Below are 55,577 nucleotides of genomic sequence, written 5' to 3'. Positions count from 1 at the left end.
AGACGAATCATTCAAATAATGGGTATGTTGTTCGGTGGTATGGCAGGCGGTGAAGTATACGGGTGGATAAATGGAGCGGCCGTATGGTCTGGCTCATCCTTCGGAATGCTACAGCGATCCGGCACTTATTACATGAATGTAGCAATTGGCGCGGTTTTTGGTGTGGTTGTGGCAACGATGCTTGCAGGGCAAATCATTCGATATATGCAGAAGGGTGCGGAGGAAACCGCAGCGCTTCCCGTGCGGCAGCTGGTTACCGGGGCGGGCGGACTGCTTGCAGGATTATTGCTCGCCGTATTGCTCTTTCCCGCAGTATCGGGCTTAGAGGGCTTAGGGAGTCTTATTCCCGCGGCGATGATGCTATGCTTTGGTTATTTGGGCATGCGAATTGGACTGCATAAGCAGGAGGAGCTGGCAGAGGGCTTTGCCGCCCTGCTGGAGAAGCGCAGAGCCGTATCGGCTGCAGATGAAGCGGGCGGCTACGAGGAGCATAAAATACTCGATACGAGCGTTATTATCGATGGACGAATTGCGGATATTTGCAAGACCGGCTTTATTGAAGGGACGCTTGTCATTCCGGAGTTCGTACTTGAGGAGCTTCAGCATATTGCGGACTCTTCCGACTTGCTGAAACGAAACAGGGGACGGCGCGGACTCGATATTTTGAACAAGATTCAGAAAGAGCTTGATGTAAAGGTTCTTATTTATGAAGGGGACTTTGAAGAAATCGGTGAAGTGGACAGCAAGCTTGTAAAGCTGGCTAAGGCTCTTCATGGCAAGGTCGTTACGAATGATTTTAACTTAAACAAAGTATGTGAGCTGCAAGGGGTATCGGTGCTGAATATTAATGATTTGGCTAATGCAGTGAAGCCTGTCGTCCTGCCGGGAGAAGAAATTATCGTTCAAGTGATAAAGGACGGCAAAGAGCATGGTCAAGGTGTCGCCTATTTGGATGACGGCACGATGATCGTCGTCGAGGGAGGACGCGAGTATATCGGTACAACGATGGAGGTGCTCGTGACGAGCGTACTGCAAACGTCTGCGGGCCGAATGATATTTGCAAAGCCGAAGCTGTTGGAAAAAGCGCTGTAACAAGGTATGATAGTACTATTGTTCATGCGTAAACGGCTGACGCCGTCTAAGGCGGCAAAGCTCGTTTCGCGGTGAAATATAAGTCTATTTATAAGTGCATAGCTTATAAAGTCTTATATTTTAACACAGTGTGAGGCGGGTGAAGGCATGGGAGCAGATTGGGGAGTTATCATCGTTGCGGCGGGACGAGGCACGAGGATGGGGACGAAGGAAAGCAAGCAGTATTTGCAGCTGGCGGACAAGCCTATACTCGTGCACACGCTGGAGCTGTTCCAGTCGATGGAAACAGTCAAAGAAGCGGTGCTTGTCGTTGGAAGCGATGATATAGAGCGCTGCCGCACTTGGGTGCTGCAGTATGGAATTACGAAGGTAACGGCTGTCGTTGCCGGGGGCAAAGAACGCCAGCATTCCGTATATTGCGGACTGCAAGAGCTGACAACCGACTGGGTGATGGTGCATGACGGGGTTCGTCCGCTTGTGACGGCAGATGCCGTCCGCGCTTGCTGCGCGCAAGCTGAGCAGAGCGGTGCCTCGGTGCTGGCTGTTCCGGTTAAAGATACGATTAAACAGGTGAATGAAGCGGGCGTTATCGTTTCGACACCGGACCGCCGAAGCTTGTGGGCGATACAAACGCCGCAAGCTTTTCGACGTGTCCTGCTGCTGGAGGCGCATGAGCGCGCGCTGGCGGAGCAATTCGTAGGAACGGATGACGCGATGGTCGTGGAGCGTATGGGCGTGAGCGTTACCGTAGCAGAAGGCGAGTATACAAATATTAAAATTACGACGCCTGAGGATTTGCCGTGGGCGGAATTTCTGCTTGCGAAGCGTCGTGCCGATAGGGCAGAGGGGAACGGTGGGCAAGGATGATTCGAGTTGGACAAGGATTTGATGTGCATCAATTGGTGGAAGGGCGTCCCTGTATTATAGGGGGAGTAACGATTCCATATGAAAAGGGCTTGCTTGGCCATTCGGACGCAGACGTGCTGTTGCATGCGATAACGGATGCGATACTGGGAGCGCTCGGACTTGGAGATATCGGCAAGCACTTTCCCGATACGGATGCCGCATTTAAGGATGCTGACAGCTTGAAGCTGCTTGAGGCTGTATGGAAGCTGGTGCGCGAGCGCGGCTACAAGCTCGGCAACATCGATTCCACGATTATTGCCCAGCGGCCTAAGATGCTGCCTTATATTCCGCAAATGGCCGATATAATTGCAAAGGCGCTTGAGGCAGACGTAACCCAGGTGAACGTGAAGGCTACAACAACCGAGCAGCTCGGGTTCACTGGACGCGGCGAGGGGATCGCTGCGCAATCCGTTGTCTGCCTGGTCAAGGATGTGTTATGATCGGGATTATTTAGAGGCAAGATTTTGCTTCGCAAAACTTTATTAGTATGTGCTTTCAAGGCAAGATTTTGCTTCGCAAAACTTTTAGGAGGTATTGAGATGACAGCAGAGGTTCGAGTTCGTTATGCCCCATCTCCGACGGGTCATTTACATATTGGCAATGCGAGAACGGCCTTATTCAATTATTTATTTGCAAGAAACCAAGGCGGTAAATTCATTATCCGAATCGAAGATACAGACGTGAAACGCAATGTTGAGGGCGGAGAGGAAAGTCAGCTTAAGTATTTGAAATGGCTTGGCATCGATTGGGATGAAAGCATCGATATCGGAGGCGGGTATGGTCCTTACCGTCAGACAGAGCGTCTCGATATTTACAGCAAGTACTGGCAGGAGCTGCTGGACCGTGATCTTGCTTATCGCTGCTACTGTTCCGAGGAAGAGCTGGAGAAGGAGCGGGAAGCGCAAATCGAGCGCGGCGAAACGCCGCGTTATTCCGGACAGCACCGCAATTTGACGGTAGAGCAGCGCGGAGCATACGAAGCGGAAGGACGTGTGCCTAGTATTCGTTTCCGCGTGCCGGAAGGGCGCACCTATGCTTTTGACGATATCGTTAAAGGCTCGATCAGCTTCGATACAGCGGAGATGGGCGATTTCGTAATCGTGAAGAAGGATGGCATTCCAACCTATAATTTTGCTGTTGTGCTTGATGATTATTTGATGAAAATTAGTCACGTATTGCGCGGGGAGGATCATATTTCGAATACGCCCCGCCAGCTTATGATCTACGAGGCGTTCGGCTGGGAGCCGCCGCAATTCGGCCATATGACGCTAATCGTTAATGAGCAGCGCAAGAAATTAAGCAAGCGTGATGAATCAATTATTCAGTTCATTTCCCAATATGACGATCTCGGTTATTTGCCGGAAGCGATGTTTAACTTTATTACGCTGCTTGGCTGGTCGCCTGAAGGCGAGCAAGAAATATTTACCCAAAGCGAGCTGGTTTCCATATTTAATCCGGAACGCTTAAGCAAAAGCCCGGCCGTATTCGATACGCAGAAGCTGAGCTGGATGAACAATGAATACTTGAAAAAAGCGGATCTGTTCCGTCTCGTAGATCTTTGCCTGCCGCATTTGCAAAAAGCGGAGCGCGTAGCTGCAGAGTTAGATGAGGAAGGCCGCGCCTGGGTTACGGATCTTGTGGCGCTTCATCAGGACAAGCTGCGTTATGCTTCGGAAATCGTACCGATGACTGAGCTTTTCTTCCGCGATACAATCGTGGATGAGGGAGATGCTGTCGCTGTCCTTGCCGAGGAGCAGGTGCCTGTTGTGCTTCAAGCCTTCCTGAATTTGATAGAAGCGGGCGAAACGGCATTTCAGGGGGATGGCATTAAAGAAATGATCAAGGCCGTACAGAAGGAAACAGGCTTCAAAGGGAAGCAGCTCTTCATGCCGATTCGGGCGGCGCTTACCGGTCAGACGCATGGTCCCGACTTGAATCAATCCCTTGCATTGCTCGGCAAAGAGAAGGTTGCCAGCCGTCTGCGCGGGCGTTTGGCGGGCTACGGGGCTTAGACGCTTATAGGTACTGTCTTATTAAACGGACATAATACCCTTGTCACATTTTTGGGTATTCGGTATACTATGACTAATAAATGAATGAATCGAACGGCCATGAACAGGAGAAGTACGTTTGCTTGTGGATTCGCAGAGAGGACAACCGTCATTCGAATCGGCGTCGCATCATGATGTGAGGCAATGGGAAAGCAGAATGGGGCTGCAAGTTGTCTGTCCACCGAACGGAAATATGCACCTGGGAGCTTTGTTCCGAGCTGCTACAGCAGAAAATGCACGATCATAAGGATAGAGCGGCAACGCTTTATCGTTTATGCAAGCGTACATTTGGCTGCGCAGGGTAGGCAACAACGTATCGTCTGCGTTAAAGACTATAAGATGAACGAGCTTCAGCGTGCAGCTGTAGATTTGTTCAAGCAGAGTGGGACCGCGAGATAACACGCCTCTGCAGCATAATATGCTGCGGAGGCTTTTCTTTTTATTAGAAATAAATGAGCGTATGAAAAAGGAGCATTGCTTATGTTTCGTCATTTCCGATCGGACATACAAGCGGTTTTCGAGAATGATCCGGCTGCCCGCAGCCGTTTCGAGGTTGTTTTCACCTATTCAGGCTTGCACGCCATATGGGCTCACCGCATCGCCCATCCCTTATACCGCAGAGGATGGTTTACGGCGGCGCGCTTGATCTCCCAGGTGAGCCGTTTCATGACGGGCATCGAGATACATCCGGGCGCTCAAATCGGCGAGCGTTTGTTTATCGATCATGGAATGGGTGTAGTGATTGGTGAAACCTGCGAAATCGGCGACGATGTCGTTATTTATCAAGGCGTTACTCTCGGTGGAACAGGCAAAGAAAAAGGTAAGCGTCATCCGACAATTGGCAATAATGTGGTTATTGGCTCAGGTGCGAAGGTGCTGGGCTCGTTCCAAGTAGGCGAATTTTCCAACATAGGGTCAAATGCCGTTGTTCTGCGGGAAGTACCGACGAATTGCACCGTAGTAGGAAATCCGGGGCGTGTCGTCAAACGAAATGGAGAGCGCGTTGGCGATCGGCTTGATCATACGCAGCTTCCCGACCCGGTCATTGAAATGTTCCGTACGATGCAGAAGGAAATTGACGACTTGAAATCCGAGCTGAAGCAGCTTCGTGAACCTGTAACTGGAGGAGAAAAACGATAATGACAGTATCTATATACAACACCGTATCGCGGTTAAAAGAGCCTTTTGTGCCGCAAGAGCCGGGTAAAGTGAAAATGTATGTTTGCGGTCCGACCGTCTATGATTATATTCATATCGGGAATGCGCGGCCCGTTATTTTCTTCGATGTCGTTCGCCGTTATTTGGAGGATATCGGAAATGAGATCCAATATGTTGTGAACTTTACGGACGTGGACGACAAGCTTATTCGTAAAGCGGAGCAGCTTGGTACGACCGTGCCGGAAGTGGCGGAAACGTTCATTACGGCATTTTATGCGGATATCGAAGCATTAGGCGTTCATAAAGCTTCGATCAATCCGCGCGTGACGGAGCATATTCCACAGATCGTGGCGTTTATTCAAGGCCTGATAGACAAAGGCTATGCATATATGAGCGAAGGTGACGTATATTACCGCACGGCTGCATTTGCGGATTATGGCAAGCTGTCTCATCAAAATATGGAAGAGCTTCAATTCGGTATTCGGGTTGAGATTGGCGACCGTAAAGAGAACCAACAGGATTTTGTATTGTGGAAAGGCGCTAAGCCGGGAGAAATCAAATGGGATAGCCCATTTGGTGAGGGCCGACCAGGCTGGCATATCGAATGCTCGGCTATGGCCCGCACGTATCTTGGCGATACGCTGGATATTCACGCCGGCGGACATGATTTGCAATTTCCGCATCATGAGTGCGAGTTGGCTCAATCCGAGGCATTGACCGGTAAGCCGCTTGCGAACTATTGGATGCATAACGGCTATATTCACATTAACAATGAGAAGATGTCCAAATCGCTAGGCAATGGCATTACGGTGCATGAGCTGGTGAAGCGGGTTAAGCCCCAAGCCGTTCGTTACTTTATGCTCTCGACTCATTATCGAAGCCCGCTGAATTTTAGCGACGATACGGTCGCCCAAGCCGAGAATAGCGTAGAGCGGATTGCGAACTGTGCGGCAAATCTAACGCATAGACTCAAAGCCGTTGACGGTGAGCTGGCTCAAACGACAGGTAATGGTCTTGTTCCTTCTGGTGATGAAGCTCTGGATGAGAGGCTTAAAGCGATATTCGAACAATTCCATGCGAAAATGAGTGATGATTTCAATACGCCTGACGCAATAACGTCCGTATTCGATTTGGTTACGGAAGCTAATCAATATTTGAACCGTGCCGATGCTTCTTCCCGCGCTATCCAAGCTCTGCTAACGCTGCTGGAGCGTATGGATGCGGTGCTCGGTTTGCTGCCTCAGCAGCATGCTGACGCAGCGCTGCTGGATGCGGATATCGAGCAGCTTATCGTGGAACGTACGGAAGCGCGTCAGGCAAAAAAATGGGCGAGAGCCGATGAAATACGTGATCTGCTTACGCAGAAAAACATCGTGCTTGAGGATACTCCGCAAGGTATCCGCTGGCGGCGCAAATGAGCGAGCATATCCATACGAACATGTTGCTCTTTCACCCGCCTTCCAAAAAAGCGCAGCTCATGAACCCTGTCATACTGGCATATATCGGTGATGCCGTTTTTGAGCTTCTCGTTCGGCAATATTTCATTTCGCTGCCGAATCAGAAGTCTCATCATCTTCACCGTGAAGCGACGAAAATGGTTTCTGCCAAAGGACAAAAAAGAACATTGGACCGCTGGCAGCCGCATTTGACAGAGGAGGAGGCGGACATTGTTCGCCGCGGCCGCAATTCGAAGTCGGGCGCTCCTCCCAAAAATGCGGACCTCGCCGATTATCGTCTCGCTACCGCATTGGAGAGCTTAGTCGGTTATCTCTATTATGAAGGCCGTATAAATAGATTGAATGAATTGTTTGCAATTGCGATTGAAGGCCAAGAAAAGAAATAAGGCTCGCGCAGCCTTTATGGAAATTATAAACGATATGAGGAGGACGACCGATGACTGAAGAAACCATTCAGGACGAAATGATTGCCGGCAAGCACCCTGTGCTTGAGGCGCTGCGTTCCGGCCGTGAAATTAATAAAATATGGATTGCCGACGGCGCACAGAAAACCTTAACGCAGCCAATTGTTGCAGAAGCGAAGAAGTTCGGGATTGTCGTGCAGTTTGTTGACAAGAGGAAGCTCGACAGCTTAACCCCGGGAGTTACACATCAGGGGGTTGTCGCTCAAGCGGCCGCCTTCGCTTATGTGGAAGTAGAGGAGATTCTTGAGCGAGCGAAGCAGCGTGATGAGATCCCGTTTATATTGCTGCTTGATGAGATCGAAGATCCGCATAATTTGGGTTCGATTTTGCGTACAGCTGAATGTACGGGAGTACATGGCGTTATCATTCCGAAGCGGCGCTCTGCGGGATTGACGGCTACCGTGCTGAAAACGTCAGCTGGCGCAGCTGAGCATGTGCCGGTTGCCCGCGTGACAAACTTGGCACAAACGATCGATAAACTGAAGGAAGCGGGCGTATGGGTAGCGGGTACCGATGTTAGCGCGTCGCAAGATGTGTACAAGATGAAATTCGATATGCCGCTAGTTGTCGTAATCGGCAACGAAAGTAAGGGAATGGGAAGACTCATCAAGGAAAAATGCGATTTTCTCGTTAAACTGCCTATGCTCGGTCAATTGAATTCACTGAATGCTTCTGTTGCGGCCGGCGTGCTTATGTATGAGGTTGTCCGGCAGCGCCGGAGCATTTAGATCATGAATCGGCGCGACGATATTTTATTAGTCGACGGCTATAACATGATTGGTGCCTGGCCGGTGCTTGAGAAGCTGAAGGAATACGATCTGGAGGAAGCCCGGGACAAGCTGTTAGATTTGTTAGCGGACTATCAGGGCTTCACGGGCATGCAAGTGCACGTGGTGTTTGATGCGCATCAGGTGCCAGGACTTGGAGCCACTTATCGACACCATAAGCTGACAATTGTGTATACGAAAGAAAAGGAAACGGCTGATGAATGCATCGAGCGCCTCTGCTCTGAGCTGTTTGTCAGGCGCAGAAACATTTATGTAGCGACGTCTGATCTGGTGGAGCAGCATGTGGCTTTTGGCAAAGGAGCGCTTCGCGTATCCGCACGCGAGCTGCTGATTGATATCGGCCAAAATCGTAAAAATATCGAGAAGTCGCTGCGCGAGGATAAGCCGGGAACACGCAACTCGGTAGACGGCATCGTCAGCCTTGAAGTTCGCAGTCAGCTGGAAAAGCTTCGCCGGGGAGAAAAATAAAAGGGCAGGGCTTATGGATAGGAGCATTGGAAGCGGGACGAATGCTGCTTCTATTCCACAAAGTTACAAAAATGCTACTAAATTGATAGTTTTCGGGTTCCCGATTGGTTGACGGTGGAAGGTGACATCATGTATACTGACTCTATTATTAGCGATAAGAACGTGTGGAATTTATCAGATATACATTCTTATCTCTCGACGTGAAACATTGCTGAACCCACTGAGATGGGAACAGTTAGATAACGTGAATATGAATCTAGCGGTGTACGCCTTGCAGGCCGGAGGGATAGTTCGTGAGTATCGACCTCAAAGAATGGAGTACGCTCGAGTATGACAGCAGTACGGACGAGGACATTGTCGAAGCAGTCCGCAATGGCGATAGCATAGCGTTGGAATATTTGATTAACAAGTATAAGAATTTTGTGAGAGCCAAAGCGCGCTCCTATTTTCTTATCGGCGCGGATCGTGAAGATATCGTGCAGGAGGGTATGATTGGTCTATATAAAGCAATTCGCGATTTTAAAGGGGACAAGCTTGCGAGCTTCAAAGCCTTTGCAGAATTGTGCATAACTAGGCAAATTATTACCGCCATCAAAACAGCCACTCGTCAGAAGCACATCCCGCTTAATTCCTACGTATCGCTCGATAAGCCCATTTATGACGAAGATTCGGACCGCACGCTGCTGGATGTCATTTGTGGCACGCGAGTTTCTGACCCTGAAGAATTAATTATTAACCAAGAAGAATTCATTGGCTTGGAAGACAAAATGTCCGAAATATTAAGCGACCTTGAGCGTAAGGTGCTGATGCTTTATTTGGATGGAAGATCTTATCAGGAAATTGCTGTCGACTTGGATAGGCATGTGAAATCAATTGACAATGCCCTTCAGCGTGTGAAGCGCAAGCTTGAACGTTACTTGGAAGTAAGAGACATTAGCGGTTGACCGCATTTATCCGTAATTGTTTTTAATGAGGGCTGTCTTCCATCTGGCGGTGTTCAGATGGAATATAAGGTCCTTTTTGTTTTAAAAGAGCACAAGTAGACTATACTGGTAGAAACGAGCCCGATGTTCTGTTGCTGCCAAATATTCGTAGGCCAAACACGTATCTTTTACATTGACATCAAAATTGCTGTGTGATAAAGTGTTTAGGTAGGCCTAAATTCGAGGTTTTTTTTCGTTTTGGCGTTGGAATCAATGAACTTTCATATAGAGCTTCATGATTCGTATTTTGTAGCAGTTCGGGAGGTGTAATTCAATGCGGGTAATTATCACGTTGGCATGCACAAACTGCAAACAGAGAAACTATGCGAGCAGCAAGAACAAACGCAATCACCCCGACCGCATCGAGTTGAAGAAGTTTTGCAAGTTCTGTAACGAGCAGACTCCTCATCGCGAGACGAGATAGTCAATTGGAGGTGTGACCGTGGCATTTTTGGCTAAACTAAAGCAGGGCTTTGGTACAACGTTTAGTTTTTTTGCCGACAGCTGGGCGGAACTTAAGAAGGTTCGCTGGCCAAGCCGTAAAGAGTTGACAAGCTACTCGATCGTAGTTTTGCTCACGATCACGTTTGTAACGATTTACTTCTGGCTTCTTGACATCGGGATCTCGTCTCTGGTTGAACTCATTGTTTAAGAAGGGTCCAAAGGTGGATTTGTGATGGAAAAAAGATGGTACGTCGTGCATACCTACTCCGGCTATGAGAACAAGGTGAAAGCCAATTTGGAGCGCCGTGTTGAATCGATGGGCATGGAAGACAAAATTTTCCGTGTGCTTGTTCCTATGGAAGATGAAGTGGTAGAGAAGGACGGTAAGAAGAAGACTGTCCAACGTAAAGTCTACCCCGGCTATGTTCTTGTGGAAATGGTTCAAACCGACGATTCTTGGTACGTTGTTCGAAATACGCCTGGCGTAACTGGATTTGTAGGATCAACAGGTTCCGGTTCAAAACCGATTCCTCTCTTGCCTGATGAGGTTGAGCAAATACTCAAACACATGGGCATGGAAGAACCAAAACCAAAAATCGAGTTCGATCTGAAAGAAACAGTTCGCGTCAAAGTGGGTCCTTTCGCAGATTTTGTCGGTACAGTAGAAGAGATTTTGCTCGACAAAGCGAAGTTGAAGGTTCATGTGAACATGTTTGGCAGGGAGACCCCACTAGAGCTGGATTACACTCAAGTGGAGAAGATATAATATCTGGTTTCCGAACCCATCGGAATATTCCGGTGGAATTTGGATGCGAAGTAGTAATGCCTCTTTTGGCGGCAAATGCTATTTACGCATGGAATAAAGGGTTAGGAGGTGTCAGGCATGGCAAAAAAGGTCATCAAGATGGTCAAACTGCAAGTTCCTGCAGGTAAAGCAAACCCAGCGCCACCGATCGGTCCAGCACTTGGTCAAGCAGGCGTTAACATCATGGCGTTTTGTAAAGAGTTTAATGCTCGTACAGCAGATCAAGCAGGCTTGATTATTCCAGTCGTTATTACAGTATTCGAAGACCGTTCCTTTACTTTCGAAACAAAAACGCCGCCGGCAGCAGTATTGATACGCGTCGCAGCTGGTATCGAAAAAGGATCAGGCGAACCGAACAAGAAGAAGGTCGCTACTGTAAAACGTGACAAAGTTCGCGAAATCGCTGAGCAAAAAATGCCGGATCTTAACGCAGCTTCTGTTGAAGCGGCAATGCGTATGGTTGAAGGTACTGCTCGCAGCATGGGCGTAACTATTGTTGACTAATACCGCAAGGTAGCTTGCTTTGCGAAGCTTCGGCTTTCGCGGGTGGGAGGATCATCCTCAGGAGGATATTCCGCTACAACCACATAAGGAGGAAATAACAATGGCTAAACATGGTAAAAAATATGTAGAAGCTGCTAAGCTTATCGACAGCGAAGCAACTTACGAGTCTTTGGAAGCGATCGAGCTTGTTAAAAAGGCTGCGACAGCTAAATTCGACGAGTCCGTTGAAGTAGCAGTTCGTTTGGGTGTAGACCCTCGTAAACAAGACCAAGCCGTTCGTGGCGTAGTTGTACTGCCGCACGGTACTGGTAAAACAAAACGCGTTCTCGTTTTCGCAAAAGGCGAAAAAGTGAAAGAAGCGGAAGCTGCGGGTGCTGATTTTGTCGGCGATGCAGACATGATTAACAAAATCCAACAAGGCTGGTTCGATTTCGACGTTTGCGTAGCAACGCCGGACATGATGGCTGAAGTTGGTAAACTTGGACGGATCCTTGGCGGTAAAGGTTTGATGCCTAACCCTAAGGCAGGAACAGTAACGTTTGACGTTGCTAAAGCCGTACAAGAAATTAAAGCCGGTAAGATTGAATACCGTCTTGATAAAGCAGGTCAAATCCATGCGCCAATCGGTAAAGTATCCTTCGACGCTGAGAAACTCAACGAGAACCTCAAGGCATTGATCGATGCGCTTAATCGTGCAAAGCCGGCAGCTGCAAAAGGTATTTACCTGAGAAACATCGCCGTTTCTTCGACAATGGGTCCTGGTGCCCGTGTTTCTACAGCGATTTACCGCTAAGAAGAACGGAATTAAATTCGAATACGCATACCGTAGACAGTAGGTGCCTGAAGGCTTAATTTCCTACCGAGGTGTTATGATAAAACGTTTGTAAGCAATATTCGATCCTTTAGGGTTGATGCGCGATAACGACATCATGGCCTTCGCAGTGTCTGCGAAGGCCTTTCTCATGCATCGAGGCGTGGAAAGCCCGTCGTAATTAACGGAATGTATACTATTACGGGAGGTGTACAGTTTGGCTAACGCAAATATCATCCAAGAGAAACAAGAGGCAGTTGCCGTAATCGCGGCGAAAATTGCTGCTAGCTCCAGTACAGTTGTAGCTGACTATCGTGGATTGAACGTTGCGCAAGTAACTGAACTTCGGAAACAACTTCGTGAAGCAGGAATCGAATTCCAAGTTCTTAAAAACTCGCTCGTTCGCCGCGCAACAGAAGGTACGGATTATGTAGAATTGAACAATATTCTTACAGGTCCTACTGCTATTGCATTCGGTAAAGAAGACGCTGTTGCTCCAGCGAAAATTTTGAACGATTTTGCAAAGAAAAATGACGCATTGAAACTTAAAGGCGGCATTGTTGAAGGTAAAGTCGTATCTCAAGAAGAGATCAAAGCACTTGCGGAACTTCCGTCCCGCGAAGGTTTGCTATCTATGCTCCTCAGCGTATTGCAAGCTCCAGTGCGCAACTTCGCGCTTGCGGTTAAAGCAGTCGGTGAGAAGCAAGAAGCACAAGCTTAATATTAAGCAACAAATCTTTATTGCATTGAACCGGCGAAAGCCGGCCGTTTGATAAACCAAAAAAACTAAAACATATTCCTGGAGGTATAACCATGTCTAAAGAACAAATCTTAGAAGCCATTAAAGTTATGAACGTTCTTGAACTGAACGAACTAGTTAAAGCAATTGAAGAAGAATTCGGCGTTACTGCAGCAGCTCCAGTAGCAGCAGCAGGAGCTGGCGCAGCTGTAGAAGCTGAGCAAACTGAATTCGACGTTATCCTTAACGGCCCTGGCGCTTCGAAAATCAACGTAATCAAAGTTGTTCGCGAAATCACAGGTCTTGGCCTGAAAGAAGCGAAAGACTTGGTTGACAGCGCTCCTAAAGCTGTTAAAGAAAAAGTTGCTAAAGAAGAAGCAGAAGCAGTTGCAGCTAAGCTTACTGAAGCTGGCGCTTCCGTGGAAGTTAAGTAATATTGCTTCAACAAAATAAGCTGATCATGCGGTTGAACGATGAATCGGCTGGCGAGCCCCTTGAATCCGTCAGGTTTCAAGGGGTTCGTTCTATGTTAAAAGATAAGAATGTATAAGTTATTTGCTTATACATTCTTATCTTTCAACGCGAGACAGGACAACCGGTTGTGCGAAAGCGCAATGGAATACGGGGAGTGATGAATCATGTCGAATCACTATTACTCACAGAGCCCAGAGGTAAAGCATAATCGTCAAGTTCATGAAGTGTTTCTTCGGGGCTTTTCTTTCCGATTTATGACGGATGCAGGAGTGTTCTCAAAATCGGGTGTCGATTATGGGAGTCAAGTTTTGATCGACGCACTCAAGCTTGATGCGGATGCGAAGGTGCTCGATGTTGGCTGTGGTTATGGTCCTATTGGATTAACAGCAGCAAAACTTGCTGAGAACGGGCTAGTGACGATGATTGATATAAATGAAAGAGCGGTAGAGCTTTCGCGTGAAAATGCAAAGCTTAATAAGATTTCGAATGTTAACGTTTTGCAGAGCGATTTATATGAAGCCGTTAAGCATTTGAAGTTCGATACGATCGTAACGAATCCGCCTATACGTGCAGGTAAAGCAGTCGTGCATCGGATATTTGAAGAAGGCTATGAATTACTTGAGCAAGGCGGCAGCATGTGGGTGGTCATTCAGAAGAAGCAAGGGGCGCCATCTGCGCAAGCAAAGCTGGAGTCGTTGTTCGAAGGTGTAGAAGAAGTGACGAAGGACAAGGGCTATCGTATTTTTAGAGCTGTAAAAGGCTAGTTAAAAAACGCCAGACTTGCTTTTAAAATATCTTAGAAAATAGAACGAAATTTATTGACTTGACTTTTTGGATATGGTAAAATTATAAAATGTCAGCATTAAATTGGGCTCCATCTCTTTAGTTAACTAAAATGTCAAGTGTGAATTTTTCGTGCGGAATGCATAAGTTTTACACATTTGACGTATAATGTTTACGTTTTGGGCAAAATTATTTGATATGAGACTATCACAGCTGTGCTGTGATTGTTTAACTGCCGGAACATGCTCTTTTTTCGAACTATTCGATAAGGGCTTTTCTTTATTTGACAATATAGGCGGCTGGTCCGACTATGGTGACGCAGTAAGTATCGATGCTGTGATACAGACATGAGGGGTGAGGTTAAGTTGGCAGGACAACTTGTTCAGTATGGTCGGCGCGCGCGCAGAAGCTACGCCAGGATCAACGAGGTGCTGGAAGTCCCGAACCTGATTGAAATCCAACAAAAATCGTATGAGAAGTTTTTGGAAAGCGACTTGATCGAGTTGTTCCAGGATATTTCTCCGATTTCGGACTTTACGGGCAATCTATCGCTTGAGTTTATCGACTATAGCTTGGGCGAACCGAAATATTCGGTCGATGAATCAAAAGAGCGCGACGTGACGTATGCGGCTCCTTTACGCGTTAAGGTACGACTCTTTAATAAGGAGACCGGCGAAGTAAAGGAACAAGAAGTTTTCATGGGTGATTTCCCGCTTATGACAGAGACAGGCACGTTTATCATTAACGGGGCCGAGCGTGTCATAGTCAGCCAATTGGTTCGATCCCCGAGTGTGTACTTCAGCACGAAGGTCGATAAGAACGGGAAGAAGAATTACACAGCAACGGTTATTCCTAACCGTGGCGCTTGGCTGGAGCTTGAAACAGATGCCAAAGATATTATCTACGTTCGTATTGACCGGACCCGGAAAATACCGGTAACGGTACTTTTGCGTTCGCTAGGATTCGGTACTGATGCTGAAATTCTAGAGCTGCTTGGCCACGACGAGTACATTCGCAACACGTTAGACAAGGACAATACGGATTCGACCGAGAAAGCGCTGATCGAAATTTATGAGCGTCTTCGTCCGGGCGAGCCTCCGACTTTGGATAATGCGAAGAGCTTGCTGGTAGCTCGTTTCTTTGATCCAAAACGCTATGACTTGGCCAATGTAGGCCGTTACAAAATAAACAAAAAGCTCCACATCAAGAACCGTTTGTTTAACCAGCGGCTCGCGGAAAATCTAGTAGATCCTACGACCGGTGAAATTATCGCTGAATCGGGACAAATGATTGACCGTCGATTGCTTGATGAAATTCTCGAAAATCTCGAGAAGGATGTTGGTTTCAAAACGTATCACGTTGCTAACGGTGTTTTGGATGCGGATAGTATTCCACTGCAAACAATTAGCGTATTCTCGCCATATGACGAGAGCAAGGTTATTAAGGTAATTGCCAATGGCATTATTGATAAATCCGTGAAGCATATTACGCCTGCGGATATCATTTCTTCCATTAACTACTTTATTAATTTGCTTCATGGTGTAGGCAGCACGGATGATATCGATCATCTGGGCAACCGTCGTCTGCGTTCCGTAGGTGAGCTTCTTCAAAACCAATTCCGTATCGGTTTGTCTCGTATGGAGCGCGTTGTGCGCGAAAGAATGTCCATACAAGATGCGAATGCGATTACGCCTCAAGCGTTAATTAACATTCGTCCGGTTATTGCATCAATAAAAGAATTTTTCGGCTCCTCGCAGCTGTCCCAGTTTATGGACCAAACGAATCCGCTTGCTGAATTGACGCATAAGCGTCGTTTATCTGCACTCGGACCCGGCGGTTTGACTCGGGAACGCGCGGGCTTCGAAGTTCGTGACGTCCATCACTCCCACTATGGGCGGATGTGTCCGATCGAGACGCCAGAGGGACCGAATATCGGTTTGATCAACTCCTTGTCCTCCTTTGCCCGCATTAACGAATATGGCTTCATTGAAGCGCCTTATCGTTGGGTGGATCCGAAGACGGGAATTGTTACGGAGCAAATCGCATACTTGACTGCAGATGAGGAAGATAACTACGTTATCGCGCAAGCGAATGCGAAGTTGACTGCAGAAGATAAGTTTGCAGAAGAAAATACGATCGTTCGTTACAATAAACAAGCCGATAACATTTTGACGATGCCAAGCGATCGCGTTGATTACATGGACGTATCACCTAAGCAGGTTGTATCCGTTGCGACAGCGTTAATTCCATTCTTGGAAAACGATGACTCCAACCGTGCTCTCATGGGATCGAACATGCAGCGTCAAGCGGTGCCGCTTCTCATTCCTAGATCGCCGCTTGTTGGTACAGGTATGGAGCATAAGGCAGCGAAAGACTCCGGCGTTTGTATTGTTGCTAAGTATGACGGTATAATCGAACGTTCATCCGCTAACGAAATTTGGCTACGCCGCGTTGAACAAATCGACGGCAAGCCGGTTACCGGCGACCTCGTAAAACATAAGTTACACAAGTTTATGCGTTCTAACCAAGGAACGTGCATCAATCAGCGTCCGCTTGTGCGTAAAGGCGACGTGATTAAGAAGGGCGATATTCTTGCAGACGGTCCTTCCACTGAAATGGGCGAATTGGCTCTTGGTCGCAACGTTGTCGTTGCATTCATGACGTGGGAAGGCTACAACTATGAGGATGCGATCCTGCTTAGCGAGAAGCTTGTGAAAGAGGATGTTTACACATCCATTCACATTGAGGAATATGAGTCTGAAGCTCGTGATACGAAGCTTGGACCGGAAGAAATTACGCGCGACATCCCGAATGTCGGCGAAGAAGCTCTTCGTAACCTGGATGAGCGCGGTATCATCCGTGTCGGTGCGGAAATTGGCGCAGGTGACATCCTCGTTGGTAAAGTAACGCCGAAGGGCGTAACGGAACTGACTGCGGAGGAAAGATTGCTTCACGCTATCTTCGGTGAGAAGGCTCGTGAAGTTCGTGATACTTCGCTGCGCGTACCGCATGGTACAGATGGTATCGTTGTAGACGTGAAAGTATTCACGCGTGAGAACGGCGACGAATTGCCGCCTGGCGTTAACCAGTTGGTACGTGCCTATATTGCTCAAAAACGGAAAATTTCCGAAGGTGACAAAATGGCCGGACGTCATGGTAACAAAGGGGTTATCGCCCGTATCATGCCTGAAGAAGATATGCCATTCCTGCCGGATGGCACACCTGTTGAAGTTGTTCTTAACCCGCTCGGCGTACCGTCGCGGATGAACATCGGTCAAGCGCTTGAGGTTCACTTAGGCATGGCTTGTAAGCATCTCGGCATTCACGCCGCAACGCCGGTATTTGACGGCGCGCGCGAGAATGACGTTTTCGATACGATGGAAGAGGCCGGCATGCAGCGTAATGGTAAAACCGTTCTGTATGACGGACGGACAGGCGAAAATTTCGAGCGTGAAGTTACGGTTGGGGTCATGTACATGATCAAGCTGGCGCACATGGTCGATGATAAAATCCATGCCCGTTCCACTGGTCCTTACTCACTTGTTACACAACAGCCGCTCGGCGGTAAAGCGCAATTCGGCGGTCAACGTTTCGGGGAGATGGAAGTATGGGCGCTTGAGGCATACGGCGCCGCTTACACGCTTCAAGAAATATTGACGGTTAAATCCGATGACGTGGTTGGTCGCGTGAAAACGTACGAATCGATCGTCAAAGGCGAAAACGTACCAGAACCAGGTGTTCCGGAATCGTTTAAAGTTTTGATCAAAGAGCTTCAAAGCTTAGGTATGGATGTTAAGATCCTGTCTGAGAACGAAGAAGAGATCGAAATGAAGGAAATGGACGATGAGGACGAGGCAACGGGCGATAAGCTCAATCTCAATATTGAAGGTGCCGAAATAGGCGCTGCTGAATAAACTAGTTGCTGGATTCCGTCACATGGTCACGCGCCTATGACGGAATCTAGCTGATTAGATAGACATTGTCATACATGACGGAGGAGGGTTGCTCCTTGTTGGACGTGAACAACTTCGAGTATATGAAAATCGGTCTGGCTTCGCCGGATAAAATTCGCTCGTGGTCCCGCGGAGAAGTTAAGAAACCGGAGACGATCAACTATAGGACCTTAAAACCGGAGAAGGAAGGTCTCTTCTGCGAGAAAATTTTTGGACCTACGAAAGACTGGGAATGTCATTGCGGCAAATACAAACGTGTTCGCTACAAAGGCGTTGTATGCGATCGCTGCGGCGTTGAAGTAACGCGCGCTAAAGTTCGCCGCGAACGTATGGGCCATATTGAACTAGCTGCCCCAGTTTCTCATATTTGGTACTTCAAAGGGATTCCAAGCCGCATGGGTCTTGCGCTTGATATGTCGCCTCGTTCGCTTGAGGAGATCATTTATTTTGCATCCTATGTCGTGACGGATCCAGGTGATACGCCGCTAGAGAAAAAACAGCTCCTTTCGGAGAAAGAATACCGCAGCTACCGTGAGAAATACGGGTATGGATTCCATGCCGGTATGGGCGCTGAAGCTGTTAAAAAGCTTTTGCAGGATATCGACGTTGACAAAGAGCTGGAGCAATTGAAGGAAGAGCTGCGTACTGCTCAAGGGCAACGACGTAACCGTGCCATCAAGCGCCTAGAAGTCGTCGAAGCATTCCGTAATTCCGGCAACGAGCCGGAATGGATGATTCTTGACGTGCTTCCGGTAATACCTCCCGAGCTTCGTCCGATGGTACAGCTCGACGGCGGACGTTTTGCTACGTCTGACCTTAACGATTTATATCGTCGTGTTATTAACCGTAACAACCGTCTGAAGCGTCTGCTTGATCTTGGTGCGCCTGATATTATCGTGCAAAATGAAAAACGGATGCTGCAGGAAGCGGTTGACGCATTGATCGATAACGGTCGTCGCGGTCGCCCCGTAACAGGTCCAGGTAACCGTCCTCTAAAATCTCTCAGCCACATGCTGAAAGGCAAGCAAGGACGTTTCCGTCAAAACTTGCTCGGTAAACGGGTTGACTATTCAGGCCGTTCGGTTATCGTCGTAGGTCCAAACTTGAAAATGTTCCAGTGCGGTCTTCCGAAGGAAATGGCACTTGAATTGTTCAAGCCTTTCGTTATGAAAGAGCTTGTTAATAAAGGCTTGGCACATAACATTAAGAGTGCGAAGCGCAAGGTAGAACGCGTAAGCCCTGAGGTATGGGATGTTCTTGAGGAAGTTATCAAGGAGCACCCGGTATTGCTCAACCGTGCCCCGACGCTACACAGATTAGGTATTCAAGCATTTGAGCCTATCTTGGTTGAAGGTCGCGCGATTAAGCTTCACCCGCTCGTATGTACAGCGTACAACGCTGACTTCGATGGTGACCAAATGGCCGTTCACGTTCCGTTGTCTGCCGAAGCACAAGCAGAAGCCCGTTTGCTCATGCTTGCATCAGGCAACATCCTTAACCCGAAAGACGGCAAGCCGGTCGTTACTCCGTCTCAGGATATGGTTTTGGGAAGCTTCTACTTAACGATGGATAACAAAGAGGCTAAAGGCAGCGGTTCCGTATTTGGAACCATTAACGAAGCTATCTCTGCTTATCAGCGTGGTATTGTTTCCTTGCATGCCAGAATTTTCATTCCGGTGCGCGTTCTTAAGAAAGTTAATTTCACGGAGCAGCAGCAAAACTCGTTGCTCGTTACGACGGTTGGTAAAGTAATCTTCAACGAAATTTTCCCTGAGGATTTCCCTTATATCAACGAAGCGACGAAAACGAATCTGCTGCACGGTACACCTGATAAATATTTTGTATATGAAAAAGGCGCCGATCTTGCTAAATTTATGGACGCGATCAGTACGCCGGGTGCGGTAGGTAAGGACTATCTCGCATTAGTTATTGCGGAATGCTTCCGTCAATACCACACAACGCTTACTGCCATGCTTCTTGACCGCATTAAGCAGCTTGGTTTCACTTACTCGACTAAGGCTGGTATTACGATCGGCGTATCCGACGTTATCATTCCGGTAGAGAAAGACGAAATCATGAAACGCTCAGATGAGAAGGTTGCTACCGTTATGAATCAATACCGTCGCGGTTTGATTACGAACGAAGAGCGCTATGACCGGATTATCAGCATTTGGAGTAAATGTAAAGACGAGATCACTGAAGTTCTTATGAAGTCAATGGATCGTTACAACAACATCATGCTTATGGTGGACTCCAAAGCACGGGGTAACAAATCGCAAATTACGCAGCTCGGCGGTATGCGTGGTCTGATGGCCAATCCATCGGGTCGTATTATCGAGTTGCCAATTAAATCGAACTTCCGCGAAGGTCTTACCGTCCTCGAGTACTTTATCTCGACTCACGGAGCGCGGAAAGGTTTGGCCGATACAGCGCTTCGGACAGCCGATTCCGGTTACTTGACTCGTCGACTTGTCGATGTTGCGCAAGACGTAATCGTACGTGAAGAGGATTGCGGTACGGATAAAGGCTTCTCCGTTAGCAAAATTCAAGACGGTAAAGAGGTTATCGAAGATCTCTATGACCGTATTGAAGGCCGCTATGCGTTTGAAACAGTTCGTAATCCAAAAACAGGCGAAATTATCGTTAACCGCAGCGAGTTGATCGACTCAAACAAAGCGGATGCGATTATCGATGCCGGTGTAGAAAAGCTGCAAATCCGTTCCGTACTGAGCTGCCGTGCGCGTCATGGCGTATGTAAGATTTGTTATGGACGCAACCTGGCAACCGGTAAGCACGTTGAGATTGGGGAAGCGGTAGGTATTATCGCAGCTCAATCGATCGGGGAGCCGGGAACACAGCTGACAATGCGTACGTTCCATACGGGCGGCGTAGCCGGCGATGATATCACACAAGGTTTGCCGCGTATTCAAGAGTTGTTTGAGGCGCGTAATCCGAAGGGTCAAGCGATTATTTCCGAGCTTGACGGTGTTATTAAAGAAATCCGTGAAGCTAAGGACCGTCGTGAAATCGAGGTTCAAGGCGAAGCGGAATCTAAAGTGTATGCCGTAACCTACGGTTCGCGTATTCGCGTAACGCAAGGGCAGCAAATCGAAGCCGGCGATGAGCTGACTGACGGTTCGATTGACCCTAAAGATATGCTGCGCATCAAAGGTATTCGTGGCGTTCAAAACTACATTTTGCAAGAAGTACAGCGCGTTTACCGGAACCAAGGGGTAGAAATCAATGACAAGCACGTTGAAGTCATGATTAAGCAAATGCTCCGTAAAATCCGTATCGTAGATGCAGGCGGTACAACTCTGCTTCCAGGCGCATTTGTTGACATTCATGAATATGAATCACAAAACCGCGCTGCGATTTTTGCAGACCTTGAACCTGCTGTCGCAAAACCTGTTTTGCTCGGTATTACAAAGGCATCGCTTGAGACGGATTCGTTCTTGTCAGCAGCTTCCTTCCAAGAAACAACTCGCGTATTGACGGATGCGGCTATTAAAGGCAAAGTTGACCAGTTGCTTGGACTCAAGGAAAATGTTATTATCGGTAAGTTGATTCCAGCTGGTACTGGAATGGCTCGTTACCGTAACATTCGCTTTGCTGGCCTTGAAGATGAAACCATTACTGCAGTAGAAGGCGAATTGGAAACGGAAGCTGTTACCGTCGACTAATCGTCGGAGACAGATGCCGTTGCTATAGCCGGACAATAACATAAACGAAAGAGCGTTACATCTTCCGCTTTCTTTGGAAGCGGAAGATGGCCGCTCTTTTGCATGTTTATAGTATGAGTTTTATTTACTAAATGTTGCAAATGAATATCCTTAAAGTTTCTTGACACAATCACAGTGTAGGTGGTACTATATCGAAGTGTGCCTAATTGTGTGATCGCTGAATGGAAGAATTGAAGGTGATTTTCATGCAATTCAAAGTCGGCGCCAAGCAGACGGCCAAGATGCTCGAGCAGCAAAGAGCCATTCAAGTCTATGTTGCAAGAGATGCAGATCCGCAGATGAAAGAGAAGATTGTTCATCTATGTGAGCGGGCGGGAGTTCCGGTTAAATGGACCGATACGATGGAAGACCTCGGGGTAACCTGTGGCATCGATGTCGGGGCCGCAATGGCAGCGCTCGTAACCGAAGAAGAATAACGCAATATCCGTTTTTGTTAGTTGATTATTTTGCGATGATTGACTGGCGAGAACTTTTGTTTGTTCTTTAATGAACCGCCTGGATCTGTGGGCTTAAATTTAGGTGAAATGTCTACCATATTAAAGACATGATTATAGGGAAGGGGGTGGCAACATGCCAACAATTAACCAGCTAGTCCGTAAAGGACGCCAAGCGAAAGTCGTTAAATCGAAATCGCCGGCATTGCAAAAAGGTTTCAACGCATTGAAACGTGAAGCTACAAACATCAGCGCTCCTCAAAAACGCGGTGTGTGCACTCGTGTAGGTACAATGACTCCTAAGAAACCGAACTCCGCGCTTCGTAAGTATGCGCGTGTACGTCTAACTAACCGCGTAGAGGTTACAGCGTACATTCCGGGTATCGGACATAACCTGCAAGAGCACAGCGTTGTATTGATTCGTGGCGGACGGGTAAAAGATCTTCCAGGGGTTCGTTATCATATCGTTCGCGGCGCACTTGATACTGCAGGCGTTAATAACCGTAACCAATCTCGTTCGAAATACGGAACGAAACGTCCGAAAGTTAAAAAATCATAAGTATAACCCTAACGGGTCATTTAAATGCTAGAAATAGCGACTATTAGAAGAAAGGGGGACTTTCTCATGCCACGCAAAGGTCCTGTAACGAAACGCGATGTGCTTCCAGATCCGCTGTATAACAGCAAGCTGGTAACACGCCTAATCAACCGCATTATGCTTGACGGTAAAAGAGGCGTTGCACAAACGCTATTGTATGATGCTTTCAAACTGATTCAAGAACGCACGGGTAAAGATCCGATGGAAGTGTTCGAAGCTGCTTTGAAAAATATTATGCCAGTACTTGAGGTTAAAGCACGCCGTGTCGGCGGTGCAAACTATCAAGTGCCTATCGAAGTTAAACCAGAGCGCCGTACGGCACTTGGTCTCCGTTGGCTCGTGAACTACTCACGTAACCGCGGTGAGAAAACGATGGAAGAGCGTTTAGCTGCTGAAATCACAGATGCTTCCAATAACACTGGCGCAGCTGTTAAGAAGCGCGAAGATACTCACAAAATGGCTGAAGCAAACAAAGCATTTGCTCACTACCGCTGGTAGGATTCTAACATTCGAGAGGGGACCATTTTATGTCAAGAGAGTTCTCCTTGAACAATACGCGTAATATCGGGATTATGGCGCATATTGATGCTGGTAAAACCACAACAACTGAACGGATCTTGTTCTTCACGGGCCGTACCCACAAAATCGGAGAAGTGCATGAAGGTGCAGCTACGATGGACTGGATGGAACAAGAACAAGAGCGCGGCATTACGATTACGTCTGCCGCGACAACCGCTCAATGGAATGGACACCGCATTAATATCATCGACACCCCGGGACACGTTGACTTCACAGTAGAAGTTGAGCGTTCCCTGCGCGTTTTGGACGGGGCCGTTGGAGTTTTCAGTGCGAAAGAAGGAGTCGAGCCACAGTCTGAGACTGTATGGCGCCAAGCTGACCGTTATAACGTTCCGCGGATCGCTTACGTCAACAAGATGGACATCATTGGTGCTGACTTCCTAAACGTTATTAAAGATATGCGTGAGCGTCTGCAAGCAAACGCTGTTGCCATTCAAATACCGATTGGCGCTGAGTCTGACTTTGTCGGCGTTATCGATATCGTTGAACGTGTAGCGTATAAGTATAAAGACGACACAGGAAAAGATCCTATTCAAGTTGAAATTCCTTCGGAGTATGCTGACCAAGTGGAAGAGCTTCGTACGGAATTGATTGAAAAGGTAGCAGAGCTTGACGAAGAGTTGACAATGAAATATCTGGAAGGCGAAGAAATTTCAATTCCAGAAATCAAAGCAGCCCTGCGTAAAGGTGTTTGCGAAGTTAAAATCTTCCCTGTAATCGTTGGATCTTCATACCGCAATAAAGGTGTTCAATTGATGTTGGATGCGGTTGTCGATTATCTTCCATCTCCGCTTGACGTACCTGCAATCAAAGGTACGCTTGAAGACGGAGAAGAAGGTGAACGTCCATCATCCGATTCGGAGTCATTCGCAGCATTGGCTTTCAAAATCATGACGGATCCTTATGTGGGTAGATTGACTTTCTTCCGTGTATATTCAGGAATTCTGAAATCCGGTTCTTACGTTCTTAACTCAACTAAGGGCAAACGCGAACGGATCGGACGTATTCTACAAATGCATGCGAACGCTCGTCAAGAGATTTCCGAAGTTTATGCAGGTGATATCGCTGCAGCAGTTGGACTTAAAGATACTACGACAGGGGATACTCTTTGCGACGAGAAGAACATTATCATTCTTGAATCAATGAACTTCCCTGAGCCGGTTATCTCGGTTGCTATCGAACCAAAAACGAAAGCTGACCAAGACAAACTAGGTATCGCTATTTCCAAGCTGGCAGAAGAAGATCCTACTTTCCGTGCACATACGGACGAAGAAACAAACCAAACGATTATTTCTGGTATGGGTGAGCTTCACCTTGAAATTCTCGTTGACCGTATGTTCCGCGAATTCAAAGTTGAGACAAACGTTGGTAAACCGCAAGTTGCTTACCGCGAAACGTTCCGTGAAGCTGCGAAGGTTGAAGGTAAGTTCGTTCGTCAGTCCGGTGGTAAAGGTCAATTCGGCCATTGTTGGGTTGAATTCTCACCACTTGAAGCAGGTTCAGGCTTTATATTCGAAAACAAAACAGTTGGTGGATCAATTCCTCGTGAATTTATCGCTCCTATCCAGGCTGGTATCGAAGAGTCAATGAAGAACGGTGTAGTAGCCGGCTTCCCGCTCGTTGATGTCAAAGCTGTTGTTGTTGACGGATCGTACCATGATGTTGACTCCTCGGAGATGGCGTTTAAAATTGCAGGTTCGATGGCGCTTAAAGCTGCCAAAGAAAAATGTAAGCCAGTTCTTCTTGAGCCAATCATGAAGGTAGAAGTTACTGTTCCTGAAGAGTACATGGGCGATGTTATGGGTATGCTTAACTCCCGTCGTGGTCGTATCGAAGGTATGGATACTCGTGCCGGTGCACAAATTATCCGCTCCAAGGTACCTCTCTCCGAGATGTTCGGTTACTCCACAACACTACGTTCCGGTACACAAGGACGCGGCGTATTCTCCATGGAGCTTTCTCACTATGAAGAAGTTCCAAAATCGATCTCTGAAGAGATCATTGCTAAGAACAAAGGCGAGTAATCGTTTTTGTCCTTATAAACCATTTGCTTTTGGCCGTCAGCTAAGTTTGCTTGCAAACCAGATGCCGGCCCACACATAAAAAATTCATGATATATTGAGGAGGCTCAAGTTCAATGGCTAAGGCTAAATTTGAACGTAACAAACCGCACGTTAATATCGGTACTATCGGTCACGTCGATCACGGTAAAACGACTTTGACTGCAGCTATCACGACTGTACTTTCCAAAAAATACGGCGGTGCAGCAATCGCATTCGACCAAATCGATAAAGCTCCAGAAGAGCGCGAGCGCGGTATCACGATCTCGACAGCTCACGTTGAGTATGAGACGCCAGCTCGTCACTACGCACACGTTGACTGCCCAGGTCACGCCGACTACGTTAAAAACATGATCACTGGTGCTGCACAAATGGACGGAGCTATTCTTGTAGTATCCGCTACTGACGGCCCAATGCCACAAACTCGTGAGCACATCCTGCTTTCGAAACAAGTTGGCGTTCCTTACATCGTTGTATTCCTGAACAAATGCGACATGGTTGAAGACGAAGAGCTTCTTGAATTGGTTGAAATGGAAGTTCGCGACCTTCTTTCCGAGTATGAGTTCCCAGGCGATGACACTCCAATCATCCGCGGTGCAGCTCGTGAAGCACTTGCTAACCCAGAAGGTCCTTGGGCTGAAAAAATCATCGAGCTCTTCGAGCAAGTTGATACTTACATCCCAACTCCTGAGCGCGACACAGCTAAGCCTTTCCTTATGCCTGTCGAGGACGTATTCACAATCACTGGCCGTGGTACAGTTGCTACAGGTCGCGTAGAGCGTGGCGTTATCAAAGTCGGCGACGAGGTAGAAATTATCGGTCTTGCTGAAGAATCCCGTAAGTCCGTAGTAACAGGCGTTGAGATGTTCCGTAAATTGCTTGACTCCGCTCAAGCTGGTGACAACGTAGGCGCATTGCTTCGTGGTGTAGACCGTAGCAACATTGAGCGTGGACAAGTTTTGGCTAAACCGGGTTCGGTTAAACCACACACTAACTTCACTGCACAAATCTACGTTCTTACTAAAGAAGAGGGTGGCCGTCACAAGCCTTTCTTCACTGGCTACCGTCCACAGTTCTACTTCCGTACAACTGACGTAACAGGTATCATCAACCTGCCAGAAGGTACTGAAATGGTTATGCCTGGCGACAACATCACTGTAACGGTTGAGCTTATCTCTCCAATCGCTGTTGAAGAGGGAACTCGTTTCTCTATTCGTGAAGGCGGCCGTACTGTAGGCGCTGGCGCTGTAGCTTCTATCCAAAAATAATTGATGGCGGCTCTAGCCGCTATGAATAACAGAAGCCCTCACTCTCGTGAGGGCTTTTGATTTATACACTTAATCGTTGTATTGACTTATTTTACAGTCGGCGAATGATTGACTGCATACCTCAAGCCCATTTAATATTAGGGAATAGTTTAAAACAAGGTCGTCTTTGCTCGTTAGATTCAGTCACTCGCGTACAGTCATAGGCTTTAATGAGAGAAAGCGATAATGCTTTGCTGTATATGTTTAGTCCCAATAGAGCTCCACAATAAGACGACCTAATCATGAGAGGGGTATAACGGATGAACAGAAAGTTTTGGATTAGCCTTGCACTCGCTTCGGTTATGGTTATAACGGCAGCATGTGGTGCGAACACAGGTAAAACAGGAAAGGATACTGACGACGGCAATACGGTTAATTCAGGCAGCGAGGCTGAAAAAACGTATACGATTGCCATTTCCCAAATTGTTGAGCATCCATCGCTGGATGCAACGCGCGAAGGCTTTATCGCTGCGCTTAAGGATGCAGGAATCGAAGAAGGCAAAAACCTGAAGATCGATTTTAACAACGCACAAGGCGATGCAGCCAATATTAAAACCATTTCGCAAAAAATCGCATCTAGCAAAAGTGATCTTGCTCTAGGGATCGCTACTCCGACTGCGCAAAGTCTTGCGGATGATGTTAAGGACATACCTGTATTATTTGCTGCGGTAACTGATCCGATTGATGCCGGAATCGTTACGCAATTGCAAGCGCCAGGCGGTAATATTACAGGCGCTTCAGATACAAACCCGGTTGCGATTACGCAAACAATGGACTTTATCGCTTCCCAGTTGCCTGATGTGAAAAATGTAGGTCTTATTATTAATGAAGGTGAACAAAACGCTGTCGTGATGGGCAACATTGCCGAGGAAGCACTCGACAAGCATGGAATTAAGCTGATCAAAGCATCTGTAGCTAACTCTTCAGATGTTAAGCAGGCTGCTGATTCCTTAGTAGGTCGTGTAGATGCCATCTATATTACTTTGGATAACATGGTTGTAACTGGTGCAGATGCCATTATCGATGTAGCGAACAATAATGATATTCCTTTCTTCTCAGCTGATCGTGATACGGTAGAGAAGGGCGCATTCGCTGCTGTTGGCTTTAAATATTATGATCACGGTTATGAAGTCGGCCAAATGGCAGTTGAAATATTAAAAAATGGAAAATATCCTGGCGATATGGATGTAACCGTTCCTCAGAAGCTTGATTTCATATTCAATATGAAAGCAGCAGCAGAGCAAGGCATTACGGTTACTGACGAAATGAAAGCATTTGTAAAAGATCAACAAAATAACATCATCGAGTAAGTTCTTGCTATTTAGCTTAAATTAATAAGAAAAGCATTCAGGGGGTGATCGGGCTACTGGTTCACCCCTTTGTTATGATAATGGAGGTATGTCATTTGCTCGCATATATGCTAGGACCTCTCGTTTCTATGCAGGGAGCTGTAGAAAGCGGATTATTGTATGCGCTTATGGCGCTTGGAGTTTATATAACGTTCCGGATTCTTGATTTTCCGGATTTAACGGTAGATGGCAGCTTTACTACAGGCGCAGCCATCGGTACTGTCCTGACGGTTAACGGAACAACTCCGTGGCTGGCTGTCTTATGCGCATTTGCAGGCGGAGCTATAGCCGGCACATGCACGGGGCTGCTTCATACAAAAGGTAAAATCAACGGGCTGCTGTCCGGTATTATTATGATGATTGCGCTGTATTCGATTAATCTTAGAATTATGGGTAAGCCCAACGTTTCTTTACGAGGCCAGGAGAACCTTTTCGCGAATGCTTCGACACTCGTCCTTATGATTATTATTGCAGTTGTGGTTAAGCTGGTGCTGGATTTATTTTTTCGCACCGACATTGGGTTAAGCCTTCGGGCAACCGGCGACAACTCTCGTATGATCCGCAGCTTTGGTGCTAATACCGATATTACAACGATTTTCGGAATAGCCTTGTCGAATGCGCTTGTTGCGACTTCAGGGGCATTCGTTGCCCAGTATCAGAAATACGCCGATAACAGCATGGGAATAGGCATGATCGTAATTGGTCTCGCATCGGTCATTATTGGCGAAGCGATATTCGGAGCACGCACTATTTTTAGAGCTACGTTAGCTGTTGTTCTTGGATCTATTATTTATCGGATAATTTATGCATTAGCTCTGCGTGTGGAGTGGTTAGATGCATCGGACATGAAGCTGATTACAGCCGTTATCATTATTTTTGCATTGATTGTGCCTTCTGCACGCCGTTTATGGAAGCAAAAAAATACAGCGCGGAAGCGTACGGCAGAGATGCTTGCTTCTATGGATAAAACGCAGCCGGGAGGCGGACGCTAATGTTGGAAATTGCTAAAGTGTCCAAGCTGTTCAATCCAGGCACGGTGGATGAGAAAACGGCGCTCTTTGGCGCTAACCTTACGATGAAGCCGGGCGATTTTATAACGGTTATCGGAAGTAACGGTGCAGGAAAATCGACCTTGATGAACATCATATCCGGTGTCATGAAGCCGGATGCGGGAGAAGTGCGGATTGACGGCCGCAATATCAGCCAGCTTACCGAGTATCGACGCAGCCGTTGGATTGGGCGTGTATTTCAAGATCCGATGGCGGGTACGGCGCCTCGCATGACAATTGAAGAAAATTTGGCGATTGCTTATGCACGCGGTAAATCTCGCGGGTTCTCATTTGGCGTTACCCGTGCGAAACGCGCGATATTCAAGCAAGAGCTCCAGCGCCTTGGTATCGGGCTTGAAAACCGTCTTGGCGCTAAAGTAGGTTTATTGTCAGGCGGAGAGAGGCAAGCGCTTAGCTTGCTCATGGCAACCTTTACAAGACCGCAGATTTTGCTGCTGGATGAGCACACCGCGGCGCTTGACCCTGCGAGAGCGGAGCTCATTACTACACTAACGGAAAGTCTTGTACGTGAAATGAATTTGACGACTCTTATGGTTACTCACAATATGGAGCAGGCTATTCGCCTTGGCAATCGTTTAATTATGATGGACAAAGGACGGATCATCCTTGATGTGCCGGAAGATCGCAAAAAAGATCTCACCGTCGAACAACTGCTTGGTGAGTTCGAGTTAATTAGCGGCAAGAAGCTGGCCGACGACAGAATCGTATTAGGGTAAGAGCATGCAGCGGGCGGACAAATGGAAATGAAGGCTTCGCTCACTATAAGTAAAGTGCTGCTGCTATCTGTAATAGTACAAAAACGCAACGGCATCCGCTCGTTGCGTTTTTGTATGTAAATTCGAACGCATGCAAATGCGATTAAAAAGCTTATCGGATTACGCTGGCGTTATTTGGGGGATGTCTTTTCGTTCATTAGATGTTTATAATCAGTTAGCGCCCATTAAGTCCGTTATTATAATGGATAGGTTCTAAATGCTTGTAAAAAGGGACATAATGGGCCATATGTGGGCTTAAACTGCATAAAAAGCTATGCTTATCGGTATGGTGAAAGCCAATTGGAGCATCCTTAAGCGTTTATTTTGGGCTACTTTATAGTATTTGCAAGGAGATGAAACTTTATGTTGCATTTGCCTATTAAATTCGATATAATATTGACTGTTGGTCTGACGTTGCGATGATGTGAGAGGTTGCCGACACACCCGGCCCCTTTGCCATGGGGCATGTGCAGGGTTTTCTCACGGAGTATGTCCGATAATAAATTGGGCGATAGAAGGAGGGACTTATATGGCAAAGCAAAAGATTCGTATCCGCTTGAAAGCATACGATCACAGAATTCTTGATCAATCCGCAGAGAAAATCGTTGAAACTGCAAAACGTTCCGGTGCAGGCGTATCCGGGCCGATTCCGTTGCCAACGGAAAAGCAAATCATCACCATTCTCCGTGCGGTGCACAAGTACAAGGATTCCCGGGAGCAATTCGAACAACGCACTCATAAGCGTCTAATCGATATTGTTAACCCAACGCCGCAAACGGTTGATGCGTTGATGCGCCTGGATTTACCATCCGGTGTAGATATCGAAATCAAACTGTAATATCAGCATATGTGATTATAGAAAGGAAATGAGGTGTCAACATGAAAGGTATCTTAGGAAAAAAACTTGGTATGACTCAAGTGTTTACTGCTGATGGTAATGTCGTTCCTGTAACGGTTATCGAAGCTGGACCTTGCGTAGTGCTTCAGAAAAAAGACCAAGAGAACGATGGCTATGAAGCTGTTCAATTCGGTTTCTCCGATAAGAAAGAAAGCAGATCGAACAAGCCGGAAGCTGGTCATGCGAAAAAAGCTAACTCAACACCTAAGCGCTACGTTCGTGAAATTCGCGGAGTTAACCTGGGTGATTATGAAGTTGGCCAACAAGTGAAAGCTGACCTATTCACAGAGGGCGAATTCGTTGACGTAACAGGTATTTCGAAAGGTAAAGGCTTTGCCGGCGTTATCAAACGTTGGGGACAAAGCACGGGTCCTATGTCTCACGGTTCCCGTTACCACCGTGGACCAGGTTCGATGGGTTCTATCCAAGCGAACCGTGTGCCGAAGGGCAAACGCCTTCCGGGACATATGGGTCACGCAACAATTACGATTCAAAAGCTTGAAGTTATCCGTGTAGATGCAGAACGTAACGTTCTTTTTGTAAAAGGTTCGATTCCGGGCCCTAAAAACGGATTTGTAAAAGTAAAACAAACAGTTAAGAAATAATTGCTCTTAAGGAAAGGAGGAACAGGAAATGCCTAAAGTAACAGTATATAACGTGAGCGGCGCGCAAGTGGGCGAACTGGAATTGGCTGAAACGGTTTTCGGTATTCAACCAAACGTACATGTCCTGCACAGTGCTGTTGTTAATCAACAAGCATCTGAGCGCTTCGGTAATCACAAAACTAAAGGACGCTCCGAAGTACGCGGTGGCGGTCGCAAGCCTTGGAAACAAAAAGGTACTGGCCGTGCTCGTCAAGGTAGCATTCGCTCCCCGCAATGGGTTGGCGGCGGTACAGTATTCGGACCGACTCCACGCACTTACGGATTCAAGCTTCCTAAGAAAGTTCGCCGTCTTGCAATTAAATCGGCATTGTCTTCGAAAGTGATCGCAAACGAAATTATCGTTTTGGATCAATTGACACTTGCAGCGCCTAAGACGAAAGAATTCGCAGCAATCTTGAATAACCTTAAAGTCAGCCGCAAAGCTCTTGTAGTTACGGCTAACTATGAAGATAACGTTGCATTATCGGCTCGTAACATTCCAGGTGTGAAATTCGTTACAGCTGACGGCATTAATGTTCTGGATGTTTTGGTGTATGACAATCTTGTCATCACTAAAGAAGCAGTAGAGAAAGTACAGGAGGTGCTTGCGTAATGAAAAATCCACGCGATATTATCAAGCGCCCGGTTATCACGGAACGTACGAGCGATTACATGGCTAACAAACGTTATGTGTTTGAAGTTGATCTTCGTGCGAACAAAACCGAAATCAAACTTGCAATTGAGCAAATCTTTAAAGTAAAAGTAACCGGCGTTAACACAATGCGTGTAGCGGGTAAACCAAAACGTTATGGTAAACATAGCGGATACAGACCAGATTGGAAAAAAGCGATCGTTCAACTGAGCGCTGACAGCAAAGAACTTGAATTCTTTGAAACGTCTGTTTAGAAAAGGAGGGAATCGAAGTGCCAATTAAAAAGTACAAACCGACATCTCCAGCGCGTCGTAACATGTCCGTCTCGACTTTCGAAGAGATCACGACAAGTACACCGGAGAAATCGTTGCTTGCTCCGCTTTTCAAAAAAGCTGGACGTAACAACCAAGGTAAAATTACGGTTCGTCACCATGGCGGCGGACACAAACGTAAATACCGTGTTATCGACTTTAAACGTACGAAAGATGGTATCGTTGGTAACGTAGCGACGATCGAATACGATCCGAACCGTTCATCCAACATCGCTTTGATCCATTACATTGATGGTGAGAAAGCATATATCATCGCTCCGAAAGGCTTGAAAGTCGGAGATCAAGTAACTTCTGGACCAGCTTCTGATATTAAACCGGGCAACGCGTTGCCGCTTGTGAATATCCCAGTCGGTACAGTTATCCACAACATCGAATTGAAACCTGGCAAAGGCGGACAACTCGTTCGTGCAGCTGGAACTAGTGCTCAACTTCTTGGTAAAGAAGAAAACTACGTTTCCGTGCGTTTGTCTTCCGGTGAAGTTCGTCGTATTTTGAACACTTGCCGTGCAACAATCGGTTCAGTTGGTAACGAAGATCACGAACTCGTGAAAATCGGTAAAGCCGGCCGTAACCGTTGGCTCGGAAATCGCCCACAAGTACGTGGTGTTGTCATGAACCCTAACGATCACCCACACGGTGGTGGTGAAGGCCGTGCTCCTATCGGACGCAAATCGCCAATGTCGCCTTGGGGTAAACCAACTCTTGGTTACAAAACGCGTAAGAAGAAGAAAGCATCGAGCCAATATATTATTCGTCGTCGCACGAAGTAATAGCCGCTTGATAAAAACCGCGTGATACGCAAGTATCGCTACCGCTTATGAAGGGAGGAACACAAATGGGTCGCAGTTTAAAGAAAGGTCCGTTTATTGACGGTTACCTGCTTAAAAAAGTCGAGGTATTGAACGAAACCGAGAAAAAAGTCGTTATCAAAACCTGGTCCCGCCGCTCGACCATTTTCCCGCAATTCATTGGTCACACGTTTGCAGTATATGACGGACGCAAGCACGTGCCGGTATATGTAACGGAAGATATGGTTGGACACAAGCTTGGTGAGTTTGCACCAACTCGTACTTATAAAGGCCATGCTGGTGAAGACAAAAAAACGGGCAGACGTTAATTTGCCCTTAAATATCTCTAACTGAACGAGAGGAGGTTCCTACATGCCAGAAGCTAAAGCGCACGTTAGATATATCCGTATTGCTCCCCGTAAAGCACAGCTTGTTGCGGATTTGATTCGCGGTAAACAAGTTGGCGAAGCAATCGCGATTTTGCGTCATACGCCTAAGTCTGCATCCCCAATTTTGGAGAAGCTGTTGAACTCTGCCATTGCTAACGCTGAGCATAACTATCAGCTTGACGTAAACAAATTGTTTATTTCTCAAGCGTTCGTTAACCAAGGGCCGACGATGAAACGTTTCCGTCCTCGTGCGATGGGTCGCGCAAGCCGGATCAATAAAAGAACCAGCCACATTACCTTGGTGGTATCTGAAAAATAAGGAGGGATTACGTGTGGGTCAAAAGGTAAATCCAGTAGGCTTCCGGGTCGGAGTTATCCGTGATTGGGAGTCCAAATGGTTCGCGGGCAAAGATTTCGGCGATCTTCTTATGGAAGACGTTAAAATCCGTGAATACTTGAAAAACAAGCTGAAAGACGCAGCAGTTTCTCATATTGAGATCGAACGTGCAGCTAACCGCGTGAACGTAACGATCCAAACCGCAAAACCAGGTATGGTTATTGGTAAAGGCGGTTCCGAAGTTGAAAACCTGCGTACTGAGCTTGGTAAAATCACTAAAGGCAAAAAAGTACACATCAACATCTCTGAAATCAAACATGCAGATCTTGACGCTATTCTTGTAGCTGAAAGCATCGCACAACAACTTGAGCGTCGTGTATCTTTCCGTCGCGCATTGAAGCAAGCAATTCAACGCTCCATGCGTTCAGGTGCTAAAGGGATCAAAACTGCAGTTAGCGGTCGTCTCGGTGGCGCGGAAATCGCACGTTCGGAAGGCTACAGCGAAGGAACAGTTCCACTTCATACGCTACGCGCTGATATTGATTACGGCACAGCAGAAGCGGCAACAACATACGGCCGTATTGGCGTAAAAGTATGGATCTATCGCGGCGAAGTCCTTCCGACTAAGAAGAAAGCTCCCCAGGAAGGAGGCAACTAATCATGTTGGTACCTAAACGTGTCAAACACCGCAAACAACAACGCGGTCATATGAAGGGTCGCGCTAAAGGCGGCACTACAGTAGCATTCGGTGAATTTGGTCTTCAAGCTCTAGAACCATCATGGATTACTAACCGTCAGATCGAAGCGGCTCGTATCGCAATGACTCGCTACATCAAACGTGGCGGTAAGGTTTGGATCAAAATTTTCCCTGCCAAACCAATTACTCAAAAGCCTCTTGAAGTGCGTATGGGTAGTGGTAAAGGTAACGTTGAGAAATGGGTAGCCGTAGTTAAACCAGGTAAAATCCTGTTTGAACTTGCTGGTGTATCCGAAGAAACCGCTCGTGAAGCGATGCGTCTTGCGGCTCATAAATTGCCAATCAAGACCAAATTCGTGAAGCGTGAAGAAGTGGGTGGTGAAGCAAATGAAAGCTAGTGAATTTAGAAACCTAACCTCTGCTGAGCTTGAACAACAGGTCGCTGGTTTTAAAGAAGAGCTTTTCAATCTTCGTTTCCAACTGGCTACTGGCCAATTGGATAACCCGACTCGGATCCGTGATGTGCGTAAAGGAATCGCTCGTGCTAAAACGATTTTGCGTGAAAGAGAACTCGGAATTAGCAGCTAGTATATCCCTTGCATGAATGCATAAACACGGCTGAAGGAAGGAGGAAGAACATGAGCGAACGCAATGCCCGCAAAGTTCAAATCGGCAAAGTGGTAAGCGACAAGATGGATAAAACAATCGTAGTTGCTGTTGAAACATACAAAAAACACGAATTGTACCATAAACGCATTAAATACACGAAAAAATTTAAAGCGCACGATGAAAATAACCAAGCGAAAATTGGCGACATCGTGAAAATCATGGAGACTCGTCCGCTATCGAAAGACAAGCGCTTCAGACTCGTTGAAGTTGTTGAAGTAGCTGTTATTATTTAATGAGCGTATGCAGTGTCTGAGCATTTTTCCGAAAGGAGGACGTTGAAATGATTCAACCATTTTCGCGCTTGGCGGTTGCTGACAACTCCGGCGCAAAAGAATTGATGTGTATCCGTGTACTTGGTGGAACGGGACGTCGCGTTGGTCACATCGGCGATTTGATCGTTTGCTCAGTAAAACAAGCAACACCAGGCGGCGTTGTCAAAAAAGGTGACGTTGTTAAAGCGGTTATCGTTCGTACAAAGCGTTCGGTTCGTCGTAAAGACGGTTCGTACATCGCATTTGACGAGAACGCAGCTGTAATTGTTAAGGAAGATAAAAGCCCGCGCGGTACTCGTATCTTTGGACCTGTTGCCCGTGAGCTTCGCGATAAAGATTTCATGAAAATCGTATCGCTGGCACCAGAAGTAATCTAAGAACCCATATAAGCTTGAAAGCACAAGCGTGCAGGAGGTGTAACTCATGCCAAGGCTGAAAAAAATTCTCGAATCCCATAACAATAAATTGCACGTGAAAAAAGACGACACGGTTATCGTTATTACCGGTAAAGACAAAGGTAAGAAGGGCCGCGTTATCGCTGCGTATCCGCGTGAAAACCGCGTACTCGTAGAAGGTGTTAACACTGTTAAGAAACATACTCGTCCATCGCAGGCTAATCCTCAGGGCGGTATTATCGAACAAGAAGCGCCAATTCACGTTTCCAACGTTATGCACATCGATCCGAAAAGCGGTAAAGTAACACGTATCGGATACAAAGTGCTCGACAACGGCAAGAAAGTTCGGATCGCTAAACGTTCCGGAGAAGTAATCGACTAATCGTTACGGTAGGAAAGGAGGTCCATGATCAATGGCAGCAAGATTGAAAGGTCGTTTCTTAAACGAAATAACTCCTGCTCTTATGCAGAAGTTCAACTATACGTCTGTTATGCAAGTGCCGAAAATTGAGAAGGTAGTTATCAACATGGGGGTAGGCGAAGCGGTTTCCAATTCGAAAATCCTTGATGTAGCTGTTGAAGAACTACGTATCATTTCCGGTCAAAAACCAGTCGTTACTCGTGCGAAGAAGTCTATTGCAGGCTTCAAGCTTCGTGAGAACATGCCAATCGGGGTTAAAGTTACATTGCGCGGCGAGCGTATGTATCATTTCCTTGATAAACTGTTCAACATTTCTCTTCCGCGTGTACGTGACTTCCGCGGTGTATCGAACAAAGCTTTCGACGGCCGCGGTAACTATACGCTTGGCTTGAAAGAGCAATTGATATTCCCAGAGATCGAGTACGATAAAGTCGATAAAGTGCGCGGTATGGACATCGTCATCGTCACGACGGCAAAAACGGACGAAGAATCTCGTGAACTGCTGACCCAAATGGGCATGCCGTTCACGAAGTAATCCACTTTTAGGAGGTGTAAAACCCAGTGGCAAAAACTTCGATGAAAGTGAAGCAACAACGCGCCCCGAAATTTAAAGTGCGTGCATATACGCGCTGTGAGCGTTGCGGCCGTCCGCATTCTGTTTTGCAAAAGTTTAAAATTTGCCGGATTTGTTTCCGTGAGTTAGCACATAAGGGCCAGATTCCTGGCGTTAAAAAAGCAAGCTGGTAATCAGCCTAGTTTGGGAAGGAGGTTAACACAATGGTTATGTCTGATCCGGTTGCAGATATGTTGACGCGCATTCGTAATGCGAATGTTGTTCGTCACGAGACCGTGGAAATGCCCGCTTCGAAAATGAAGAAGCAAATTGCTGAGATTTTGAAGCGCGAGGGTTTTATCCGCGACGCTGAATATATCGAAGACAATAAACAAGGGATTATCCGTATTTTCTTGAAATACGGCCCTAACCAAGAGCGCGTTATTACTGGCTTGAAACGTATTTCGAAACCAGGCCTTCGCGTTTATACACAATCAACTGAAATCCCTCGTGTACTCGGTGGACTTGGAATTGCAATTATTTCCACTTCCAAAGGGATTATGACTGATAAAGAAGCTCGTCAGGTTAAATCCGGCGGCGAAGTAGTTTGCTACGTTTGGTAAGTAACAAGTCACAAAGATAGGAGGTGTAACAATGTCCCGTATTGGTCGCAAACCAATCCAAGTGCCTAACGGCGTAACAATCAGCTTGGACAACACAGTTATTACTGTAAAAGGACCGAAAGGATCGCTTTCCCGTGAAATTCACAAAGAGATGAAAGTGAATGTAACGGAAACTGAGATTCTAGTAGAACGTCCTTCCGATAATAAATTGCATCGTTCGTTGCACGGAACTACTCGCAGCGTCATCGCTAACATGGTGAGTGGCGTTACAGAAGGCTTCTTCAAAAACTTGGAGCTAGTCGGCGTAGGTTACCGTGCAAACAAAACTGGTGATAAAATCGTTCTTAACGTTGGTTACTCTCACCCAGTCGAGATTGCTCCAGATAACGGCATCGAGTTTGAAGTACCTGCTAACACTAAGATTACTGTTCGCGGTATCGATAAAGAGCTCGTTGGCGCAACTGCAGCAAAAATTCGTTCCGTACGTGAACCAGAGCCGTATAAAGGTAAAGGTATTAAGTACGAAGGCGAGCGCATCATCCGTAAAGAAGGTAAAGCCGGTAAGAAAAAATAAGCAAACAGATCGTTTGCTTAAGATAGCGTCTTAAGGCATAAGGAAAGGAGTGAACTTTGAATGATTACGAAAGGCGACAAAAACAAGGCTCGTCTAAAAAGACACCTTCGTGTTCGTAAAAAAATTAACGGTACAGCTGCACGTCCGCGTCTATCTGTATTCCGTTCCTCCAAGCATATGTACGCACAATTGATCGACGATGTTTCAGGCGTAACAATCGTTTCTGCGTCCACACAGGACAAAGAATTGACTGAAGCAATTGGCAACGGTGGCAACATCGATGCAGCTAGCAAAGTCGGAGAATTGATTGCGAAACGCGCTCAAGCTAAGGGTGTATCCCAAGTAGTATTTGATCGCGGCGGTTACTTGTATCACGGCAGAATTCAGGCGCTTGCTAACGCAGCTCGCGAAGCTGGCCTAGAATTCTAATCGACTTTATTTATAAGGAGGTTAAACGACTTGCGTGTAGATCCAAATACGTTAGAACTGACTGAAAAAGTTGTTAATATCAATCGCGTATCTAAAGTTGTAAAAGGCGGACGCCGTTTCAGCTTTAGTGCACTTGTAGTAGTCGGCGACGGTAAAGGCTACGTTGGCGCAGGGATCGGTAAAGCAGGCGAAGTACCTGATGCAATCCGCAAAGGTATCGAAGATGCTAAGAAAAACCTGATCCATGTTCCAATCGTAGGAACGACTATTCCTCACCTTGTTCTCGGACATTTCGGCGCAGGTGAAGTTCTTCTGAAACCAGCTTCCGAAGGTACTGGCGTTATCGCCGGCGGCCCGGTTCGTGCAGTTCTTGAACTTGCTGGTGTCGGCGACATCTTGACGAAATCGCTAGGTTCTTCGAATTCCATGAATATGGTTAACGCAACGCTTGAAGGTCTTTCCCGTCTTAAACGCGTGGAAGATGTTGCAAAGCTACGTGGAAAAACAGTCGAAGAGCTGCTACGCTAAGGAGGGAAATAAGATGGCAAAATTGCAAATCACCCTCGTTCGCAGTTTAATCGGTCGCAACGAGAAACAACGTGCAACGGTTGAATCTTTTGGTCTTAAAAAGATTCGTCAGGCAGTTGTTTTGAACGATAGCCCAGCTATCCGTGGCATGGTTAACACTGTTAGTCACTTGGTAAAAGTAGAAGAAGTATAAGATAGATGGTTGTTCTAAGAAATAAATAAGGAGGTGCACGAACGATGAAATTGCATGAGCTATCACCAGCACCGGGCTCAACCCAAGCTCCTAAGCGTAAAGGCCGCGGTATCGGTTCCGGTAACGGTAAAACGGCCGGTAAAGGTCACAAAGGTCAAAACGCTCGTTCCGGCGGCGGCGTTCGTCCTGGATTCGAGGGCGGACAAAACCCTTTGTATCGTCGAGTGCCGAAACGCGGATTCAATAACCCTTTCCGCAAAGAGTACGCAATTGTCAACATTGAAGAACTAAATGCGTTTGCAGCAGGTACTGAAGTCACTCCAGAAGTTCTTATCGAGACTGGGATCGTTAAAAACCCGCTCGCAGGAATTAAAATTTTGGGTAATGGTGAAGTTAGCGTTACACTTACTGTAAAAGCAAACAAGTTCTCTCAATCTGCGGTAGAGAAAATCCAGGCTGCCGGCGGTAAAACCGAGGTGATCTAATTGTTCAAGACCGTGTCCAATATTTGGAAAGTGGCGGATCTTCGTACAAGGATCCTCTTCACCCTTTTCATCCTACTAGTGTACCGTATCGGCTCCTTTATACCGGTACCTGGTGTAAACAAAGATGTGTTTAAGCAGGTTGATGCAGCCGGTGCGGATCTGTTCGGCTTGCTTAACACGTTTTCCGGCGGTGCTTTGTTCCAATTCTCCATCTTCGCAATCGGAATTACTCCTTACATTACAGCGTCGATTATCGTACAGCTGTTATCGATGGATGTTATTCCTAAATTTGCGGAATGGGCGAAGGAAGGCGAGAACGGTAAACGTAAACTCGCACAAATCACTCGTTATGGAACAATTGTTCTTGGTCTGATCCAAGGCTTCGCAACGGCAATCGGCTTTAACCGTCAATACGGTTACGAGATGATTGTTGGCGCAACATTCGTTGACTACTTACTCATTGCAATCATCTTGACTGCAGGTACTGCTTTCTTGATGTGGCTTGGTGAGCAAATCACGGAAAAAGGAATTGGAAATGGTATTTCCATTCTTATCTTTGCAGCAATTGCAGCTGGTATTCCTGGACACATTCGTACGATCGTTGAAGATCAGTTCGTAGGTGCCCAAGATCAACTGTTCTTGAACATCGTCAAAATGGTACTGATCCTGATTGCGATCATCGCGATCATTGTCGGTGTTATATTCGTACAACAAGGTATTCGTAAAATTCCGGTTCAATACGCTAAACGCGTTGTTGGACGGAAAATGTATGGTGGACAATCGACGCACATTCCGATGAAAGTGAACGGCGCTGGCGTTATTCCGGTCATTTTCGCGGTTTCACTTATCATGTTCCCGATTACGATTGCACAGTTCTGGTCTACTCAGGTCTGGGCAAAATGGATTATTGACAATATGAACTATGACAGACCGCTTGGTATGGTATTGTACGTATTGTTAATTATCGGTTTTACCTTCTTCTACACATTCGTGCAAATTAATCCGGTACAAATGGCTGATCAGATGAAGAAAAATGGCGGATACATTCCAGGCATTCGTCCAGGCAAACCGACCTCGTCATACCTGACACGCGTTATGTCGCGTATTACTTTGACAGGTGCGATCTTCCTGGCTGTCATCTCTGTTCTTCCAGTGTTCTTTGGAGCACTTGCTGGATTACCGCGCTCAGTGCAGCTTGGCGGCACCTCGTTGCTCATCGTTATCGGTGTTGCACTGGATACGATGAAGCAAATTGAGAGCCAGTTGATCAAACGCCATTACAAAGGGTTTATCAATAAATAACAATAGGTTCTGACCGGGCTTCCGCGTTCGTCAACATGCGCTCTGCGGCAGCCCGCCCGAGCCTATTGTGCTTAAAGCGAGGAACTCAGCAATGAACATTTTATTCATGGGCCCTCCGGGAGCCGGCAAAGGTACACAAGCTGAACGGATCGTTGAAGAGTTCGGTATTCCTCATATTTCCACTGGCGATGCTTTCCGCCTCGCTATGAAACAAGGGACTGCACTCGGAATCAAAGCGAAAGAGTATGTCGATCAAGGCCTGCTCGTTCCCGATGAGATCACCAACGGTATTGTGAAAGAAAGACTTGAAGCAGACGATTGCAAAAATGGATTTTTACTCGACGGGTTTCCTCGCACATTGCAGCAAGCTGAAGCGCTTGATGCTATGCTTACGGAGCTCGGCCGCAGTATCGACCATGTTGTAAATTTAAAGGTTGACCGCAGTTTGCTGCTTGCTCGCTTGACGGGCAGACGCATATCTAGAACGACAGGTACGACTTATCATGTAATCTTTAACCCACCTAAGGTCGAAGGTATCTGCGACAAGGACGGCGGGGAATTGTATCAGCGTTCTGATGATACAGAGGAAAAGGTAGGAACTCGTTTGGATGAATATACGTCCAAAACAGCGCCTCTACTCGATTACTACAATGCTAAAGGTCTCCTTCGCGAAGTCGACGGCGAGAAGGACATTGATGTTGTAACATCCGACATCGTTTCCTGCTTGCGAGGTTCATTGTAATGATTATTTGCAAATCCGATTCGGAGCTGCGATATATGAGGGAAGCTGGACGCATTGTTGCGGAGACGCATCGATTGATGTCGCAAGCTGTGAAACCAGGCATCACGACTCGTGAGCTTGACCAAATCGCTGAAGCGTACATTAAGAGTCAAAATGCAGTTCCTTCCTTCAAAGGTTACAATGGTTTCCCTTCCAGCATTTGCGCTTCTGTGAATGACGAGCTGGTACACGGCTTCCCTGGTTCACGCAAGTTGAACGAAGGCGATATAATTAGTATCGATATCGGTGCGCAGTTTGAAGGCTATCATGGCGACTCGGCTTGGACCTATGCGGTTGGAGCAGTAACCCCTGAAGTACAAAAGCTGCTTGACGTGACAGAGGCATCGCTATATGCAGGCCTTGCTCTCATCAAACCGGATATTAGACTATATACAATTTCGCATGCTATTCAGAAGGTAATTGAAGATGCAGGATTTTCCGTAGTAAGGGAATACGTAGGGCACGGAATCGGCGCGGACCTCCATGAGGAACCACAAATACCGAACTACGGCATACCGGACCGCGGACCTCGTCTAAAGACCGGAATGGTGCTTGCAATCGAACCAATGGTTAATATCGGAGAACGATATGTCCGTACGCTAGAAGACAATTGGACCGTTGTAACGGAAGACGGCTCCTGGTGCGCTCATTTCGAGCACACAGTAGCTGTTACAGAGGACGGCTTTGAAATATTGACCATTTTGCCGCAGCAGCCTTAAGCATGATAATGGATGCTCGTCCCCAGATTGGTCAGTTCGTCAAGGTACTTCGCGGTAAAGATGAGGAAAGCTATGCTGTTATCCTGGCAATTATCGATGAACGATTCGTCATGATTGCCGATGGCCATAAGCGCCGATTCGATCAGCCGAAGAAAAAGAACGTTCTACATCTCGAGTTACAGCCTGCAATTAGTCCGGAGGTTTCAAGCAGTTTGCAGGAAACCGGCAGGGTGACCAATGCAAAGTTACGTTATGCAATTCAGAAGTTCGCACATGCGAAAGGAGAATGACGGTTGGCTAAGGAAGACATCATTGAGGTCGAAGGTACGGTTATAGAGCCGTTGCCGAATGCCACGTTCAAGGTGGAGCTGGAGAACGGTCATCAAATTCTCGCACATGTTTCCGGTAAGCTCAGAATGCACTTTATCCGCATCCTGACAGGAGACAAGGTGGTTATACAGTTATCGCCTTATGATTTATCAAAAGGGCGCATCACCTATCGTAAGTAAGCCGTGCAGCGGCTTGCTCACGAAAGATTCGGGAGGTAATCACAATGAAGGTTAGACCTTCGGTAAAGCCGATCTGCGAAAAATGCAAAGTCATTCGTCGCAAAGGCAACGTTATGGTGATTTGTGAAAATCCGAAACACAAACAAAAACAAGGATAGAAGGAGGGGAATATAGCCTATGGCACGTATAGCTGGTGTAGACTTGCCGCGTGATAAACGCGTCGAAATCGCCCTGACATACATTTTCGGTATCGGCAAAACAACGTCGCAAAAACTTTTGAAAACAGCTGAAGTTAACTTCGACACTCGTGTTCGCGACTTGACAGAAGATGAATTGGCTCGCCTGCGCGAAGCAATTGACAAATCTGTTAAAGTAGAAGGCGACTTGCGTCGTGAAATTTCACTTAACATTAAGCGTCTGACTGAAATCGGATGCTACCGTGGTCTTCGTCACCGTCGCGGCTTGCCTGTTCGCGGTCAACGCACGAAAACGAATGCACGTACGCGTAAAGGTCCTCGTCGGACTGTAGCTAACAAGAAGAAATAAGAAGGGAGGATAATGGACAATGGCTAAACCAAAAAAAGTCGTTCGTACGAAACGTCGCGACCGGAAAAATATTGAGACGGGCGTTGCGCATATTCGCTCGACTTTCAACAATACTATCGTTACGATCACGGATCCGCACGGTAATGCGATTTCATGGGCAAGCTCCGGTAACATGGGCTTCAAAGGCTCACGTAAGAGCACGCCTTTCGCAGCCCAAATGGCTGCTGAAACAGCTGCAAAAGCAGCAATGGAGCATGGCATGAGAACCGTCGAAGTGATGGTAAAAGGACCAGGCGCTGGCCGCGAAGCTGCGATTCGTTCGCTTCAAGCTGCTGGATTGGAAGTTAACCTCATTAAAGACGTAACACCAGTTCCTCACAACGGATGCCGTCCGCCGAAACGTCGTCGCGTATAGTTGGATCCGATGTGGTATCAAATAACAACAACTTGTGAATAATGGTTGTGAAGGTTTGGCATACTACAAGATTTGGCTTAAACTAACGTTAGGTAACGGAGCGACGTTTTAAGGAGGATACTATTAGTGATTGAGATCGAAAAGCCGAAAATCGAGACCGTAGAACTGAATGATGAGGGAACTTACGGACGTTTTGTCGTCGAACCGCTTGAACGCGGATATGGCACGACGCTTGGAAATTCGCTTCGCCGAATTTTGTTGTCGTCGTTGCCGGGTGCAGCAGTAACCTCGGTTCAAATCGATGGAGTGCTTCACGAGTTCTCTACGGTTCCCGGAGTGATTGAGGATGTTACCGAGATCATTTTGAACCTGAAGGGCCTCTCGTTGAAAATCCACTCCGATGAAGAAAAGGTGTTGGAAATCGACGCGGATGGCGAAGGGAATATTACAGCGGGCGACATTCGAGCGGACAGCGATGTCGAGATTTTAAGCCCTGATCTTCACATCGCAACCTTGGCCTCCGGCGCGCGGCTCCATATGCGGGTTTTTGCTAATCGGGGACGCGGTTACGTGCAAGCGGACCGCAACAAGAAGGACGAACAACCGATTGGGGTAATACCCGTTGATTCGATATACACGCCAATTACTCGTGTAAATTACAGCGTAGAAAATACGCGTGTCGGTCAAGTAACAAACTACGACAAGCTAACGCTTGAAGTGTGGACTGACGGCAGTATTAGACCGGAAGAGGCTGTAAGCCTCGGCGCTAAAATTTTGACCGAGCATTTGGACTTGTTCGTTGGATTAACCGATGAAGCCAAAGACGCGGAAATTATGGTTGAGAAGGAAGAAGATAAGAAAGAGAAAGTTCTGGAGATGACGATCGAGGAACTTGATCTTTCCGTCCGTTCTTACAACTGCTTGAAGCGCGCAGGCATCAACACCGTTCAAGAGCTGATCACGAAATCCGAAGAGGACATGATGAAGGTTCGTAACCTGGGCCGTAAATCGCTTGAGGAAGTTCAAGAGAAGCTTGAAGAGCTCGGTTTGGGCCTTCGTCAGGAAGAGTAGTAAACCAACTAGTGTAGACAAAAGAGCAAGGGAGGGGAAAACAAGATGGCATATCAAAAATTGGGACGTGACGCTAGTGCGCGGAAAGCTTTGTTCCGTGACCTCGTTACTGACTTGTTTCTTTATGAGCGTATTCAAACGACTGAAGCTAAAGCGAAAGAAGTTCGTTCTATCGCTGAGAAGCTGATCACTAAAGCGAAGCAAGGTGATCTTTCTGCTCGTCGTCAAGTAGCTGCTTATGTACGTCGCGAGTCCGTTGACGGACAACAAGACGCTATTCAAAAGCTGTTCTCCGAACTGGCTAGCCGTTACTCGGAGCGCGCAGGCGGATACACGCGTATTCTAAAACTAGGACCCCGTCGCGGCGATGCTGCGCCTATGGTTTACCTGGAATTGGTTGACCGTGCGTAGTAGCAATACAATCGAAAAGGTATAAGCTTGTCCACAGCGTTAAACCTTGTCCAAGCTTATACGTAGAGAAAAGGGTGGACCCTTGCGGCCACCTTTTTTTATTTGCTGTTCGCTGTTACTGCTATTAAGCTGCCTGCTTGCAGGAAGCTGCTTTAGTTCATTGTCCTGTTTACGGGTTCGTCTAACGCTTAAGCGTGTCCATGAGGCCATAGAAGCGGTGTAATGGACGAAAGCGGCTGTTACAGGTAAAAGTGACCAGGGAGCGACAGATGAGCTTGTACGGCACCTCCCGGGTGTCCAGAGGGCGGAAGTTCTCGAGGTCTTCCTTATAAAGGGGATGCAGGGGCTTAGGAATCCCCTTAGTAAAAGGGGGGAACAGGTTGAGGAATATTTGCGTAAAGGTCAGCTACGACGGGGCCGGCTTTAACGGTTTTCAAACGCAGCCATACGGCAGAACGGTTCAGGGTGAAATAGAGAAGGCCATTAAGAAGCTTACGGGCGAAACGACCATTATTATCGGTTCGGGACGCACGGATGCGGGAGTGCACGCGCAGGGGCAGATGTTCAATTTCTACACGGAGTCTACGATTCCTACGGAAAGATGGGCGATCGCGCTTAATACGCGATTGCCGAAGGACATCGTCATCATCGAAGCATTCGACGTGCCGGAGCATTTTCATGCAAGAAGATCCGCAAAACGCAAAACGTATCGCTATACGATAGATACCGGAAAGTTTCCTGACGTATTTGGACGACAGTACCGCTTTCATCATCCGACGCCGCTTGATGTTGAGGCGATGCGGGAGGGGTTAAGCTACCTTATTGGGGAGCATGACTTTACCTCGTTTACATCGATACATTCAACCAAGCCTCATCATATTCGCACGATCTATGAAGCAGACTTTGTGCAGGAAGGCCCGATCGTGCATATGTACGTGACAGGCAACGGTTTTTTGTACAATATGGTTCGAGTTATTATGGGAACATTACTATGGGTTGGCGAAGGAAAATTGGCATCATCTGAGATAAAAAGCATTCTGGAGGGTCGAAATAGATCGCTCGCAGGTCCAACGGCAATGCCGCATGGATTGATGCTGATAGATGTTGACTATTCCAGCGAAAAACATGAATAAACCACTATAAATTACTTGCACTTACCTATACTTTATAGTAGAATATAACTTGTGCTTTCGAAGTGGCTAACCCACAGCCCCGACTGAGATCGTCACAAACTTGGCAATCAACAATGAATAAACAAACCAACGTTTACGTTGTTATAAAAAAGATTAATGTATGTAATTAAGGAGGATCATCCATGCGTACCACCTATATGGCTAAATCAACTGAAGTTGATCGTAAATGGTTCGTCGTTGATGCGGAAGGCAAAACGCTTGGCCGTTTGGCGAGTGAAGTAGCTGCCCTGATCCGCGGCAAACACAAACCGACATTTACGCCACATGTTGATACAGGCGATTTCGTTGTTGTTATCAACGCTGAAAAAATCCATCTGACAGGTAAAAAAATGTCGGACAAAATTTACTACCGTCACTCCATGTACTCCGGTGGCTTGAAAGCTACTCCGGCACATGAGATGATCAAAAACAAACCAGAGCGCGTTATCGAGCTGGCTGTACACGGCATGTTGCCTAAGAACCGTCTTGGCGACAAAATGAAGCTTAAACTTAAAGTATACGCAGGTGCGGAACATCCACATCAAGCACAAAACCCTGAAGTTTACGAACTTCGCGGGTAATAAAGAGGAGGACAAGTTTCATGGCTCAAGTGCAATACTATGGAACCGGTCGTCGTAAACACTCTGTTGCACGTGTACGTCTTGTGCCGGGTGAAGGACGAATCATTATTAACAAACGCGACCTTAATGAATATTTTGGTTTGGAAACGCTGAAGCTGATCGTAAAACAACCGCTTAACCTTACTGACACATTGTCGAAATACGATGTGCTTGTAATCGCTAACGGCGGCGGCATGTCCGGTCAAGCAGGCGCTATCCGTCACGGTATTTCCCGTGCTCTGCTTAAAGCAGACCCTGAATTCCGTCCGGCTCTAAAACGTGCAGGCTTCCTGACACGTGATCCGCGTATGAAAGAGCGTAAAAAATACGGTCTTAAAGCGGCTCGTCGCGCTCCACAATTCTCGAAACGTTAATATTTATACGACAAGTGCCTTCTCTGCCAACCAGAGAGGGCATTTTTTGTGTCAGAATTAAAAATTCCAAAAACTTTATTTCATTTTGGTGAAAACTTATTATTGAACATTGACCGCGCAGGACGTATAATTTTATTACAGACTAACTTACTAGGATTTAAAAACGGAGGGTATAAACATGAACCTTTTTGAAAAAGAAGCGCTTATCAGGCAAAAGGAAGTTGAGCTCGAGAACGCAACACCGGAAGAAATTATTGCGTTTGCAGTTGAAACTTTCCCTAATATCACATTCGCATGCAGCTTCGGAGCAGAGGATGTCGTGCTAGTCGACATGCTGCAAAAAGTCAGCCCGAAAACGGATATTTTCTATTTGGACACCGATTTTCATTTCAAGGAAACCTATGAGACGCGCGATCGTATGGCAGAGCGTTACCCGGGAATTCCTTTCGTTGAAGTGAAGCCTGAAATTACACCCGAGGAGCAAGCAGCGCAGTTTGGCGAAGAGCTGTGGAAATCTGATGCGAACGCATGCTGCAACATCCGTAAGGTAAAGCCTTTGACTCATATTTTGTCCAAATATGAGGCTTGGATTACCGGTATTCGCCGCGATCAAGCTCCTACGCGCGCAAATTCCAAAAAAATTGAGTACGATACAAAATTCGGTCTCGTAAAGTTTAATCCAATCGCTCATTGGACAACTGAAGATGTATGGAATTACATCCGTGAGAATGATGTTGTTTATAATCCGCTGCATGATCAAAACTACCCGAGCATTGGCTGCGAGCAATGCACGCGCAAAGTAATGCCAGGCGAAGATCCGCGTGCGGGTCGTTGGTCCGGACAAGAAAAAACAGAATGCGGATTGCATAAATAAGCTGCTATAAGCAACTTTAGGAGGATACAAAAATGAGTCAAATTCTACCGCACGGCGGCGTACTTGTTAACCGTGTCGCTGCCGGCGAACAACGTGAAGCATTACTGGCTGAAGCAAAAGCATTAAAATCAATCACGATCAATACTTGGGCCATTTCTGACCTTGATTTGATCGGCGTAGGCGCATTCTCCCCATTGACCGGCTTCATGAACGAAGCGGATTATCAATCGGTTGTGAAGGATATGCGTCTAGCAAATGGATTGGTATGGAGCATTCCGATCACGCTTGCCGTAGAAGAACCGAAGGCAGCTGAATTATCCGTTGGCGAGCGTGCGGCGCTAGTCGGTGAAGATGGCGTGATTTACGCGATTATCAACATCGACAGCATTTATACCGTTGATCATAAAGTTGAAGCAGTCAACGTTTTCAAAACGGACGATCTTGAGCACCCGGGTGTTCAAAAGCTGTTTGCTCGTTCCACGACAAACGTAGGCGGCGATATTACGGTATTGAACCGTCCGCAGCCTGAGAAGTTCGAAGAGTTTTATTTTGACCCGTCGGAAACTCGCCGTATTTTTGCGGAAAAGGGCTGGAAAACAATCGTTGGCTTCCAAACGCGTAATCCGGTTCATCGCGCGCATGAATACATTCAGAAGACGGCAATGGAAATCGTTGATGCGTTGTTCCTTAACCCGCTCGTTGGCGAAACGAAATCGGATGACGTTCCTGCGAACGTACGGATGAAGAGCTACCTTGCGCTGCTCGATAACTACTATCCGAATGATCGTGTATTCCTCGGCGTATTCCCGGCTGCTATGCGTTATGCAGGACCTCGTGAAGCGATTTTTCACGCGCTTGTCCGCAAAAACTATGGCTGTTCGCACTTTATCGTTGGACGCGATCACGCTGGCGTAGGCGACTACTACGGAACTTACGAAGCGCAGGATCTGCTCAAAACGATTCCAGCAGAAGATCTCGGCATTACACCGCTCTTCTTCGAACACAGCTTCTTCTGCACGAAGTGCGGCAACATGGCAACATCGAAAACTTGCCCGCATGACAAGGAGCATCACTTGACGCTTTCGGGTACGAAGGTTCGCGCATTGCTGCGTGACGGCGTTTGCCCGCCGCCTGAGTTCTCCCGTCCAGAGGTTGCTAAAATTCTTATCGAAGGTATGTCCGAGCAGCCGGTAGGCTAATTCAAATACATCCTTACAGGATTGTCTCATAAACGACCATCTCGTCCCATATAAATGAAAGTGTGCCATTGGTTTATTTTGAGCCAAATGATGCCGCTTATTCATTTGATGGGAACGGGGTGGTTTTTTTATGCGCCGAATCGGTCGGCATGTAGTCATTTGGTTGACGTATAAAGGAATAATCCGAATCGGAATCGGATTACTTGTAGTCGTTTTGACGGGCTTGGTGCTTACCCATTCGATGCCATCGACAAAAACGTGGTCCTATTGGACGCTGCCGTTGTCCGGGAAGACGATCGCGATTGATGCCGGTCATGGTGGAGTGGATGGAGGCGCGGTCAGCAAGCAGGGGGTTATTGAAAAGGATTTGAATTTGGCCATTGCGCTTTATTTACGCGATTATTTGCAGCAGGCTGGGGCGATCGTCGTTATGACGAGGGAAGGCGACTACGATCTCGCTACGGGTGACGCTAGAGCCTACAGCAAGCGAAAGACGGAGGATTTGAAACGGAGGGTGGCGGTTATTAAAGAAAGCAAGCCCGCAGCTGTTATAAGCATACATATGAACAGCATACCGTCGACGAAATGGTCAGGTGCGCAAACCTTTTTTGACCCCGCGAATCATCCGGATAACCGGATTCTCGCTACCTTCATACAAAATGAGATTAAGCGCAATTTGGAAAATACGACCCGAGTTGCCGCCACGGTTAAGGATGTGTATGTGCTGAAGGCGATTGACAGTATACCGACGGCTTTGGTTGAAGTCGGCTTTCTGTCTAATCCGGGCGAATCTCAGCGGCTTGCGGATGCCGAGTACCAAAGACAGGTGGCCGCATCGATATATAATGGCGTACTGAGATATGCAGCAGGGGAAAAGCTTAGCGGAAATGTGCTGCAGGACGAAGTAACGACAAAGTGATACTGTGATTGCAAGAGCGGAGCAACTCGTCAGCGACTTGGTGGATCGGCTTCCTGTGCTATAATGGCTATTATATTGCATTAATTACATAAAGGTGGGACACATACTATGTTGACACGCGAGCAAGTGATTGAGGCCGTCGAATCCGTGACGGCGCAGCATAAGGCGGATGAAATAACCATCCGCGATGTAATGGTTCGGGACCGTCAGGTTTCGATGACGGTCCTTGGGGCTAGCGCGGCTGCGCAGCCTGCGCTGGAAGCCTCGCTCCGCGAGGCTCTGGCGCGCCTGGGCGGCGAAACCGTGCACTTCCGGTTTCGGGCCGAGGCAGCGCCAGCCGCGGGCGCAGGCGCGTCTGCGCCGCCGCCTGCGGCAGCTAGAGCATCGGCTGCGGCTGGCGCCGATGCCGGTAAAGCTGGCGGCCCCGCGCCCGTACAGGGCCACGGGGCGGGCCTTGCCAATCCGCTGCTGGACCCTCGCAGCGGAGTGCAGTTCATCGCCGTCGCCAGCGGCAAAGGCGGCGTCGGCAAATCGACGGTGACCGTCAATTTGGCGGTAGCTTTAGCCCGAAGGGGCAAGCGCGTCGGCATTATCGACGCCGACATCTATGGCTTCAGCGTGCCCGATATGATGGGCATCGAGGAGCGCCCGGAAGTGGTGAATGAACGGGTAATCCCGATCGAGAAATTCGGCGTAAAGGTCATGTCGATGGGTTTTTTCGTAGAAGACAACAGTCCGATCGTATGGCGCGGACCGATGCTCGGCAAAATGCTGCGCAACTTCTTCCAAGAAATCGAATGGGGCGAGCTTGACTACTTGCTGCTTGATCTGCCGCCGGGAACGGGAGACGTTGCGCTCGACGTACACCAGATGATTCCGCAAAGCAAAGAAATTATCGTAACAACGCCGCACGCCACCGCTGCTTTTGTAGCGGCAAGGGCAGGAGCTATGGCAATCAAGACCGAGCATGAGATTATCGGAATCGTCGAAAACATGTCTTATTACGTATCTACGACGTCCGGCGAGAAGGAATATGTATTTGGCCGGGGTGGAGGCGCCCGCCTTGCAGAGACGCTTCATGCCGATCTGCTCGCGCAAATTCCGTTAGGCGCGCCCGACAACCATGTGTCTGAGCCTGACTTTGCTCCATCCGTCTACAAAGAGGATACTGAAACAGGCAAGCTGTACTTGGAATTGGCGGATCGCGTATTAAGTAAATGCGGCGGTTAATGAAAGTATAAAATAAGCCCGAACGATTGTCCGCTGCAGCGTTCAAAGCTGCTTTAGCGGACAACCTGTTCAGGCTTTTTTGCTTTAAAACGATAAGCTTTTAAATATGCTACATACCCGAATCGCTTTGTTCTTGATCACCGCTATCTTCTTCTCCCTCTTCTTTCTTCTTTTCAACCTTCTCTGTAGGGCTCGGTTTAAGTTCCTCCTGAACCGCTTTTTTCAGCAGTTCAAGTACCTCTAGCCGAAATAACGGATTTTGCATGGAATCCTGCATAAGTGACATGACTTGCTTGCGGTATTGCGTGCTTTGCAGCACCTCAAGAATCATTTTGTCCATTTCCGGATTTTTCATCACTTTAATCAATTCCGCTTGATACGATGGATCTTTTATCAATTCTTTGTGAATTTCTTTATTTTGCTTGTTGACAGCTTTTGCAAATTCCCCTGCGAACCGGGGATCGACCATAAGTTTCTTGATGACCTTATCGTATTGAGGCGACACAAGCACATCCTTGACTGCAAGGCGTACTTCTTCCTGATCTTGTATCGATAGCAGCTTCGATTTGTAGCCGGACATTTGCATTGACGACTCCTGCAAAGCCTTTTGGGCATCACCCGTCTTAAGAATATCAATAACCATCGATTTTAAATCCTTATAGCTGACCTGCTCATTTCCTCCTGACTGCTCGGCACCGCAGCTTGTAAGCACAAACATCAATGCTGAGATTACCGACAATAAAGCCCACCTTCTGCGCATTTTTCGTATGCTCCCTTCTATGTCAGTGCTTCTGTATTTCATGAGGATAAACAAATCGTTCTAAAAGTGATGAATCATGATCTTATTATGCGCATTGTTCACCGTATTATCATGGAGAGCCGTTAGCTTTTTGTTGTGAACGTGGTAAAATAAAGGGTAATGCGGAAGCAATTTATCGCCGCTATCGGTATTCAGGGGGATAAGGAACGTGAATTTAAAAAAGTGGTTCTTTTTATTTTGGAGCGGCATGATTATCGGGGCGCTCGCTTGCGTGGTAACCGGGGCGGTCATGGCTTGGGTTGATCCGGAGTTCGGTTTTTTAGGCTTTAAAGCGGTTGGCTTTAATGCATTAATGATGGCCTTGGTCGGTTTAATGATCGGTGCCTTTAGCCAAATGGGCTTTTTCGCTTATTTAACTTTAAACTATATTGCCCTTAGTGTTTTTGGCAAAAAATATTTGTGGAATGCTCTGCAGGGCTACACGACAGTATTCGCTGCTGCGGGACTTGGCTATTTGTTGTACGAGCAGCGCATGAACAATTGGTTTTTCTGGACGCTGCCGTCCGTATTGCTTGTACTTTCCGCGGTTGTGTCATGGTTTAAGGTTAAACAAACGAACAAAACAGCCTTTGTCCCAACGATGTTTCTCATGTTCGTCATTACATTTATCGAAGCATGGCCTGCGCTGCAGGGGGAAACGAACGTTTCCGCCATTATCTTTATGATGGTTCCATTATTCGTTTGCAATGCATACCAAATTATGATGATGCATCGTCTGGTCAAAAAAGAAAAAACCGACTCCGCAGTAATCGCTGCAAAGCCGGTCGTATAGCTTAGTTATTTAATTCGGCGGCATCGAGCTGCGGGAATGTAGACGTCGTCTTATCCTGCACAGCTTTGCCGTCGATTTCGGTTTGTGTGATCAGGTCGGATACGGTTACGAAATCGTAGCCTTTTTCACGGAGCTGGTCAATGACTACCGGCAGGGCTTCATGCGTTTGTTTAACGGAATCGCTTGCGTGGAACAAAATAATGTCGCCAGGGTGGGCGCGCGTAACGACCCGGTTAATGATTTTGTCTGTGCCGATGTTCATCCAGTCGAGTGAATCGGTATCCCATTGGATGACCTTATATTGAAGCTCTTCAGCAATGCGCAGTACCCGTTTGTCAAAATCGCCGTTAGGAAGTCGGATCAAATTCGGCTGTTTTCCGGTCACGTCGGATAAAATGGTATGTGCGGTCATGATTTGCTTGCGAATTTCTTCATCGCTAAGCTTGCTGTAATTATCATGCTTGTGGCCATGGCTGCCAATTTCAAAACCGGCTTCTTGAATTTTTTTGACGATTTCGGGATGAGATTGGGTCCAAGGTGAAGATAAGAAGAAGGTAGCCTGCTTAATGTTCTTTTCTTTTAGCACATTAAGAATGGGCTCTGTTCGTTTCTCGCCCCAGCTGATGTCAAAGGTAAGGGCAACAACCTTTTTGTCAGTGGGCACACTGTAAATGGCAGCGGGCTGCTGCGGAGCGAACACTGTGATGTTGTCGCGTTCGGCATAAATGATACCGATGGAGAAGACAACCGCGATGGCAATCAGAAAATACCTTTTCAGCTTACGTCCGTTCAAAACATAAAAAACGTTCATCGGGAAGGGCACTCCTCTCTAATGGAAGCTTGTACAAAGATAAGAAAGTATAAATCCGACCTTTATACTTCGCTTATCTTTTTACCGCGAAACGAGCTTTTGCCTCCATGGAAGGCTGCAGTCATTTACGCTTGTAGTACAATCTATGCTCGTACAACAAAGATATTCATCTATGTTGTGAAACTTATAGGCTGCGGAGGGAAATAAAATGTTTAAATGGCGGTTGATTTGGGATCATTTCAAGCAAATGAAACCTTATATCGCGTTTGGCTCTATATTGTTTTTAGCAGGCATGGTTATTGGAGGAACGAACCCGGCGTTCAAAGTATTTCTGAATGAGCAGTTAAAGGGACTCGGCCAGCTTGCCGATATGATCGATAAATCGAGCAATCCAACGTTAACGATGATTGTTATTATTTTTTTGAACAATGCGATTAAATCCATACTGGTTATCTATTTAGGCGCTTTGTTCGGAATCCTGCCATTCCTTTTCCTTGTCGTGAACGGGATGCTGATCGGTTATTTGCTGAAGGAGAGCGCAGAGCTGCATGGCGGCGGATATGTGATGGAGCTTATTGTAAAAGGATTGCTGCCGCACGGTATCTTGGAAATTCCGGCCATTATTATAGCATGCGCGTATGGCATGCGTTTTGGAGTGCACGTCTTAAAAGCGGGAAGCTCCCTTATATTCGCTAGATCTTCATCAGCCGGATTAGCCCGTGAGCTTGAAAGCTTTGTTATCCGTACCGTACCTGTAATGGTTATTTTGACGATAATACTGCTTATTGCATCGGTTATCGAAAGTACAATTACAACTTGGTTAATAGAAATGTAATAAATTTTCCAATATTTGAGCATAACAGTAAAGCAGTGTCGAAACGCATTAGCGTGAGACGTTGCTTTTTGTTCGTTATGAATGGTCTAGTTGCGCTTTACAACTAAAGGAGGTCACTCACGGCTATGCTCGGAATATTGTTCAACGATAAAGAATGCAAAGAACTCGACTACGTCCTTCGCAAAGAATTGGATGAAATGCTGCTTGACCTGAACGACTCCCGGTTAGATGGAGATATTAAGCAAGCCATCACACGAAGATACAAAATCATCTTCCGAATGTATGCCCGTATTGCCTCCCCGAAAGAACTGTCGCGCTATGCGCTAAACGCACGTTCATACCGATAAATCTAGTTTTTTTAAAAACTTTTAAAAAGGGGTTGCATTTAATTGGGCCCCTGTGATATATTATTTCTTGTCGCCGCTGAGACAAACGCGGATGACACGAAAGAAAAGATTGCTCTTTGAAAACTGAACAACGAGTAATAACTGCCTCGCAAATCCTTCGGGATAAGCGAAAAAAGCGATAAAAAGTAATGAGCAA

The 55,577-nt window shown here is 47.0% G+C and carries 71 protein-coding genes and 1 other annotated feature (1 of these 72 running past the window's edge); of the genes, 69 read left to right on the top strand and 2 right to left on the bottom strand.

Annotated elements, in window-relative coordinates; genetic code table 11:
• The 66 genes from ASG81_RS15760 to ASG81_RS15440 form a co-directional block, all read left to right on the top strand.
• Positions 1-1,092 carry the 3' portion of a PIN/TRAM domain-containing protein gene (locus tag ASG81_RS15760; protein WP_056636052.1) on the top strand. 6 nt of this gene lie to the left of the window's left edge, so only the last 1,092 of its 1,098 coding nucleotides appear in the window; the start codon falls outside the window, past its left edge; it ends in the stop codon at positions 1,090-1,092.
• A 147-nt stretch (positions 1,093-1,239) separates the two neighbouring features.
• Positions 1,240-1,959 (top strand): 2-C-methyl-D-erythritol 4-phosphate cytidylyltransferase, encoded by a 720-nt coding sequence (gene ispD / locus ASG81_RS15755; protein ID WP_056636049.1) that lies wholly within the window; start codon positions 1,240-1,242, stop codon positions 1,957-1,959.
• Positions 1,956-2,438 (top strand): 2-C-methyl-D-erythritol 2,4-cyclodiphosphate synthase, encoded by a 483-nt coding sequence (gene ispF / locus ASG81_RS15750; RefSeq protein WP_056636046.1) that lies wholly within the window; start codon positions 1,956-1,958, stop codon positions 2,436-2,438. The genes ispD and ispF overlap by 4 nt, the downstream gene beginning before the upstream one ends.
• Before the next feature lie 99 nt (positions 2,439-2,537).
• Positions 2,538-4,010, top strand: coding sequence for a glutamate--tRNA ligase (gene gltX / locus ASG81_RS15745; protein WP_056636044.1), 1,473 nt, complete (start codon positions 2,538-2,540; stop codon positions 4,008-4,010).
• Positions 4,011-4,529: 519 nt separating this feature from the next.
• Positions 4,530-5,189, top strand: coding sequence for a serine O-acetyltransferase (gene cysE, locus ASG81_RS15740; protein WP_056636041.1), 660 nt, complete (start codon positions 4,530-4,532; stop codon positions 5,187-5,189).
• A complete protein-coding gene (gene cysS, locus ASG81_RS15735) occupies positions 5,189-6,625 on the top strand; it encodes a cysteine--tRNA ligase (protein ID WP_056636031.1) in 1,437 nt (478 codons plus the stop codon). Before cysE ends, cysS begins: the two co-directional genes overlap by 1 nt.
• Positions 6,622-7,050 carry a Mini-ribonuclease 3 gene (locus tag ASG81_RS15730; RefSeq protein ID WP_056636029.1) on the top strand — a complete coding sequence of 143 codons (429 nt, stop codon included), beginning with the start codon at positions 6,622-6,624 and terminating at the stop codon, positions 7,048-7,050. Before cysS ends, ASG81_RS15730 begins: the two co-directional genes overlap by 4 nt.
• 50 nt (positions 7,051-7,100) lie before the next feature.
• Complete coding sequence (gene rlmB / locus ASG81_RS15725) at positions 7,101-7,856, top strand: 23S rRNA (guanosine(2251)-2'-O)-methyltransferase RlmB (protein ID WP_056636026.1); 756 nt, start codon at positions 7,101-7,103, stop codon at positions 7,854-7,856.
• Between the two features lie 3 nt (positions 7,857-7,859).
• Positions 7,860-8,384: an NYN domain-containing protein gene (locus ASG81_RS15720; RefSeq protein ID WP_056636024.1), complete on the top strand. Its 525-nt coding sequence runs from the start codon at positions 7,860-7,862 to the stop codon at positions 8,382-8,384.
• A 293-nt stretch (positions 8,385-8,677) separates the two neighbouring features.
• Entirely contained in the window at positions 8,678-9,328 is a 651-nt protein-coding gene (gene sigH / locus ASG81_RS15715) for an RNA polymerase sporulation sigma factor SigH (protein WP_053373882.1), read from the top strand.
• Positions 9,329-9,641: 313 nt separating this feature from the next.
• On the top strand, positions 9,642-9,791 hold the full coding sequence (gene rpmG, locus ASG81_RS29940; protein WP_015847242.1) for a 50S ribosomal protein L33: 150 nt from the start codon (positions 9,642-9,644) through the stop codon (positions 9,789-9,791).
• 18 nt (positions 9,792-9,809) lie between these two features.
• Entirely contained in the window at positions 9,810-10,019 is a 210-nt protein-coding gene (gene secE, locus ASG81_RS15710; protein WP_056636022.1) for a preprotein translocase subunit SecE, read from the top strand.
• 24 nt (positions 10,020-10,043) lie between these two features.
• A complete protein-coding gene (nusG, locus tag ASG81_RS15705) occupies positions 10,044-10,577 on the top strand; it encodes a transcription termination/antitermination protein NusG (RefSeq protein ID WP_053373884.1) in 534 nt (177 codons plus the stop codon).
• Between the two features lie 117 nt (positions 10,578-10,694).
• A complete protein-coding gene (gene rplK / locus ASG81_RS15700; RefSeq protein WP_056636018.1) occupies positions 10,695-11,120 on the top strand; it encodes a 50S ribosomal protein L11 in 426 nt (141 codons plus the stop codon).
• A gap of 100 nt (positions 11,121-11,220) precedes the next feature.
• Positions 11,221-11,913 (top strand): 50S ribosomal protein L1, encoded by a 693-nt coding sequence (gene rplA / locus ASG81_RS15695; protein ID WP_056636015.1) that lies wholly within the window; start codon positions 11,221-11,223, stop codon positions 11,911-11,913.
• A gap of 12 nt (positions 11,914-11,925) precedes the next feature.
• Positions 11,926-12,091: a sequence feature (ribosomal protein L10 leader region), on the top strand.
• 57 nt (positions 12,092-12,148) lie between these two features.
• Entirely contained in the window at positions 12,149-12,652 is a 504-nt protein-coding gene (gene rplJ / locus ASG81_RS15690; RefSeq protein ID WP_056636012.1) for a 50S ribosomal protein L10, read from the top strand.
• Between the two features lie 92 nt (positions 12,653-12,744).
• Positions 12,745-13,104 (top strand): 50S ribosomal protein L7/L12, encoded by a 360-nt coding sequence (gene rplL / locus ASG81_RS15685; protein WP_056636009.1) that lies wholly within the window; start codon positions 12,745-12,747, stop codon positions 13,102-13,104.
• Between the two features lie 204 nt (positions 13,105-13,308).
• Entirely contained in the window at positions 13,309-13,908 is a 600-nt protein-coding gene (locus ASG81_RS15680) for a class I SAM-dependent methyltransferase (protein WP_200961520.1), read from the top strand.
• A 384-nt stretch (positions 13,909-14,292) separates the two neighbouring features.
• Positions 14,293-17,841 (top strand): DNA-directed RNA polymerase subunit beta, encoded by a 3,549-nt coding sequence (gene rpoB / locus ASG81_RS15675; protein ID WP_056636002.1) that lies wholly within the window; start codon positions 14,293-14,295, stop codon positions 17,839-17,841.
• Between the two features lie 95 nt (positions 17,842-17,936).
• Positions 17,937-21,563: a DNA-directed RNA polymerase subunit beta' gene (gene rpoC, locus ASG81_RS15670; RefSeq protein WP_056636000.1), complete on the top strand. Its 3,627-nt coding sequence runs from the start codon at positions 17,937-17,939 to the stop codon at positions 21,561-21,563.
• Between the two features lie 245 nt (positions 21,564-21,808).
• Positions 21,809-22,039 (top strand): ribosomal L7Ae/L30e/S12e/Gadd45 family protein, encoded by a 231-nt coding sequence (locus tag ASG81_RS15665; protein WP_056636089.1) that lies wholly within the window; start codon positions 21,809-21,811, stop codon positions 22,037-22,039.
• 154 nt (positions 22,040-22,193) lie between these two features.
• Positions 22,194-22,616 (top strand): 30S ribosomal protein S12, encoded by a 423-nt coding sequence (gene rpsL, locus ASG81_RS15660; protein ID WP_053373892.1) that lies wholly within the window; start codon positions 22,194-22,196, stop codon positions 22,614-22,616.
• A 66-nt stretch (positions 22,617-22,682) separates the two neighbouring features.
• Positions 22,683-23,153, top strand: coding sequence for a 30S ribosomal protein S7 (gene rpsG / locus ASG81_RS15655; RefSeq protein WP_028609662.1), 471 nt, complete (start codon positions 22,683-22,685; stop codon positions 23,151-23,153).
• Between the two features lie 29 nt (positions 23,154-23,182).
• On the top strand, positions 23,183-25,258 hold the full coding sequence (gene fusA, locus ASG81_RS15650; RefSeq protein ID WP_056635998.1) for an elongation factor G: 2,076 nt from the start codon (positions 23,183-23,185) through the stop codon (positions 25,256-25,258).
• A 113-nt stretch (positions 25,259-25,371) separates the two neighbouring features.
• Positions 25,372-26,562: an elongation factor Tu gene (gene tuf, locus ASG81_RS15645; RefSeq protein WP_056635996.1), complete on the top strand. Its 1,191-nt coding sequence runs from the start codon at positions 25,372-25,374 to the stop codon at positions 26,560-26,562.
• Positions 26,563-26,861: 299 nt separating this feature from the next.
• On the top strand, positions 26,862-27,911 hold the full coding sequence (locus ASG81_RS15640; RefSeq protein WP_056635992.1) for an ABC transporter substrate-binding protein: 1,050 nt from the start codon (positions 26,862-26,864) through the stop codon (positions 27,909-27,911).
• A 107-nt stretch (positions 27,912-28,018) separates the two neighbouring features.
• Positions 28,019-28,942, top strand: coding sequence for an ABC transporter permease (locus ASG81_RS15635; RefSeq protein WP_056636086.1), 924 nt, complete (start codon positions 28,019-28,021; stop codon positions 28,940-28,942).
• A complete protein-coding gene (locus ASG81_RS15630) occupies positions 28,942-29,736 on the top strand; it encodes an ABC transporter ATP-binding protein (protein WP_056635990.1) in 795 nt (264 codons plus the stop codon). The genes ASG81_RS15635 and ASG81_RS15630 overlap by 1 nt, the downstream gene beginning before the upstream one ends.
• Before the next feature lie 568 nt (positions 29,737-30,304).
• On the top strand, positions 30,305-30,613 hold the full coding sequence (rpsJ, locus tag ASG81_RS15625; protein ID WP_017692074.1) for a 30S ribosomal protein S10: 309 nt from the start codon (positions 30,305-30,307) through the stop codon (positions 30,611-30,613).
• 41 nt (positions 30,614-30,654) lie between these two features.
• On the top strand, positions 30,655-31,278 hold the full coding sequence (gene rplC / locus ASG81_RS15620) for a 50S ribosomal protein L3 (RefSeq protein ID WP_056635987.1): 624 nt from the start codon (positions 30,655-30,657) through the stop codon (positions 31,276-31,278).
• A 28-nt stretch (positions 31,279-31,306) separates the two neighbouring features.
• On the top strand, positions 31,307-31,930 hold the full coding sequence (gene rplD / locus ASG81_RS15615; RefSeq protein WP_056635984.1) for a 50S ribosomal protein L4: 624 nt from the start codon (positions 31,307-31,309) through the stop codon (positions 31,928-31,930).
• The gene (gene rplW, locus ASG81_RS15610; RefSeq protein WP_056635981.1) at positions 31,930-32,223 is read left to right on the top strand and encodes a 50S ribosomal protein L23; all 294 of its coding nucleotides are present in this window, start codon (positions 31,930-31,932) and stop codon (positions 32,221-32,223) included. Before rplD ends, rplW begins: the two co-directional genes overlap by 1 nt.
• 17 nt (positions 32,224-32,240) lie before the next feature.
• On the top strand, positions 32,241-33,071 hold the full coding sequence (rplB, locus tag ASG81_RS15605; RefSeq protein WP_056635979.1) for a 50S ribosomal protein L2: 831 nt from the start codon (positions 32,241-32,243) through the stop codon (positions 33,069-33,071).
• Positions 33,072-33,136: 65 nt separating this feature from the next.
• Positions 33,137-33,418: a 30S ribosomal protein S19 gene (gene rpsS, locus ASG81_RS15600; RefSeq protein WP_056635975.1), complete on the top strand. Its 282-nt coding sequence runs from the start codon at positions 33,137-33,139 to the stop codon at positions 33,416-33,418.
• 43 nt (positions 33,419-33,461) lie between these two features.
• On the top strand, positions 33,462-33,797 hold the full coding sequence (gene rplV, locus ASG81_RS15595) for a 50S ribosomal protein L22 (protein WP_056635972.1): 336 nt from the start codon (positions 33,462-33,464) through the stop codon (positions 33,795-33,797).
• 13 nt (positions 33,798-33,810) lie between these two features.
• Positions 33,811-34,473, top strand: a complete 663-nt coding sequence (rpsC, locus tag ASG81_RS15590) for a 30S ribosomal protein S3 (protein ID WP_056635969.1) — start codon at positions 33,811-33,813, stop codon at positions 34,471-34,473.
• A 2-nt stretch (positions 34,474-34,475) separates the two neighbouring features.
• The gene (rplP, locus tag ASG81_RS15585; RefSeq protein ID WP_028609647.1) at positions 34,476-34,910 is read left to right on the top strand and encodes a 50S ribosomal protein L16; all 435 of its coding nucleotides are present in this window, start codon (positions 34,476-34,478) and stop codon (positions 34,908-34,910) included.
• The gene (gene rpmC, locus ASG81_RS15580; RefSeq protein WP_053373905.1) at positions 34,900-35,100 is read left to right on the top strand and encodes a 50S ribosomal protein L29; all 201 of its coding nucleotides are present in this window, start codon (positions 34,900-34,902) and stop codon (positions 35,098-35,100) included. The genes rplP and rpmC overlap by 11 nt, the downstream gene beginning before the upstream one ends.
• Positions 35,101-35,150: 50 nt before the next feature.
• Positions 35,151-35,414 (top strand): 30S ribosomal protein S17, encoded by a 264-nt coding sequence (rpsQ, locus tag ASG81_RS15575; protein WP_056635966.1) that lies wholly within the window; start codon positions 35,151-35,153, stop codon positions 35,412-35,414.
• 47 nt (positions 35,415-35,461) lie between these two features.
• The gene (rplN, locus tag ASG81_RS15570; RefSeq protein ID WP_053373907.1) at positions 35,462-35,830 is read left to right on the top strand and encodes a 50S ribosomal protein L14; all 369 of its coding nucleotides are present in this window, start codon (positions 35,462-35,464) and stop codon (positions 35,828-35,830) included.
• A gap of 46 nt (positions 35,831-35,876) precedes the next feature.
• Positions 35,877-36,230, top strand: coding sequence for a 50S ribosomal protein L24 (gene rplX / locus ASG81_RS15565; RefSeq protein ID WP_081417369.1), 354 nt, complete (start codon positions 35,877-35,879; stop codon positions 36,228-36,230).
• A gap of 31 nt (positions 36,231-36,261) precedes the next feature.
• Positions 36,262-36,804 (top strand): 50S ribosomal protein L5, encoded by a 543-nt coding sequence (gene rplE / locus ASG81_RS15560; protein ID WP_053373908.1) that lies wholly within the window; start codon positions 36,262-36,264, stop codon positions 36,802-36,804.
• A 26-nt stretch (positions 36,805-36,830) separates the two neighbouring features.
• Positions 36,831-37,016, top strand: coding sequence for a type Z 30S ribosomal protein S14 (locus ASG81_RS15555; protein WP_056635963.1), 186 nt, complete (start codon positions 36,831-36,833; stop codon positions 37,014-37,016).
• Positions 37,017-37,046: 30 nt separating this feature from the next.
• Positions 37,047-37,445, top strand: a complete 399-nt coding sequence (gene rpsH / locus ASG81_RS15550; protein ID WP_053373909.1) for a 30S ribosomal protein S8 — start codon at positions 37,047-37,049, stop codon at positions 37,443-37,445.
• A 31-nt stretch (positions 37,446-37,476) separates the two neighbouring features.
• The gene (gene rplF, locus ASG81_RS15545; protein ID WP_056635960.1) at positions 37,477-38,019 is read left to right on the top strand and encodes a 50S ribosomal protein L6; all 543 of its coding nucleotides are present in this window, start codon (positions 37,477-37,479) and stop codon (positions 38,017-38,019) included.
• Between the two features lie 60 nt (positions 38,020-38,079).
• Positions 38,080-38,448, top strand: coding sequence for a 50S ribosomal protein L18 (rplR, locus tag ASG81_RS15540; protein WP_056635956.1), 369 nt, complete (start codon positions 38,080-38,082; stop codon positions 38,446-38,448).
• A gap of 30 nt (positions 38,449-38,478) precedes the next feature.
• Positions 38,479-38,976, top strand: a complete 498-nt coding sequence (gene rpsE, locus ASG81_RS15535) for a 30S ribosomal protein S5 (protein WP_053373912.1) — start codon at positions 38,479-38,481, stop codon at positions 38,974-38,976.
• 13 nt (positions 38,977-38,989) lie between these two features.
• The gene (gene rpmD, locus ASG81_RS15530) at positions 38,990-39,169 is read left to right on the top strand and encodes a 50S ribosomal protein L30 (RefSeq protein WP_056635953.1); all 180 of its coding nucleotides are present in this window, start codon (positions 38,990-38,992) and stop codon (positions 39,167-39,169) included.
• A gap of 44 nt (positions 39,170-39,213) precedes the next feature.
• Positions 39,214-39,654: a 50S ribosomal protein L15 gene (gene rplO, locus ASG81_RS15525; protein ID WP_056635950.1), complete on the top strand. Its 441-nt coding sequence runs from the start codon at positions 39,214-39,216 to the stop codon at positions 39,652-39,654.
• Positions 39,655-40,956, top strand: coding sequence for a preprotein translocase subunit SecY (gene secY, locus ASG81_RS15520; protein WP_056635947.1), 1,302 nt, complete (start codon positions 39,655-39,657; stop codon positions 40,954-40,956).
• A gap of 91 nt (positions 40,957-41,047) precedes the next feature.
• Positions 41,048-41,698: an adenylate kinase gene (locus tag ASG81_RS15515; RefSeq protein ID WP_056635944.1), complete on the top strand. Its 651-nt coding sequence runs from the start codon at positions 41,048-41,050 to the stop codon at positions 41,696-41,698.
• Positions 41,698-42,456 carry a type I methionyl aminopeptidase gene (gene map, locus ASG81_RS15510; RefSeq protein ID WP_056635942.1) on the top strand — a complete coding sequence of 253 codons (759 nt, stop codon included), beginning with the start codon at positions 41,698-41,700 and terminating at the stop codon, positions 42,454-42,456. The genes ASG81_RS15515 and map overlap by 1 nt, the downstream gene beginning before the upstream one ends.
• An 8-nt stretch (positions 42,457-42,464) precedes the next feature.
• Positions 42,465-42,746 (top strand): KOW domain-containing RNA-binding protein, encoded by a 282-nt coding sequence (locus tag ASG81_RS15505; protein WP_081417372.1) that lies wholly within the window; start codon positions 42,465-42,467, stop codon positions 42,744-42,746.
• A 3-nt stretch (positions 42,747-42,749) separates the two neighbouring features.
• Positions 42,750-42,965 (top strand): translation initiation factor IF-1, encoded by a 216-nt coding sequence (gene infA / locus ASG81_RS15500; protein WP_053373919.1) that lies wholly within the window; start codon positions 42,750-42,752, stop codon positions 42,963-42,965.
• 44 nt (positions 42,966-43,009) lie between these two features.
• The gene (gene rpmJ / locus ASG81_RS15495) at positions 43,010-43,123 is read left to right on the top strand and encodes a 50S ribosomal protein L36 (protein ID WP_003333770.1); all 114 of its coding nucleotides are present in this window, start codon (positions 43,010-43,012) and stop codon (positions 43,121-43,123) included.
• 19 nt (positions 43,124-43,142) lie between these two features.
• Complete coding sequence (gene rpsM, locus ASG81_RS15490; RefSeq protein WP_056635935.1) at positions 43,143-43,511, top strand: 30S ribosomal protein S13; 369 nt, start codon at positions 43,143-43,145, stop codon at positions 43,509-43,511.
• Between the two features lie 19 nt (positions 43,512-43,530).
• A complete protein-coding gene (gene rpsK, locus ASG81_RS15485; protein ID WP_053373921.1) occupies positions 43,531-43,926 on the top strand; it encodes a 30S ribosomal protein S11 in 396 nt (131 codons plus the stop codon).
• A gap of 126 nt (positions 43,927-44,052) precedes the next feature.
• On the top strand, positions 44,053-44,997 hold the full coding sequence (locus tag ASG81_RS15480) for a DNA-directed RNA polymerase subunit alpha (RefSeq protein ID WP_056635932.1): 945 nt from the start codon (positions 44,053-44,055) through the stop codon (positions 44,995-44,997).
• Between the two features lie 45 nt (positions 44,998-45,042).
• Positions 45,043-45,408 (top strand): 50S ribosomal protein L17, encoded by a 366-nt coding sequence (gene rplQ / locus ASG81_RS15475; protein ID WP_056635929.1) that lies wholly within the window; start codon positions 45,043-45,045, stop codon positions 45,406-45,408.
• 380 nt (positions 45,409-45,788) lie between these two features.
• Positions 45,789-46,541, top strand: coding sequence for a tRNA pseudouridine(38-40) synthase TruA (gene truA / locus ASG81_RS15470; protein WP_056635927.1), 753 nt, complete (start codon positions 45,789-45,791; stop codon positions 46,539-46,541).
• A 182-nt stretch (positions 46,542-46,723) separates the two neighbouring features.
• Positions 46,724-47,161 carry a 50S ribosomal protein L13 gene (gene rplM, locus ASG81_RS15465; RefSeq protein ID WP_056635924.1) on the top strand — a complete coding sequence of 146 codons (438 nt, stop codon included), beginning with the start codon at positions 46,724-46,726 and terminating at the stop codon, positions 47,159-47,161.
• A 20-nt stretch (positions 47,162-47,181) separates the two neighbouring features.
• Positions 47,182-47,574, top strand: a complete 393-nt coding sequence (gene rpsI, locus ASG81_RS15460) for a 30S ribosomal protein S9 (protein WP_056635921.1) — start codon at positions 47,182-47,184, stop codon at positions 47,572-47,574.
• Positions 47,575-47,752: 178 nt separating this feature from the next.
• On the top strand, positions 47,753-48,448 hold the full coding sequence (locus ASG81_RS15455) for a phosphoadenylyl-sulfate reductase (RefSeq protein ID WP_056635918.1): 696 nt from the start codon (positions 47,753-47,755) through the stop codon (positions 48,446-48,448).
• A 32-nt stretch (positions 48,449-48,480) separates the two neighbouring features.
• Positions 48,481-49,647, top strand: a complete 1,167-nt coding sequence (sat, locus tag ASG81_RS15450) for a sulfate adenylyltransferase (RefSeq protein ID WP_056635914.1) — start codon at positions 48,481-48,483, stop codon at positions 49,645-49,647.
• Positions 49,648-49,777: 130 nt separating this feature from the next.
• The gene (gene cwlD, locus ASG81_RS15445; protein WP_056635911.1) at positions 49,778-50,566 is read left to right on the top strand and encodes an N-acetylmuramoyl-L-alanine amidase CwlD; all 789 of its coding nucleotides are present in this window, start codon (positions 49,778-49,780) and stop codon (positions 50,564-50,566) included.
• Positions 50,567-50,674: 108 nt separating this feature from the next.
• The gene (locus tag ASG81_RS15440; RefSeq protein WP_056635907.1) at positions 50,675-51,796 is read left to right on the top strand and encodes an Mrp/NBP35 family ATP-binding protein; all 1,122 of its coding nucleotides are present in this window, start codon (positions 50,675-50,677) and stop codon (positions 51,794-51,796) included.
• Positions 51,797-51,905: 109 nt separating this feature from the next.
• Here ASG81_RS15440 and gerD read toward each other — a convergent pair whose 3' ends face one another.
• Positions 51,906-52,556 carry a spore germination lipoprotein GerD gene (gene gerD / locus ASG81_RS15435; protein WP_056635904.1) on the bottom strand — a complete coding sequence of 217 codons (651 nt, stop codon included), beginning with the start codon at positions 52,554-52,556 and terminating at the stop codon, positions 51,906-51,908.
• A gap of 208 nt (positions 52,557-52,764) precedes the next feature.
• Between gerD and ASG81_RS15430 the strand changes: the two genes are divergently transcribed.
• Positions 52,765-53,388 carry a KinB-signaling pathway activation protein gene (locus ASG81_RS15430; protein WP_056635902.1) on the top strand — a complete coding sequence of 208 codons (624 nt, stop codon included), beginning with the start codon at positions 52,765-52,767 and terminating at the stop codon, positions 53,386-53,388.
• A gap of 1 nt (position 53,389) precedes the next feature.
• Here ASG81_RS15430 and pdaB read toward each other — a convergent pair whose 3' ends face one another.
• Positions 53,390-54,199, bottom strand: a complete 810-nt coding sequence (gene pdaB, locus ASG81_RS15425; protein WP_056635899.1) for a polysaccharide deacetylase family sporulation protein PdaB — start codon at positions 54,197-54,199, stop codon at positions 53,390-53,392.
• Between the two features lie 208 nt (positions 54,200-54,407).
• Between pdaB and ASG81_RS15420 the strand changes: the two genes are divergently transcribed.
• The gene (locus tag ASG81_RS15420; RefSeq protein WP_056635896.1) at positions 54,408-55,034 is read left to right on the top strand and encodes a stage II sporulation protein M; all 627 of its coding nucleotides are present in this window, start codon (positions 54,408-54,410) and stop codon (positions 55,032-55,034) included.
• A gap of 125 nt (positions 55,035-55,159) precedes the next feature.
• Entirely contained in the window at positions 55,160-55,381 is a 222-nt protein-coding gene (locus ASG81_RS15415) for a hypothetical protein (RefSeq protein WP_053373934.1), read from the top strand.
• The last annotated feature ends 196 nt before the right edge of the window (positions 55,382-55,577 follow it).

Origin of the sequence: Paenibacillus sp. Soil522, assembly GCF_001428245.1 — a bacterium.
Lineage (GTDB): Bacteria > Bacillota > Bacilli > Paenibacillales > Paenibacillaceae > Pristimantibacillus.
Note: the sequence above shows the minus strand (reverse complement) of the source record. Positions and strands in the feature narration are given on the sequence as shown.

What these genes read in the sequence shown, in the direction of transcription:
- rpsS (WP_056635975.1), top strand. Translation starts at nt 33,137, where the DNA reads ATGGGTCGCAGTTTAAAGAAAGGTCCGTTTATTGACGGTTACCTGCTT.
- rpsG (WP_028609662.1), top strand. Translation starts at nt 22,683, where the DNA reads ATGCCACGCAAAGGTCCTGTAACGAAACGCGATGTGCTTCCAGATCCG.
- ASG81_RS15630 (WP_056635990.1), top strand. Translation starts at nt 28,942, where the DNA reads ATGTTGGAAATTGCTAAAGTGTCCAAGCTGTTCAATCCAGGCACGGTG.
- rplN (WP_053373907.1), top strand. Translation starts at nt 35,462, where the DNA reads ATGATTCAACCATTTTCGCGCTTGGCGGTTGCTGACAACTCCGGCGCA.
- gltX (WP_056636044.1), top strand. Translation starts at nt 2,538, where the DNA reads ATGACAGCAGAGGTTCGAGTTCGTTATGCCCCATCTCCGACGGGTCAT.
- ASG81_RS15635 (WP_056636086.1), top strand. Translation starts at nt 28,019, where the DNA reads ATGCTAGGACCTCTCGTTTCTATGCAGGGAGCTGTAGAAAGCGGATTA.
- rpmD (WP_056635953.1), top strand. Translation starts at nt 38,990, where the DNA reads ATGGCAAAATTGCAAATCACCCTCGTTCGCAGTTTAATCGGTCGCAAC.
- rpsM (WP_056635935.1), top strand. Translation starts at nt 43,143, where the DNA reads ATGGCACGTATAGCTGGTGTAGACTTGCCGCGTGATAAACGCGTCGAA.
- rplV (WP_056635972.1), top strand. Translation starts at nt 33,462, where the DNA reads ATGCCAGAAGCTAAAGCGCACGTTAGATATATCCGTATTGCTCCCCGT.
- rplK (WP_056636018.1), top strand. Translation starts at nt 10,695, where the DNA reads ATGGCAAAAAAGGTCATCAAGATGGTCAAACTGCAAGTTCCTGCAGGT.
- fusA (WP_056635998.1), top strand. Translation starts at nt 23,183, where the DNA reads ATGTCAAGAGAGTTCTCCTTGAACAATACGCGTAATATCGGGATTATG.
- rpsK (WP_053373921.1), top strand. Translation starts at nt 43,531, where the DNA reads ATGGCTAAACCAAAAAAAGTCGTTCGTACGAAACGTCGCGACCGGAAA.
- rpsI (WP_056635921.1), top strand. Translation starts at nt 47,182, where the DNA reads ATGGCTCAAGTGCAATACTATGGAACCGGTCGTCGTAAACACTCTGTT.
- ASG81_RS15505 (WP_081417372.1), top strand. Translation starts at nt 42,465, where the DNA reads ATGGATGCTCGTCCCCAGATTGGTCAGTTCGTCAAGGTACTTCGCGGT.
- gerD (WP_056635904.1), bottom strand. Translation starts at nt 52,556, where the DNA reads ATGCGCAGAAGGTGGGCTTTATTGTCGGTAATCTCAGCATTGATGTTT.
- rpsL (WP_053373892.1), top strand. Translation starts at nt 22,194, where the DNA reads ATGCCAACAATTAACCAGCTAGTCCGTAAAGGACGCCAAGCGAAAGTC.
- ASG81_RS15455 (WP_056635918.1), top strand. Translation starts at nt 47,753, where the DNA reads ATGAACCTTTTTGAAAAAGAAGCGCTTATCAGGCAAAAGGAAGTTGAG.
- cwlD (WP_056635911.1), top strand. Translation starts at nt 49,778, where the DNA reads ATGCGCCGAATCGGTCGGCATGTAGTCATTTGGTTGACGTATAAAGGA.
- ASG81_RS15515 (WP_056635944.1), top strand. Translation starts at nt 41,048, where the DNA reads ATGAACATTTTATTCATGGGCCCTCCGGGAGCCGGCAAAGGTACACAA.
- ASG81_RS15730 (WP_056636029.1), top strand. Translation starts at nt 6,622, where the DNA reads ATGAGCGAGCATATCCATACGAACATGTTGCTCTTTCACCCGCCTTCC.
- rpmJ (WP_003333770.1), top strand. Translation starts at nt 43,010, where the DNA reads ATGAAGGTTAGACCTTCGGTAAAGCCGATCTGCGAAAAATGCAAAGTC.
- rplM (WP_056635924.1), top strand. Translation starts at nt 46,724, where the DNA reads ATGCGTACCACCTATATGGCTAAATCAACTGAAGTTGATCGTAAATGG.
- rplQ (WP_056635929.1), top strand. Translation starts at nt 45,043, where the DNA reads ATGGCATATCAAAAATTGGGACGTGACGCTAGTGCGCGGAAAGCTTTG.
- rplO (WP_056635950.1), top strand. Translation starts at nt 39,214, where the DNA reads ATGAAATTGCATGAGCTATCACCAGCACCGGGCTCAACCCAAGCTCCT.
- map (WP_056635942.1), top strand. Translation starts at nt 41,698, where the DNA reads ATGATTATTTGCAAATCCGATTCGGAGCTGCGATATATGAGGGAAGCT.
- rplX (WP_081417369.1), top strand. Translation starts at nt 35,877, where the DNA reads ATGCCAAGGCTGAAAAAAATTCTCGAATCCCATAACAATAAATTGCAC.
- rplW (WP_056635981.1), top strand. Translation starts at nt 31,930, where the DNA reads ATGAAAAATCCACGCGATATTATCAAGCGCCCGGTTATCACGGAACGT.
- rlmB (WP_056636026.1), top strand. Translation starts at nt 7,101, where the DNA reads ATGACTGAAGAAACCATTCAGGACGAAATGATTGCCGGCAAGCACCCT.
- ASG81_RS15440 (WP_056635907.1), top strand. Translation starts at nt 50,675, where the DNA reads ATGTTGACACGCGAGCAAGTGATTGAGGCCGTCGAATCCGTGACGGCG.
- rplC (WP_056635987.1), top strand. Translation starts at nt 30,655, where the DNA reads ATGAAAGGTATCTTAGGAAAAAAACTTGGTATGACTCAAGTGTTTACT.
- ispF (WP_056636046.1), top strand. Translation starts at nt 1,956, where the DNA reads ATGATTCGAGTTGGACAAGGATTTGATGTGCATCAATTGGTGGAAGGG.
- rpmC (WP_053373905.1), top strand. Translation starts at nt 34,900, where the DNA reads ATGAAAGCTAGTGAATTTAGAAACCTAACCTCTGCTGAGCTTGAACAA.
- nusG (WP_053373884.1), top strand. Translation starts at nt 10,044, where the DNA reads ATGGAAAAAAGATGGTACGTCGTGCATACCTACTCCGGCTATGAGAAC.
- ASG81_RS15665 (WP_056636089.1), top strand. Translation starts at nt 21,809, where the DNA reads ATGCAATTCAAAGTCGGCGCCAAGCAGACGGCCAAGATGCTCGAGCAG.
- ASG81_RS15415 (WP_053373934.1), top strand. Translation starts at nt 55,160, where the DNA reads ATGCTCGGAATATTGTTCAACGATAAAGAATGCAAAGAACTCGACTAC.
- ASG81_RS15420 (WP_056635896.1), top strand. Translation starts at nt 54,408, where the DNA reads ATGTTTAAATGGCGGTTGATTTGGGATCATTTCAAGCAAATGAAACCT.
- sat (WP_056635914.1), top strand. Translation starts at nt 48,481, where the DNA reads ATGAGTCAAATTCTACCGCACGGCGGCGTACTTGTTAACCGTGTCGCT.
- ASG81_RS15680 (WP_200961520.1), top strand. Translation starts at nt 13,309, where the DNA reads ATGTCGAATCACTATTACTCACAGAGCCCAGAGGTAAAGCATAATCGT.
- rpsH (WP_053373909.1), top strand. Translation starts at nt 37,047, where the DNA reads ATGGTTATGTCTGATCCGGTTGCAGATATGTTGACGCGCATTCGTAAT.
- rpsQ (WP_056635966.1), top strand. Translation starts at nt 35,151, where the DNA reads ATGAGCGAACGCAATGCCCGCAAAGTTCAAATCGGCAAAGTGGTAAGC.
- ASG81_RS15640 (WP_056635992.1), top strand. Translation starts at nt 26,862, where the DNA reads ATGAACAGAAAGTTTTGGATTAGCCTTGCACTCGCTTCGGTTATGGTT.
- rpsJ (WP_017692074.1), top strand. Translation starts at nt 30,305, where the DNA reads ATGGCAAAGCAAAAGATTCGTATCCGCTTGAAAGCATACGATCACAGA.
- rplL (WP_056636009.1), top strand. Translation starts at nt 12,745, where the DNA reads ATGTCTAAAGAACAAATCTTAGAAGCCATTAAAGTTATGAACGTTCTT.
- rplR (WP_056635956.1), top strand. Translation starts at nt 38,080, where the DNA reads ATGATTACGAAAGGCGACAAAAACAAGGCTCGTCTAAAAAGACACCTT.
- rplF (WP_056635960.1), top strand. Translation starts at nt 37,477, where the DNA reads ATGTCCCGTATTGGTCGCAAACCAATCCAAGTGCCTAACGGCGTAACA.
- rplA (WP_056636015.1), top strand. Translation starts at nt 11,221, where the DNA reads ATGGCTAAACATGGTAAAAAATATGTAGAAGCTGCTAAGCTTATCGAC.
- cysE (WP_056636041.1), top strand. Translation starts at nt 4,530, where the DNA reads ATGTTTCGTCATTTCCGATCGGACATACAAGCGGTTTTCGAGAATGAT.
- rplE (WP_053373908.1), top strand. Translation starts at nt 36,262, where the DNA reads ATGGCAGCAAGATTGAAAGGTCGTTTCTTAAACGAAATAACTCCTGCT.
- rpmG (WP_015847242.1), top strand. Translation starts at nt 9,642, where the DNA reads ATGCGGGTAATTATCACGTTGGCATGCACAAACTGCAAACAGAGAAAC.
- ispD (WP_056636049.1), top strand. Translation starts at nt 1,240, where the DNA reads ATGGGAGCAGATTGGGGAGTTATCATCGTTGCGGCGGGACGAGGCACG.
- cysS (WP_056636031.1), top strand. Translation starts at nt 5,189, where the DNA reads ATGACAGTATCTATATACAACACCGTATCGCGGTTAAAAGAGCCTTTT.
- rplD (WP_056635984.1), top strand. Translation starts at nt 31,307, where the DNA reads ATGCCTAAAGTAACAGTATATAACGTGAGCGGCGCGCAAGTGGGCGAA.
- pdaB (WP_056635899.1), bottom strand. Translation starts at nt 54,199, where the DNA reads ATGAACGTTTTTTATGTTTTGAACGGACGTAAGCTGAAAAGGTATTTT.
- tuf (WP_056635996.1), top strand. Translation starts at nt 25,372, where the DNA reads ATGGCTAAGGCTAAATTTGAACGTAACAAACCGCACGTTAATATCGGT.
- ASG81_RS15720 (WP_056636024.1), top strand. Translation starts at nt 7,860, where the DNA reads ATGAATCGGCGCGACGATATTTTATTAGTCGACGGCTATAACATGATT.
- rplP (WP_028609647.1), top strand. Translation starts at nt 34,476, where the DNA reads ATGTTGGTACCTAAACGTGTCAAACACCGCAAACAACAACGCGGTCAT.